A 57671-nucleotide genomic window follows, 5' to 3' on the forward strand; every position below is an offset into this window, starting at 1 on the left:
ACACGACAAGCAGAAGGCCCGCCGGCAGCGCGCCGGCGGGCCTTCTGGTGTGCTGCGAGGCGTCAGCCGCCGCGGCGGCCAGGCCCGTTGCCGGGGCCGCCGTTGCCAGGACCGCCGTTGCCGGGGCCGCCGGTGCCCGGACCGCCGCCGCCCTTGCCGTTGCTGACCTGGATCACCACGACGCCGCCCTTGATCGTGCGGCCGTCCGGCGATGTGCCGGCCACCTGACCGGCGGGGCAGCGCGAGTCGACGGGGATGCTGTCGACGTCGACCTCGAAGCCCGCGTTCTCCAGCCGGTTGCGCGCCTGGTCGACCGACGTGCACTCGACGTTCGGGATCGAGCGCTGGTCACCCATGATCATCTTGCTGTTGTCGGGTGCGACGAAGTCCTTGCGTGGCGCCTTCATCGCCTTCATCGCGTCGCGCAGCGTCTCGTAGACCGCCGGGTTGACGATGTCGTGCTCCATGTCGTGGTTGGTCTCGGCCCAGTCCGGGTCGGCCAGGATCCCGGCGACGGAGAGCTGCTTGGTCATCGTCACCAGCGACGCGGACTTCTCGCTGTCGGTGGTGCCGGACTTGCCGGCCACCGGGTAGCCCACGGTGCCGCGCACCCCGCCGGCGGTGGCGCCGGTGCACCGGCTGGTCGACGAGCGGTCGCCGACCGGGCAGCGGGCGGCGTCGACCGCGGCCCGCGCGACCTCGGTGTCAACCGCCTTGCGGCACCGCGAGGCGGCGACGTCGAGCTTGGCGCCGTCCGGAGCGATGATCTCCTGCACCGGGTTGGGCTCGCAGTATTTGCCGTCGGCCGCCAGCGTCGCGTAGGCGTTGGCCAGGTCGAGCGGGGTCGTGGCCGAGACGCCGAGCGTGAACGCGCCCCACTGGTCGGCGCCCTGCTTGTTGTTGGCGATCACCGCGTCGCTCTTGGCGCGGAACTTGATGCCCATCCGCTTGGCGGCGTCGACGACGTTGGCCGCGCCGGCCCGCTCTTCGAGTGGCACGAAGAACGTGTTGACCGACCGACCGAAGCCGCCCCACATGTTGTGCACGCCGGCCATGCTGTCGCTGGCGTTGGTCGGACAGTATTTGTTGGTGCCCCGGCAGGCGCTGGGCCCGTTGTATTCGACGATGTATTTCGACTTGTATTGCTTGGGCGCGTTGATGGTGTAGCCGAGCGGATAGCCCTTTTCCAGCGCCGCGACCACCGTGAAGATCTTGAAGGTCGAGCCCGCCTGGTAGCCCGTGATGTCACCGCCGCCGGACAGCAGCGGGTTGGTGGTGTTGGGGTAGGTGCCGCGGAGCTTGCGCTTCTTCTTGGCCGGGTTGGTCGACATGCCGTTCTGGGGCTTGTCGGTGGGGTCCAGCTTGTAGTTGCGGTTGACCGCGAGCGCGCGCACGAAGCCGGTGCCGGGCTCGATCGCGGCGACCATCAGCGCGTTGGGGTGGCTCTTGCTGGTCTTGTAGGCCTGCTCGACGTTTTTCTTGGCGGCGTCCTGCACCCGCGGGTCCAGCGACGTGACGATCTTGTAGCCGCCGCTCTTGAGCCGCCGTTCACGGTCGTAGGTCGTCGCGCCGAACGCGTCCTGGTCCATCCACCAGCGGTAGAAGAAGTCGCAGAAGAAGCCCCAGCTGTTCTTGGTGGTGGCCACGCAGCCGTTGGGCGCCCGCTTGCCCTTGACGGTCAGCTTGACCGCCTTGGCCTTGTCGCGCTGCTCGGCGGTGATGGCGCCGATCTCGAGCATGTTGTCGATGACGTAGTTGCGCCGGTCGACAGCCTGCGGGTAGCCCGTCTCGGTGGTCGGGTCGAACAGGGTCGGCGCCTTGACCATGCCGGCCAGCATCGCGGCCTCTTCGACCGTCAGGTCCTTGGGGTGCTTGGCGAAGTAGACCTGGGCGGCGGCGTAGACGCCGTAGGCGCCGTTGCCGAACGGGGCGGTGTTGAGGTAGCGCTCGAGGACCTCGTCCTTGCCGAGCTCCTTGTCGATCTGCAAGGCGTAGCGCATCTCGCGGATCTTGCGCTGGGGGGTGTCCTCGGTGGCGGCGACCACGTCCTGCGGGTCGGTCGCGGAGTAGGCGATGGCGAGCCGGACGTATTGCATCGTCAGCGTCGAGGCGCCCTGCGTCGTCTCGCCGGCCTGGTTGTTGGCGACGAACGCCCGCCCGATGCCCTTGATGTCGACACCGTTGTGCTTGTAGAAATCGTGGTCCTCGGCGGCGATCATGGCCTGCTGCATCACCTTGGCCACGTCTTTGAGCGGGACGTCGCGCCGGTTCTCGTCGTACATCGTCGCCAATGGGGTCTTGCCGTTGCTGGCGTAGATGTAGCTGATCTGCGGCGGGCGCTTGAGAGTGAGCTCGGTGGGGAGCTTGTCGAACGTCTCGACGCCGGCCTTGGCGGCCAGGCCGGACATGGCGACAGCAGGGAACGCGGCGGCGGCCACGACCACGCCCGCGAGCACGCCACAGATGATCAGCGACGCGGCGTTGGCGAAGATGTTGTGATCACGGCGCCGCATCCAGCTCTTCTTGCGTGGCTTCCCAGCCTTCGCACTCGGCTCACTCACCCCGCCAGGGTACGGGAACGCACAACAATCTCGCGTCCCGCGTAGGTGGCCGTAATGGCATAGGAATGAATCCGACGCGCCAGCACGCACGTCCTTCGGGAGCCGGCGTCGTTGTTGTGTTATGCGCACGCTCCGGCCGCCGGTGCGCACCGGCATCGAGGATTCTGCCGGACGGCTGTGGTTCGTGTTGGCTTTTGACCGAATCCAACCAAGATTTTCCGCGTACGGGGCATCTTCGCCGGCTCATAACGGGGTAGGCGAAGAGTGTCCCAGTTGTGATGTATTTATCTGACAACGTTGCGTAATCAGACGACTACGGAGCATGATGGCCAGGCGAGGATCGCGCGCCGCCCGCCGTCTCCGGGGGGACACGGAGTGGTGGGTGACCGGGGGCAACACCTGCCGACTCGAGGTCGGGCAGCCGACTGGTGTGGAGAGATCGGTAGCGGACTGCAAGGGGGGACGTGGACTGATGGGCATGATCACAGACTGGCCGACTTTGGCGGCATGCCAGAACGGAGACCCGGACGCGCTTTTCGTGCAGGGCGCCGAGCAGAACGTCGCGAAGCGGATCTGCCGAAGCTGCCCGGTGCGATACGAGTGCCTGGCCGACGCGCTGGACAACCGCATCGAGTTCGGTGTCTGGGGCGGCATGACCGAGCGCGAACGCCGCGCGCTGCTGCGCCGCCATCCGCAGGTGGCCAGCTGGCGCAAGATGTTCGAGGCCGCGTTGCGTAACAAGGACAAGTCGCCAGTCATGGCTGGCTGATCGCCGAGCCGATCGTCCGCAGCCCGTCGATGTCGTGGACATCGGCGGGCTGCGCCGTTACGGCGACGGTCGCGACGTGCGGGAACTCGGCCTCGAAACCCGCCGTCACGGTCCGCTCCCGGTCGGCCAGGGCCGCCAGGGACGCGTGGACGCGCAGCGCCGCGGCCGTCGGCGTCTGCTCGCCGGCCTCGTCGAGGGCGGCCGCGGCGGCCAGGCTGGCCTCGGCGCCCAGCTGCGGCGCCTCGGTCGTGTGCACCCGGTTGACCACGAGCCCCGCCAGCGGCATCCGCTCCTCGCCCAACCGGCGGGCGAAATAGGAAGCCTCGCGGATGGCGTCGGGTTCGGGGGTCGCCACGACGAGGAACGCGGTCTCCGGCGCCTGGAGGATCCGGAAGGTCTCCTCGGCCCGCTGCCGGAAGCCGCCGAACATGGAGTCGAGCGCTGCGACAAAACCTGACAAATCAGTCAAAAGCTGCGCGCCGAGCACCTTCTGTACGACCTTGGAGAAGACCCCGAACGACGCGGTCACCAGGCCGAAGACGCTGCGCCCACCGGCCCGCGCCGGCGCCAGCAGGAGGCGCAGCATCTTGCCGTCGAGAAACCGGCCCAGCCGGGCCGGCGCGTCCAGGAAGTCCAGGGCGGACCGGGACGGCGGGGTGTCGACCACGATCAGGTCCCAGTCGCCCTCGGCGTGCAGGTGGCCCAGCTTCTCCATCGCCATGTATTCCTGCGTGCCGGAGAAGGTCGAGCTCATCGCCTGGTAGAAGGGGTTGGCGAAGATCTCCGCCGCCTTCGCCGGGTCGGTGTGCGCCAGCACGACCTCGTCGAAGGTCCGCTTCATGTCGAGCATCATGGCGTGCAGCGAACCGTCGCCGTTTTCCCCGACGCCCTTGACCGGGCGCGGGGTGTTGTCGAGCTCGGTGAGGCCGAGGGACTGGGCCAGCCGGCGGGCCGGGTCGATGGTCAGCACCACCGTGCGGCGGCCATGCTGCTCAGCGGCCCGCAGCGCCAGCGCCGCGGCCGTGGTGGTCTTACCGACACCACCCGAGCCGCAACACACGACGATGCGGACGCCCGGATCGCTCAGGATCCGGTCGACATCCAGCCGCGGCGAGTGTTGATCCGAAGACACATGCCGAGTTTATGGGGTCGGAGCAGCCAACAGAGCGGCGGCGAGCAGGTCCAGCCCGGCCCGATCGACCCCGTCGGTCAACAACGGCAGCTCCAGCACCGGCCGGCCGAGCTCCGCGAGGTCGGCGCGCAACGAATCCTCGAGTTCCTGGCGGGTCAGGTGGTTCTTCACCTCGGCGTACAGGCCGCTGACCGTCGCCTTGTCCGTGGGCAGCCCGGCGGCGGTCAGGCCGCGCCGGAGCTCGGCCGCGGTGACCTTGCCGACCGCGGCCAGCGGCGCCTGCGCCTCATTGACGATCACGTGCCCGATCGGGATGCGCAGCCGGGTGAGCTCGTCGATCGCGTCGACCGTCTCCTGGACGGGCATCTCCTCGAGCAGGGTGACCACGTGCACGGCGGTCATCGGCGACCGGAGCAGCGCCGCCACCCCGTCGCTCTGCGTCTTGATCGGCCCCATCTTGGCGAGCTTGGCGGTCTCCGCGGTGACGTTCAGGAAGCGGCCGATCCGGCCAGTGGGCGGCGCGTCGAGCACGACGGCGTCGTACACCCGATGGCCCTTGGAGGTCCTGGTGGTGGCCTCCTTGACCTTGCCGGTGAGCAGCACGTCCCGCAGGCCCGGCGCGATGGTGGTGGCGAAGTCGATCGCGCCCAGCCGGCGCAGCGCCCGCCCGGCCGCGCCCAGCCGGTAGAACATCTCGAGATATTCGAGCAGCGCTTCCTCGGCGTCGATGGCCAGCACACGGACCTCGCCACCGCCCGCCGCCGCGGTGATCCGGCGCTCCTCGTAGGGCAGCGGCGGCGTGCCGAACAGCTGTGCGACGCCCTGCCGGCCCTCGACCTCGACGAGCAGCGTGCGGCGCCCGCCGGCGGCCAGGGCCAGCGCCAGCGCGGCGGCCACGGTGGTCTTGCCGGTGCCACCCTTGCCGGTCACGACATGCAGCCGCGCCGGCCACAGATCAGCACGCCGGCCGGTCGCGGGTTCAGTCACGCATTAACAGTAAGTGCTAGCCGACGTCGCACACCCACCAGCCGGTGTTGTGGACCAGGGTGAAGCGGAGCTGTTCCTCGGTGCTGCGGTCGTCGGCGGTCAGCACGGTCAGTTTCGTGGAGACGATCGCCTTCTCGGCGTCCTGCTGTTCGACCTTCGGCGTGTCCCACCGGTAACGCGGGCTCGGGTAGGTCCGCGCGTACCGCTTCACCTCTTCGACCTTGTCCTGGAGGACGCGCAGGTCACGGGCCTCGCGGCAGACGAGGGCGGCGGCCGCGGTGGGGTTCTGGTCGACGTAGACGGCGTCCAGGAAGCTATCCACCGCCACCACGGGCTCGGCCGCGCCCTCGCCGCTCTCGGCGTCGCGGAGCACGAAGAAGGCGGCCAGACCGCCACCGCCACAGAGCAGGACCGCGGCCAGCACGACGGCCAGCACGACGAGGCCGCGCCGGCGCCGCGGCGGCGCCTGCGGATAAGGGGGTACGCCCGGCGGGGCCGGCCACGGCCCGGAGGATTGGGGCTGGCCGGGGCCCGGCACCGGGGCGCCCGGACCCCACGGCGGCGCGCCGCCCGGCATCGGCGGGGCGCCCGGCGGCGGCGCTGTGGGCGGCGGCGCTGTGGGCGGCGGCGCTGTGGGCGGCGCTGTGGGCGGCGGTCCCACGGGGCCGGTCGCCCAGTCCTGGGTGCCCGGCGGCACGGCCGGCTGGTGGGCCGGGACCGGCGTGGGCATCTGCTTGGGCTCGGGCCGCTGCTGCGGCACCGGTTGAGTGGGCGCGGTGGGCGCCGTCCACGGCGGTGGAGTCCAGAGCGGCGGCTGCGGCTGCGGAGTGGCGACCGGTGGCGCGCTGATCGGTGGCGGCGTGACCTGAGGTGCCGCCGGGGCCGGCGCGGCCGCCGAGGCGGGGGCGGCCGCCGGGGCGGGGGCGGCCGCCGGGGCGGGCGTGGTTGGCGGTGCTTCCGCGACCGGCGGGATCGGCTGCGTCCGGTCCGCGTCGGCCTCGGCCACCGGGGCCTGTTCCGCCGTGGGCGCGGTCTGCTGCTCCGCGGGAGCGGGCTCGGGGGCCGGTGCCGGCGTCTCCGGGCCAGGGGCGCTCGGGGGTGGCGGCGGGGCCGGGTCCGCCTGGGGCGGGGGTGGCGGCGGGACCGCGGGCCGGCCGTCGCCTTCGTCGCCCGGTTCTGGGGCGTCAGCTGGCCGGCGCTCGGCGCCGTCGGGCGGCACGGTCATGGTCTCCCCAGGGGTTCGAACGGGTCCGGTCAGCCGTCGCCGAGCAGGGTAGCCGACCTCCGGCGCCCGGTATCGGCACCGGTAACCTCGGCCGCATGCAGAAATGGGAGTACGCGACCGTGCCGCTGCTGGTTCACGCGACCAAGCAGATTCTGGACAACTGGGGTGACGACGGCTGGGAGCTCGTCTCCGTGATCCCCGGTCCCAACCCGGAGCAGCTGGTCGCCTACCTGAAGCGACCCAAGTCGTGACGACTCCGCACGAGCGCCTCGCCAACCTGGGTCTGACCCTGCCCGAGGTGGTCCCGCCGGTGGCCGCGTACGTGCCGGCCGTGCAATCCGGGAATTACGTCTACACCTCCGGTCAGCTGCCGATCGAGGGCGGCGAGCTGCTGGCCAAGGGCAAGGTCGGCGCCGACGTGACCGCGGAGCAGGCCCGCGATCTGGCCCGGCAGTGCGGCCTCAACGTGCTGGCGGCGATCGACGCCCTGGTCGGCCTCGAGTACGTCGTCAAGGTGGTCAAGGTCGTCGGTTTCGTCGCCTCCGCCCCGGGCTTCACCGGGCAGCCGACCGTGATCAACGGCGCCTCGGAGCTGTTCGGCGAGGTGTTCGGCGAGGCCGGCCGGCACGCCCGCAGCGCCGTCGGTGTCTCGGAGCTGCCGCTGGACGCCCCGGTCGAGGTGGAGGCCATCGTCGAGGTCGCCACCGCCTGACCTGTCGTACTCCGGTCGTACGATCGCACCCATGACGGCCCACGTGACCACTCCGGCGGCGGCCCTGGCCGAGCGCCTGCCGGAGTGGGCCACCCTGGTCCGGGCGCCCAACCCGGGCCCGATGACGCTCGACGGCACCAACACCTGGGTTCTGCGGGCGACCGCGGGCGCCCCGGCGGTGGTGGTCGATCCCGGCCCGCTCGACGAGGGGCACCTGGCGGCCATCGCCGCGCACGGCCCGATCGGCACCGTGCTGGCCACCCATGGCCACGCCGACCACGTCGAGGGGCTCGAGCGGTTCGCCGAGCTGGCCGGCGCGCCGGTGGTCCGCGACCTCGGCGAGCGCGAGCTGGCCGGCCTCCGGATCGCCGCGCTCCCGACCCCCGGCCACACCGCCGACTCGATCTGTTTCGTGGTTTCGGTGGGTGGCGAGCGGGCAGTCCTGACCGGCGACACGATCCTCGGCCGTGGCACCACGGTGGTCGCCCATCCCGACGGCGACCTCGGCGACTACCTCGCCAGCCTGGAGCTGCTGATGGCCTACCCCGGCCACCTGGCCCTGCCCGGCCACGGCCCCGCGCTGGCCGACTGCGCCGTCGCCGCGCGGTTCTACCTGGCCCACCGGCAGGCCCGCCTCGAGCAGGTCCGGCAGGCGCTCGCAGATGGCGCCAAAACCGCCGAAGAGGTCGTTTTCACCGTCTACGCCGACGTCGATCCCTCGCTCTGGCCGGCCGCCATCTGGTCGGTCCGGGCCCAGCTCGCATATCTCGGTGTGCCATCCGGGGAATCGCGACGGGGGTCACAGGGGTTGGATGGACCGTGACGTGTCCCGTGTGCGGCACGGTCGCCATACCCGGCGCCCGTTTCTGCCACAACTGCGGAGCCGCCCTGCCCGCGGCGGCGAGCCTGCCCGCTGCCGAGCGGCGGGTCGTAACCGTACTCTTCGGCGATCTGTCTGATTTCACCTCTTGGTCAGAAAACGTCGACCCCGAGCGGGTCGGCGCCGTGACCGACCGCGTGCTGGCCGCCCTGGCCGGCGCGGTGAAGACGTTCGGCGGCCACGTCGACAAGCTGACCGGCGACGGAATCATGGCCGTCTTCGGCGCACCCGTCGCGCACGAGGACGACGCGGAGCGCGCGGTCCGCGCCGCCCTGTCGATGCAGCGCGCGGTGCGCCGGGTGCTGGACGACGAGCGCGGCGGCGGCGCGCCGCTCGGCCTGCGGGTCGGCCTCAACACCGGCGACGTGGTCGCCGGCATTCAGGCCGCGATCGAATACACGGTCATCGGCGACACGGTCAACACCGCCGCCCGGCTCGCCGACGCGGCCGCGGTCGGCGCCGTCTACGCCGGCGCGAGCACGTTCGCCCGCACCCGGCGGGTCGCCTCCTGGCGGCAGCTGCGCCCGCTCCGGCTCAAGGGCAAGCGCGACCCGGTCGAGGCCTACGAGCTGCTGGGCCTGCACGACGCCCCGGGCACCCGGTCGGGTCTCGGCGAGGAGGCGCCGTTCGTCGGTCGCGAGGCCGAGCTGGGCCGGCTCGCCGGCCGGCTGGCCGAGGTGGTCGACCAGGGTCAGCCCGCCGTCATGCTGATGACCGCCGAGGCCGGCATCGGCAAGACCCGGTTCGCGGGCGAGGCCGAGCGGCTGGCCTCCGGCTACGACGTCGGTCCCGCGCGGTTCGCCACTCGCACCGGCGCCCGCGTGCTCTCGGTGCGCTGCGCCGCCTTTGGTGAGCGTCGCCGGCTGGCGCCGCTGGCCGATCTGGTGCGGGCCGCGATCGGTGCCCCCGCCGACAACGGCACCCCGCCCACCAAGGCGGTCGTCGAAGAGCGGCTGCGCCGGCTGACCACCCGGCTCGCCCGGCTGCCCGACGCCCCGCCGATCGCGTCCGACCTCCTGCTGGCCCTGCTGGGCCACGGCGAGCTGCCGGCGGCCGTCCCGCCGGTGCCGGGCGAGTGGTCCGGCGACATCCCCGGTGCCGACGCCGCCGCCGTCCCGGCCGCGGTGGCCGCCCTGCTCACCGGCCTCGCCGCCGAGACACCGCTGATGGTGGTGGTCGACGACCTGCACGACGCGACGCCCGAGACCATCGAGGCGCTCGGCGTGATGCTGTCGCGGCTCGCCGGCCCGGCCCTGGTGCTGCTGCTCGGCCGGCCCGAGCTCGTGCGCACGGCCGGCGCGCTGACCCGGCTGGCCGACGCCGAGGTGGTCACGCTGCCTCCGCTGCGCGGCGCGGACGCGGCCCGGCTGCTCTCGTCCTATCTCAGCGGTGGCAAGCTGCCGCAACCCGACAACGACGGCCTGCTGGCCACCGCCCAGGGCAACCCGTTCTACCTCGCCGAGCTGGTCACCTTGCTGATCGAGCGCGGTGCCCTGACCAAGGTCAGCGTCGACGGCGGTGGCGAGAAGCGCTGGCGGCTGGCCGCCGGCTCGCTGACCAGCCGACTGCTCTCCCGCGACCTGGCCGCCGTGCTCGCCGCCCGCATCGACGCGCTGCCGGGCGACGCCCGGGGAGTGCTGCGCGACGCCGCGGTGATCGGCGACCAGGTGCCCCGCGGCACCCTCGAGGCGTTGCGCGAGCACTACGCGGGCCGGGCCGGGCGACCGGCCGCGGTGGTCGCCGTCGAGCTCGAACGCGCCGTCGACGAACTCCTCCAGCGCCGCATGCTGCAGCGCACCCGCGGCGGCTACGCGTTCAGCACACCGCTGATGCACGAGGCGGCCTACTCCGGCATCGGCAAGGCCGACCTGGCCGAGCGGCACGCCTTCCTCGCCAAGTGGGCGGCGCCGACCGCACCGACCACGGTGGTCGTCGGGCGCCGGCCGGTCGCGGTCGACGGGGCCACCGCCGACCCCGGCAGCTGGTCCGACGGCGACCGCGACGCGTTCATCGCCCACCACGCCGAGCGCGCCGTCGCCCTCGCCGACAGTGTCGGTCTCCGCCCCGACGCGGCCGCCCGCACCGTCGTACCCCTGGGCATCGCCGCCTTGAGCCGGGCTGCCCGCCGCGCGGCCGCGGCCGGCGAGCCCACCACGGCCGTCGAATACGCCGAGCGCGAGGCCGCCCTGGCCGGCGACGCGCTGCCGGTCGCCGACCGCCTCGTGCACGCCCGGGCCCTGCAGCAGACGGGGCGGGTGAGCGAGGCCCTGTCCTACGCGGAGAAGATCGCCGCCAACTCGGCCGACCCGAGCGCCCGGGCCGGCGCCCTGCTACTCGCCGGCCGGGCTCACCGGTCGCTCGGCGACTTCGCCCGCGCCCAGGTGATGTGGCGCGACGCGCTGCAGGTGGCCACCGACGCCAACCTGCCCGGCCCGCGCGCCGAGGCGATGCGCCGGCTCGGCATGGCCGACTTCCTGCAGGGCAAGCTGGCCCAGGCGAGCAGCCGGTTCGCGGCGGCCTACCAGGTCAACGTGGCGGCCGCCGACGAGCGCGGGCAGGCCTGGTCGCTGCAGAATCTGGCCTGGGTGACCACCACCCGGGGCGACTTCGCCGGCGCCGACGCGGTGCTGGCCCGGGCGGCGCGGCTGTTCGCGCAGCTCGGCGACCCGGTCGGCCGGGCCTGGCTGCGCGGCACCACCGCCTACGCCCGCCTGCTGGCCGGTCGCCTCTCCGAGGCCCGCCGGCTGGCCCGCATCTTCCTGCCGTTCGGCGAGCGCGTCGGCGAGGCGTGGGCGGTCGGCACCCTGCGCGCGGTCGAGGCGTTCGCCGCCGCCGAGCTGGGCGACCTGGCCGAAGCCGACCGCGAGGCCCGCCGCGCCTACCGCGACTTCGCGGCCGCCTCCGACGACTGGGGCCGCGGCTTCGCGCTCGTCGTCCGGGGTGTGGTGGCCCGGGGGCTGGGCGAGCCACAGCACGCGACCGATTTGCTGACCGATGCGGCGGCTTATGCCCATCGGATCGGTCATCCGCTGCTCATGGGCATGGCCGGCACGCTCCGCGGCTTCGTGGCGCTCGACCGGGGTGACCTCGACGCCGCCGAGGCCGACGCCCGCTCCGTGATCACCGCGGTCGAGCCGCACAACCCGCTGGCGCCGGCCCAGGTCGGCCCGCGGGTGCTGCTCTCCGCCGCCCGCTGCCGGGCCGGCGACACGACCACGGCGATCGGCCTACTCGCACCGATCGCGTCGGCCAGCGGCACGCCTTCCTTGCTGTTTTCGCGGCAACAGGCGCTGGCGGCCTATGCGTCGGCGCTGCTCGCCGCGGGCCGCTGCGAGCAGGCGCTGGACTGGGCGCAACGCGCCGCCGCCGTGCCGGCCGAAGACGTCCGCAGCCGGGTGATCGGCGCGGAGGTGCTGGCGCGGGCACTGGACACGGCGGGCCGGCACACGGAGGCGCTGGCCGCGGCCGAGCGGGCCGTCGACCTGTCGTTCTCGACGGAGCAGACCAGCGAACGGGCCCGCGCCAAGGCCCTCCAGGCATCCCTCTACCCGACGGCGCCGCCGCGGTCGCTCGCCTAGGCCCTGTCAGCCCGTGAGGGTTGGCTTTTCGAGGGCGTCCGGGCCGCGGCTGGCCAGGCAGCGGTAGGTGCGGTCGCCGGCCGCGAGGGCGGTCTTGTCCGGTGGCCGCACGTCGAGTGTCCAGCCCTCGGTGCTCATCAGGGTGGTCGCCGCCATGAAGCTGGACCGGCCGCAGACCTGGCGGACGGTCGGGTCGGCGCGCAGGGTCGGGCGGTCGACGGCGGTCAGCGCGACCGGCGCCTCGCCCACCGCGAACGTCTCCCAGGTGTGTGGGCCCGCACACGGGACCTGCTCGGCGGCGGCCTCGTCGAAGCACTCGAGCTCGTCGGGGCAGCGGCCCTCCGCCGGCAGCGGGATCAGACAGCCCGGCAGGGCCTGGCCGCCGCCGAGGCGGACGCTGGCCGTCGGCACCGGCGTGGGCGCTCCGATCGGGTCGGTGTCGGGCCGGCTGGCGGCGTACCAGGTGGTCAGGCCGCCGATGGCGATCAGCGCGACCATGCCGAAACCGCCCAGCCACCAGCGGCGGCGGCCGCGCCGGCTCCCTGGGACCGTCGGATGGTCGTCGGCGCTGGGCTGCGCCGGGGCCGGCGACGCGTAGGACCGCGAGACGTAGACGGACGGGCCGCCCGAAACCGGCCGGCTCGGCGTCGCGCCGCCGGAGACCGGGGCGCCGGAGACCGGGGCGCCAGAGACCGGACCGCCGGAGGCCGAGGCCCCGGAGGTCGGGGCGCCGGAGATCGGTCGGGCCGGCCCGAAGCCGTCGGCCGGCAGGGCGGCGAGGCGGTCGCGCAGCTCCTCGGCCGATGGGCGGTCGGCGGGATCGTTGGCCATGCCGTGCCGCAGGAGGTCCAGGAACGCGGGCGGCACGCCGGGCAGGTCCGGGATCCGCTCGCTGAACATCTCCATCAGCGTGACCAGGCTCGGGTCGCGGTCCTCGCGCCAGCGCGGCGGCTTGCCCCGCATGATCGCGTAGAGCGTCGCCGAGAGGGCGTAGACGTCGACTCCGGGCGACGGTTCGCTGTGGCGGAACATCTCGGGCGCGGCGTACGCCGGGGTCAGCACCTCCAGCGTCACCGACGAGTCGCGTACCTCGGCCAGCACCGCGAGGCCGAAGTCCGCCAACGCCGGCTCGTTGAAGCGTGAGTAGAGGATGTTGGCCGGCTTGACGTCGCGGTGGAGCACGCCGAGCTGGTGGGCGTCGGCCAGCGCGTCCGCGATCTTGACGCCGACGTCGCGCGCCTCGGCGGCGGAGAGCGGAGAGCTTTTCATGCGCTCGGCGTACGAGCCGTCGCAGAGCTCCATGATCAGGTAGGGGTGCCGGTCGGCGGTGACGCCGGCGTCGAAGAGGTCCACGACGTGCGGATGGGACGACATCCGGCCGGCCGCGCGGGCCTCGCGCAGGAACCGGCGTTGGTCGCGCTCGGTGTCGAGGGTGCGGTTCTCGACCTTGACGGCGACCTCGCGGCCGACCGACGCCTGGGTCGCCCGGTAGACGGTCGCATAACCGCCCCTGGCGAACACCGACAAGTCGGTCAAACCAGGCACAACTGGCAGGGGGAGTGCGCCAGGTGATGTGCCATTCACGGGTTAGAAGGTACCGAAGCTTCCCGCTTTCGTTCGAACCACAATGCGACACCTGTCGCCAGCGCGCCGAGTCCTTCCCAGGCCGCCACGCCGAAAAAGCGCCCCGGCGCGGCGTCGGTGACCACCAGGATCGTGAAAACCGTGAAGGTCACCAGCCGGAAGATCACCGTGAAGAGGTAGAACGGCCGCCACTCGGTGGCGACGGCGACCAGGTAGTAGACGCCCATGTTGAGCGACGCCATCGACGAGGCCGCCATGAACGTCTTGGTGTAGTCGCCCGGCGGCCGGGACCCGAGCACCTCGAAGCCCAGGCCCTTCAGCAACGTATCGGGGCTGACCAGGCCGACCACGCCCATGATGATCGCCAGCACGCCGAACACGGCCATCGTCCAACCGGCCGCCGAACGAGGAAGTCTCATGTTCGAAGATCCAAGCATCTTCGAACATCATGATCAACGATCGATCAGTACGACTTTTCCTGGCCGAGTACGTGCTGCGAGACGAAGTTGAGGATCATCTCGCGGCTGACCGGCGCGATCCGGCCCGCGCGCACCGCGCCCAGCAGCGTGGCCACGCCGTACTCCGTGGTCATGCCGTTGCCGCCGTGCGCCTGGATCGCCGTGTCGACCGCGAGGGCGGCGGCGTCGGCGGTCGCGTATTTGGCCATGTTGGCCGCCACGCCCGCCTCCAGGTCGCGACCCGCGTCGTAGAGCGCGGCCGCCTTGTAGACCATCAGCCGGGCCAACTCGACCTGGATCGCGGCGTGCGCCAGCGGATGCGCGACACCCTGGTGGGTGCCGATCGGGCGACCCCACACGGACCGCGTGGCCGCATAGCGCGACGCCCGGTCGAGCGCGTAGCGGCCGGTGCCCGCGCTCATCGCGGCGACCGTGATCCGCTCCGGGTTGAGCCCCGCGAACAGCGCCGGCAGGCCCGCGTCAGCGCCGCCGCCGACCAGCGCGTCACCCGGCAGCCGCACGTCGTCGAGGTAGAGCAGCCACTGCGACTCCGGCGAGACGATCTCCATGTCCAGTTTGGACCTGGTCAGGCCCGGCGCGTCGGTCGGCATCAGGAACAGCGCGGGGACCAGCCGGCCCGATGCCGCGTCCTCGGTGCGGGCCACCACCATCACGTAGTCGGCGTGGTCGACGCCGGAGATGAAGCACTTGCGGCCGTTGAGCACCCAGCCGTCGCCGTCGCGGCGGGCCACGGTGCCGAGCCGGTGGAAGTTCGAGCCGGCCTCGGGTTCGGTGATGGCGAACGCGATGAGCACAGAACCGTCGGCGAGGCGCGGCAGGAACTCGGCCCGCTGCGCCTCCGTGCCGTGCTTGGCCAGGATCGTCGCCACGATCGCCGGCGAGACGACCAGCAGGAGCAGCGGCGAGCCGGTCGCCGAGAGCTCCTCGCAGACGATGGTCAGCTCGGTGATGCCGCCGCCACCGCCGCCGTACTCGGTCGGGATGCTGACGCCGAGGTAGCCGAGCTTGCCGGCCTCGGCCCACAGCTCGGTGGTGTGCTCGCCGGCCTTGGCCTTGCCGATGAAGTACTCGTGGCCGTAGCGGCGGCCGAGGGCCGACACGGCGTCGCGCAGGTCGCTCTGCTCGGGGGTGAGGTCGAAGTTCATGAGGGGTGGCCTCCGACTCGCTAGACGGGTTACTCGGGACTCAGGACCGCCAGCACGGCGCCGGTCTCCACCTGCGAGCCGGGACCGACCGGCAGCGAGGCGACATAACCGGCGGATGGCGCGTACACGGGGTGCTCGAGCTTCATGGCTTCGAGCGTCATCAACAGCTCGCCGGGGCGGACCCGCTGGCCCGGCACCACCATGACGCGGCTGACGTGCCCGGGCAGCGGCGCGACCAGCGAGCCCTCGGCCAGCTCGGCCGACGGCAGCGGGAACCGGGGCAGCTCCTGCAGCGCGACCGAGCCCTCGGGACTGTCGACGTAGGACACCTCGCCGACCCGGCGCACGGTGAACAGCAGCCGGATGCCGTTGACGTCGAGGGCGACCGCGTCCGGCTCGGCCGAGACCACCTGGGCCGGCGGGTGGTCGTCGGTGGCCGGCGGCTGGCCGAGCCCGCCGAGGTCCGGGTCGTCGGGGTCGACGGCGCGGACCCACCAGTTGACCAGGTCGCCGCTGCGGTCCAGCCGGTAGCCGACCTCGACCGGGCCGGCCGGGCCGTCGTACACCGTGGTCTGCGATCGGGACGGCACGTTGCGCCAGCCCGACGGGAGGGTGCCCAGCGCGGTGGCCTCGGTGCGGCGGCCGGCGGCGCCGGCCAGGGCGGCGGCGAGGCAGGACACCCGCACCGCGTCGACCGAGGAGAGCAGGGGAGCGAACACCTCGGGGTGCCGCTCCAGGAACGCCGTGTCGATGTCGGCGGACCGGAAGGACGGATGCCGCAGCGTACGCACGAGCAGGTCACGGTTGGTCGCCACGCCGTGGATCTCGGCGCGGGCGAGCGCGCCGGCCAGCAACCGGCCCGCGTCGGCCCGGGTCGGCGCCCACGCCATCAGCTTGCCCAGCATCGAGTCGTAGTGGACGCCGACGACCGAGCCGTCCCGCACCCCGGAGTCGAGCCGCAGACCGGGCGCCGCCAGGGGCTTGAACTCGCCGGCCACCTGCGGAATGTGCACGCGGTGCAGGGTGCCGGTGGAGGGCAGCCAGTTGGCGGCCGGGTCCTCGGCGCACAGCCGCACCTCGATCGCGTGCCCGCGCATCGGCGGCGGCGCGTTGAGCGGCAGCGGGTTGCCCTCGGCCACCACCAGCTGGAGCTGCACCAGGTCGAAGCCGGTGATCAGCTCGGTGACGCCGTGCTCGACCTGCAGCCGGGTGTTCATCTCGAGGAAGTAGAAGCCGCCGCCGACGGCGTCCACCAGGAACTCGACGGTTCCCGCGCCGACGTAGCCGACCGCACGGGCGGCGGTGACCGCGGCCGCGCAGAGCTGCTCGCGCAGCTGCGGCGTGACCACCGGCGACGGCGCCTCCTCCACGATCTTCTGATAGCGCCGCTGGATCGAGCACTCCCGCTCGCCGAACGGCACGACGGTGCCCTGGTTGTCGGCGAAGACCTGCACCTCGATGTGCCGGGCGCTCTCGACGTAGCGCTCCAGGAACACCGTGCCGTCGCCGAACGCCAGCGCCGCCTCGCGCCGGGCCGAGGCGATCGCGTCCGGCAGCGACTCGCGGTCGTGCACGATCCGCATGCCGCGCCCGCCGCCACCGGCGGACGCCTTGACCAGCACCGGGAACTCGGTCACCCGGTCGGGGTCGAACCAGGTCGGCAGCATCGGGATGCCGGCGTCGGCCAGCAGCTGCTTCGCCTCGATCTTGGAGCCCATCGTGGCGATCACCTTGGCCGGCGGCCCGACCCAGGTCAGCCCGCTGTCGGTGACCAGGGCGGCGAAGTCGGCGTTCTCCGACAGGAACCCGTAGCCCGGGTGGATCGCGTCCGCGCCGGTCTTGCGCGCGGCGCCGATCATCAGGTCGCCGCGCAGGTAGGTCGCGGTCGGCGCGTTGCCGGGCAGGTGGACGGCGTAGTCCGCCTCGGCCACGTGCGGCGAGTCGGCGTCGGCGTCGGAGTAGACGGCGACCGTCTCGATGCCGACCAGGCGGCACGAGGCGAAGATCCGGCGGGCGATCTCACCCCGGTTGGCCACCAGCAGTCTGCGGATCATGCGCGGAGACCTCACATCCGGAAGACGCCGAAGCCCTCGGCGCCCTTGATCGGGGCATTGTGGATGGCCGAAAGACACAGGCCGAGGACGGTACGGGTGTCGCGCGGATCGATGATGCCGTCGTCGTAGAGCCGGCCCGACAGGAACAGCGCCGTCGACTGGCTCTCGATCTGCTGCTCGACCATCATCCGCATCGCCTGGTCGGAGTCTTCGTCGTAGTGCTGGCCCTTGGCCTCGGCCGCCTGCCGCGCGACGATCGACAGCACGCCGGCGAGCTGGGTCGGGCCCATCACCGCGGACCTGGCGTTGGGCCACGTGAACAGGAACCGGGGCTCGTACGCCCGGCCGCACATGCCGTAGTTGCCGGCGCCGTAGGAGGCACCGAGGTTGACCGTGATGTGCGGGACCCGGGAGTTGGACACCGCGTTGATCATCAGGGCGCCGTGCTTGATGATGCCGCGCTGCTCGTATTCCGCGCCGACCATGTAGCCCGTCGTGTTCTGCAGGAAGAGCAGCGGGGTGTCGGTGGCGTTGGCGAGCTGGATGAACTGCGCGGCCTTCTGCGACTCCTCGGAGAACAGCACGCCGCGGGCGTTGGCCAGCACGCCGACCGGGTAGCCGTGCAGCTCGCCCCACCCGGTCACCAGCGCCGTGCCGTAGCCGGGCTTGAACTCGTCGAACTCGCTGCCGTCCAGCACCCGGACCAGCACCTCGCGGGGGTCGAACGGCGTGCGCTGGTCGGCGCTGGCGATCGCGAGCAGGTCCTCGACGTCGTATTTCGGCGCCATCGGGTTGGTGGTGCGTGGCCCCGGGCCCTGCTTGCGCCAGTTGAGCCGGCGCACCACCTGCCGGGCCAGCCGCAGGCCGTCGCGCTCGTCCTCGGCCAGGTAGTCGGCCAGCCCGCTGGTGCCGGCGTGCATCGCGGCCCCGCCGAGCGACTCGTCGTCGGTGATCTCGCCGGTGGCCATCCGGACCAGCGGCGGGCCGGCCAGGAACACCTTGGCCTGGTGCCGCACCATGATCGTGTAGTCGGACATGCCCGGCACGTAGGCGCCGCCGGCGGTGGCGTTGCCGAACACCACGGAGATGGTGGGGATGCCGGCCGCCGAGAGCCGGGTCAGGTCGCGGAAGATGCCGCCGCCGGGGATGAAGATCTCCGCCTGGGTCGGCAGGTCGGCCCCGCCGGACTCGACCAGGTTGACCAGCGGCAGCCGGTTGGCCAGCGCGATCTCGCCAGCCCGCTGCGTCTTCTTCAGGGCGTACGGGTTGATCGCGCCACCGCGTACCGTCGGGTCGTTGGCGACGATCACGCACTCGACACCCTCGACCACGCCGATGCCGCTGACCACGCTCGCGCCGACGGGGAAGTCGGTGCCCCACGCGGCGGTCGGTGACAGCTCCAGGAACGGCGCGTCCTGGTCGAGCAGCAGCTCGATCCGCTCGCGGGGCAGCAGCTTGCCGCGGGCGTGGTGACGGGTGACGTACTTGTCGCCGCCGCCGGCCCGCGCGTCGTCCAGCGCGTCCTCGTACTCGTGGAGCCGCTCCAGCATCGCCGAGCGGTTCTCCAGGTAGGACGGGTTGCGCGGGTCGACCGCGGTCTCCATGACAGTCACGCGCACCCCTCACAGACGTCCTTGGCCATTGCCACCTCCGTAACGAGCGGCTCGGCGGAGGCGACACGCATGTCGCACGTCACGCTGCCTCCAGCAGGTCGGCCGGCACCTCGGCGACCCGGGCCCGGAACAGCTCGCCGAGCGCCTTGGCCTGCGGGTCGAACCGGGTCGAGGCGGCCACGCCGGCGCCCAGCAGACCGCGGATCACGAAGTTGACCGCCCGCAGGTTGGGCAGCTCGTGGCGCTCGACGGTCAGCGGCGCCGTCTCCGGCAGCAGTTCCGTGAGCCGCTCGGTGGTCAGCCAGCCGAGCAGCCAGTCGGCGGCCGCGTCGGTGCGGGCCCAGACACCGAGGTTGGCGTCGCCGCCCTTGTCACCGGATCGGGCGCCGAGCAGCCGGCCGAGCTGGGTCTGCTTCGTCCTGTCGGCGGCCGGCTGCGTTGACTGCCGCTGCGCCGCGGCTTGGGGCGTGATCGTGCGGGCCGGCGGGCGGATCGTCACCCGTTTGCCGTCGGGGAGCACGGCCGTGTGGTTGACCGCGTCCTGCGGCGCCGTGTCGGCGGTGAACACCCCGAACGGGGTCGCGTCACCCGGCGGAGTGGTCAACGTGCAACCCGGATAGGACGCCAGCGCCAGCTCCACCGCGGCCGCCGAGAAGGCCCGCCCGGCCCGCTTGGGATCCTGATCCTTCAGGTGTACGTGCAGCAGGGCGCTGGCGGCCTCGGTGTCCACCGCGTCGGGGTGGTCGGTGCGGGCCAGCGTGAACTCGAGGCCCTCCTTGCCCACCGCGTCCTCGAGCTGACCACGGACCAGCGCCGCCTTGGCCTCGATGTCGAGCCCACAGAGGACGAACGTCATCGCGTTGCGGAAGCCGCCGAGGTTGGCCACGCCGACCTTGAGCGTCGGCGGCGGCGGCAGACCCTTCACCCCGCTGATCGCCACCCGGTCGGGGCCCTCGGCGTGCAGCCGGACCGTGTCGAGCCGCGTCACCACGTCGGGGCCGAGGTAGGCCGGGCTGTCGATCTCGTAGAGCAGCTGGGCGGTGACGGTCTCCACGGTGACGGCGCCGCCGGTGCCCGGGTGCTTGGTGATCCGGCTGGCGCCGTCCTCGGCGATCTCCGCGATCGGGAAACCCGGCCGCCGGGCGCCGTCGGGCAGCTCGGTGAAGAAGCTGAAGTTGCCGCCGGTCGCCTGCGCGCCGCACTCGATCACGTGGCCGGCCACGGTGGCGCCGGCGAGGGCGTCGAAGTCGTCGCGGGACCAGCCGTAGTGCGCCGCGGCCGGGCCGACCACCAGCGCGGCGTCGGTGACCCGGCCGGTGACCACGATGTCGGCCCCGGCGTCGAGGCAGGCGGCGATGCCGAACGCGCCGAGGTAGGCGTTGGCCGTCAGCGCGTCGGGGCGCAGGAGGGCGTCGCCTTCCACGTACGCGATGCGGGGTGTCAGACCTTGTTGTTCCGCCAGCTGCTCGATCGCCCTGGCCAGCCCGGCCGGGTGCAGGCCGCCGGCGTTGGTGACCAGCTTGACGCCCTTCTCGAGCGCGGTGCCGAGAGTGCCCTCGAGCTGGCGCAGGAACGTCTTGGCGTAGCCGAGCGCCGGGTCGCGGGCCCGGTCGCGGCCGAGGATCAGCATGGTCAGCTCGGCCAGGTAGTCGCCGGTCAGCACGTCGAGCTCGCCGCCGTCGAGCATCTCCTGCCACGCGCTGAAACGGTCGCCGTAGAAGCCGGACGCGTTGCCGATGCGGATCATGACGTGGCCGCCGTCGGCTCGCGCTTGACCCCGGGCGGCCCCGCGAACGCCTGGGCCACCGTCAGCCACTCGCTCGCGACCGGCCCGGTGGCGATCAACGCCAGGTCGGCCCGGTGGCGGCGCTGGGTGACCAGCAGGCAGAAGTCGAGCGCGGGGCCGGTCACCCGGTCGGTGGCGTGCTCGGGGCCGAAGGTCCACTCGGCGCCGTCGGGGGCCGTGAGCTCGACGCGGACCGGCTCGCTCGGCGCGGGTCGGCCGTGGGCGAGGAACGAGTGGCCGAGCGTGCGGAAGCCGAGGAACGCGATGTGCCGCAGCCGCTCGGTCGGGGTGCGGGTTAGCTCGAGCGCGTCCGCTATGTCGAGGCCGTGGGCCCACGTCTCCATCAGGCGGGCGGTGGCCATCGACTGCGGCGTGATCAGGTTGCCGAACCAGGGGATCCGCTTGCCCGGCGGCGCCTCGCGGAGGGCCGCGACGAGCTCGCGTTGCCCGGCCAGCCAGCGTTGCCGCAGCTCGTCGGGTGGCGCGAGGTATTCCTCGGCGCCGCGGTCCACGATCCGGTCCGGGTCGTCGGCCAGTGGCGCGAGCAGGGCGACGAACTGGGCGTCGTCGGTGGTGGCCAGCAGCGCGGCGCGGTCGGTCCAGGCCAGGTGGGCGATCTGGTGCGCGACCGTCCAACCCGGACTCGGCGTGGGCCGCGCCCAGTCCTTGGGTGGCCGGGCGGCGACCAGCGCGTCGAGCTCGGCGGTCTCGGCGTCGAGGTCGGTGAGCAGAGCGGCGAGCTCGACCACGGGGGCCTCCTTCAGTCGCGGATCACGGCGGCGAGGTGTCGCTTCCACTCGCGGAGCAGGGCGGCGCGGCGGCCCGCGTCGTCGGAGAGCAGGTTGGCCACGCCCAGACCGCGCATGAGGTCGAGGGTCGCCTGCACCGATTCGCGTACGCCGGGGCGGCGCTCGTCGGCGCCGAGCAGCTCGACGGTGAGGCGGTGCAGCTCGCGACCGACCTTGGCCTCGACCGGCACGAGGGCTCTTTGCAGTTCCAGGTCGGTGCGCGCGGCGACCCAGACCTCGAGGGCGGCGGCGTAGAGGGGGCCGGTGAAGGCGGCGGCGAGCATGTCGACGACGCGGTCGACCCGTTGCGCGCCGCGCGGCAGGCTCGCCGCCTCGGCGCGGATCTCGGCGGCGCGGCGGTCGGCGAGGTGCTCGACGGCGGCCATGACCAGCGTCGCCTTCGTCGGGTAGTGGTGGAGCTGCGCGCCGCGGGAGACGCCGGCGCGTTCGGCGATCACCGTGGTGGTGGTGCCGGCCCAGCCGAGGTCGACCAGGCTGTCGACGGCCGCGTCGAGCAGGCGCGCCTGGGTGGCTCGGCTGCGCTCCTGCTGCGGGGTCCGCACGTCTTGAGCATGGCGTGGGCGAAACAAACAGTCAAGCCTGCTTGTTTTTGAATTTTGTCTGTTTCGTGGCTCTCGTGGGACGCGGGTCAGGCAGGTGGGTTGATCTTGCCGTTGTCGTCGAACTCGGCGCCTGTCCTGGGGAAGTCCTGCTTGCTGAGCCCGCTGACCATGTCGAGACTGTCGCCGTCGGGGTCGGTGACCGGCTTGCCGGCGCTGTTCATGGCCGTGGAGACGAGCTCGCCGTCGACCCAGGTGCCGTCGGCGGTCAGCTCGACCTTGAGCACCGCGCCGAGGCCGAGCGGGCCGTTGCGGCTGAGGGTGCCGCCGCCACCGGCGAAGTTGCCCAGGCTGTAGGCGATCAGCCGGCCCTTGTAGAACTCCATCGCCCGCAGCACGTGCGGGCCGTGACCGACGATCAGGTCGGCGCCCGCGTCGATCATGCTGTGCGCGAACTTGATCGGGTCGCCCCGATTCTCGCCGAGGAACATCTCGGTGCCCGGCTTGACCCGGGTCTTGCCCGAGCCCTCGGCACCCATGTGCACCTGCACCACCACGAGGTCGGCCTGCCCGGCCGCCTTGGCGACGAGCTTCTTGCCGTCGGCGATGTCGATGAGGCTGTTGTTCCAGGGGTACGACGAGAAGCCCACGACGGCGACCTTGATGCCCTCGACGTCGGCGACGGTGATCTGGTCGACGGCGCCGGTGTGCTGCAGGCCGTATTTCTCCAGCGCCCGCTGCGTGTTCTCGTAGCCGTCGGCGCCGTAGTCGTTGCCATGGTTGTTGGCCTGGTTGAGCAGCTCGAAGCCGGCGTCCTTTAGGTGCTTGGCATAGCCCGGCGGGGCCCGGAACTGGTGGCAGCCGGTCGACTCCGGGCCGCACTTCGACCGGCCGGTGTCGTCGGTCAGCGGCTCCTCGAGGTTGCCCATCACCAGGTCGGCGGCGAGGTCTTTCTTGACGCCGTCGAAGAAGCCCTTGCCGCCGTTGGACGGCAGGCTGCCCGGCGCGTTGCCCATCACGATGTCACCGGTCGCCGAGAGCGAGATCGACTGCTCCTCGTCGGCGGTCTCCTCGGTCGCCTCCGCGCGCGGTTGGGGCGACTTGGTCGGGTGCACCCACACCCCGGCCTGGTCACCACCGCCACCGCGGGTCGCCGCGGCCACGCCCGCGACGCCGACGCCGAGCAGCGCCGCGGCGGCTATCGCGGCGACGACGGCGGCACGCTTGCGCGGGGTGGCGGGGGCATACACGCGGGGGACTTTATCGTTCCCGAGCGATTCTCGGGACCCTCCGACAGGAGGATGGGTCAGCGCTCCGACCAGGGGATCTTGGGCCGCGAGCCACCCTCACGGACCGCCCGGTGCGCGGCCCGGGCGAGCCGGCCACCCCACAGCGAAAGCGGCCCGCCGTACGGCTCCGCCGGCCCGTCCGCCGGGCACAGCACGGTGACGGCGTCGGTGGCGGTGCCCGTCGCGTGGAGGCCGAGCTCCCAGAGCGCCTGGGCCTTGGCTTCTGTGATCGTCGCGACAGCGTTGACCAGGGCGGCGTCGCTGAGCCGCTGCGGCAGGAAGGCCACGATGTTGATCGTTCCGGGCCGGTGCTGATGCGGGATCACGTGGTCGGCGGCGGCCATGATGGGCTTGCCGAGCCCGACCGTGGCCCAGACCTCAGCGTCCCCATCCACCGCGGCGACCCGTTGCGTCACGTCTACGCCCGTCAACAAACCGACACCGGCGCCGTCGAGGCCCAACTCGCCGGCCAGCGCGGCCAGGTGCTCGTGCGGATCATCGCGGGCGTACGACATGGGCACGGTCGCGTTGACCACCCAACCGCGGTCGCCGATCCCGCCGCCGAGCGGGGCCGAACTGATCGCCCGCATGAGTGCGGGTAAGCGCCAGACCAGCAGGGGGATACTTTCGCCCTCCTCCTGACGCGCGGTAAGAATGGGCTTGAACGGCACGCGCCGACGATAGGGCAGGTGGCAACCGGGTGGGTCGGCCCAGCGCATGGACTGATCACGATCCGGGGGTTGCCGGGCCGGTTCGCCGATGCGTACGCCTAGACTGACTGCGCGCGGTTTCCGCGCCATTCGTGGAACTGAGGTGCGCGATGGATGAGGTTCTGGCCCGTAGCGGCATCTTCCAGGGTGTAGACCCGGAGGCGGCCGAAGCGCTCGCCAAGGACATGGAGACCATCGAGGCCCGAAAGGGCGAGATCGTCTTCAACGAGGGCGAACCAGGCGACAGCCTTTACATCGTGCTGAGCGGCAAGATCAAGGTGGGTCGCCGCGCCGCCGACGGCCGCCAGAACCTGATCGCGGTGATGGGCCCGTCCGACATGGTCGGCGAGCTGTCGCTGTTCGACCCGGGCCCGCGCACCGCCACCGCCACGGCGGTGACCGACACCCGCCTGGCCCGCCTCCGCAAGCAGGCGCTGCGCCCGTGGCTCAACAACCGGCCGGAGATCGCCGAGCAGCTGCTGCGGGTCCTGGCGCGCCGCCTGCGGCGTACCAACGATGCTCTGGCCGACCTCATCTTCACCGACGTGCCGGGCCGCGTGGCCAAGAACCTCCTCCAGATGGCGGGCCGCTTCGGCACCCGCGACGGCGGCGTCCTGCGGGTCACCCACGACCTGACGCAGGAAGAGATCGCCCAGCTGGTCGGGGCGTCGCGAGAGACCGTGAACAAGGCCCTGGCCGATTTCGCTTCGCGCGGCTGGCTGCGGCTCGACGGCAAGTCGATCATCATCCTGGACCCGGAGCGGTTGGCTCGGCGGGCCCGGGTCTGAAGGCTTTCTCTTCTCGTCTGGTTGCTGTCTGGGGCTGTGGTGCGCGCGGACGGTCGCAAAGAGCACGCCCTGATTGTCGGCGCGCACAACATCTCCCCCCGCCCTGATTCAGTGCCTGGCGGGTCGACTGCGATGCCTGGGTCGCGGGCCACAGTCCATTGGTCGAGGTTCGCTCGCAGAGCGCAGGCCGGGTGGGCCTAGCGCGCTTCTAGCGGCCCAGTGCGGATATCGCGCTGCCGCGCGTGGGCGTTCGCTGTCGGCGGCGGGCCGCCGTCCTTCGGACCGCGCCGCGTGCCGCGCCGCGTGCCGCGTCGCGCGTGCCGCGTCCCCGCGCCGCCTGCGTCGCCCCGCTCCGTGCCGCGTCCCCGCGCCGCCTGCGTCGCCGCGCTCCGTGCCGCGTCCCCGCGCCGCCTGCGTCGCCGCGCTCCGTGCCGCGTCCCCGCGCCGCCTGCGTCGCCGCGCTCCGTGCCGCGTCCCCGCGCCGCCTGCGTCGCCGCGCTCCGTGCCGCGTCCCCGCGCCGCCTGCGTCGCCGCGCTCCGTGCCGCGTCCCCGCGCCGCCTGCGTCGCCGCGCTCCGTGCCGCGTCCCCGCGCCGCCTGCGTCGCCGCGCTCCGTGCCGCGTCCCCGCGCCGCCTGCGTCGCCCCGCCCCGTGCCAGCGGCGCACCTCGGCCGACTCCCGCTGGTCGGCGCGGCCGTCGTGCACCACCGCCCCCTGCTCGCGCCGCCCGTGCCCGCGCCGCCCATCGCTTCTGTGCATCGCCAGCCGTCGCGCCGCGGTGGGCATCGCCGCTTCGGGGTCGTCGCGCGCCGTTGAGCCGGCGCCGCCACCCGCACCCTCGCCGCGGCGGCACCCGCGGGGCCATCCCGCTACGGCGGCTCTGCATCGGCTCGTCTGCGCCGCCGGGTCTGTCATTGCCCTGTTCATCCGAGTGCCGCCGGCGGGTTTCCCGCGCCTCCGGCGTACCCCATGGTCGGGACGATTTGGGGTTGGTTTTCGGATCTTGTGGATGGCGGCGTGGGGTTGTCGGGGGTGCGGAATAGTCTTTGGCACGTGAGTAGGACAGCCGTGTTTGACGCGGAGACCGAGCTTGGGCGCAAGCGGCGGGCGCGCAGGATGGGGCGCATCCTGACCGAGACGCATCCGGATGCGCACTGTGAGCTGGATTTCAGCAATCCGCTCGAGCTCGCGGTGGCGACCATCCTGTCGGCGCAGGCCACTGACAAGAAGGTCAATGAGGTCACGCCCAAGGTGTTCGCGCAATATCCGACGGCGGCTGACTACGCCGGGGCCGACCGGGCGGAGCTCGAGGTGACGCTCAAGCCGACCGGGTTCTTCCGCAACAAGACCGACTCGTTGATGAAGCTCGGGCAGCAGCTGGTGGAGCGGTTCGACGGCCAGGTGCCGGGCAACCTGCCCGACCTGGTGAGCCTGCCGGGCATCGGGCGGAAGACCGCCAACGTCATTCTCGGCAACGCGTTCGGGGTGCCGGGCATCACCGTCGACACGCATTTTCAGCGGCTGGTGGGTCGATGGCGGTGGACCGCGGAGACCGACCCGGTCAAGATCGAGCACGCCATCGGCGGGATGTTCGAGAAGCGCGACTGGACCATGTTGTCGCACCGGGTGATCTTCCATGGTCGCCGGGTCTGTCATGCCCGCAAGCCGGCCTGTGGGGCGTGCACGTTGGCCAAGCTGTGCCCCGCCTACGGCACCGGGCCCACCGATCCGGTGCAGGCGGCCAAGCTGCTCAAGGGGCCTCGGGCCGCGCAGCTGGCCGAGGCCGTCGGGGTCGACCCGTCGGTCGTCCCGCAGCAGGCGTTCACGGCGGACGTGCCGTGAAGCGCTACCTACCCCTGATCATCCTGCTGGTCGTCGGGGTCCTCGCCGGGGTCGGCGTGCGGGCCTGCTCCAACCGGACCTCGTCGAACTCGCTGGCGGCGGACGGCACGGGCGAGCCGGCCGCGTCGGCGGGAGCGCCCGCGGCTCCGTTCGCCGATTGCCGGGCGTTGACCTCGGCGCCGCCGGAGGCCTCGGGCGCCGCCGCGGCCGCGGCCACCGACATCGCGCTACCCACCGCCGAGCTGTCCTGCTTCGGGGGTGGCAAACTGCGGCTCGCGGACGTACGCGGACCCGCCGTGATCAATCTCTGGGGCTCCTGGTGCCCGCCCTGTCGCGAGGAGCTGCCGTCGGTCAACGCCGTCGCGCAGCGCACGGCCGGCCTCGTGCACTTCCTCGGCGTCAACACCCGCGACAGCCGGTCCGACGGTGAGGCGATGACCAGCGAGTTCGGCCTGAGCTTCGCGAACGTCTTCGACCAGGGCGAGCAGGTACGCGTCGCCCTCAAGCAGCCCGGCCTGCCCGTCACGCTGTTCGTCGACTCGGCGGGCAAGGTGGTCCACCTCTACAACGGCACGGCGCTCGACGAAGCGCGCCTCGCCGACCTGGTCAAGCGGCAGCTAGGTGTGGCGGTCCCGGTTGGCTGAGGCACGGCGGAACGACATCTGGTTCAACGGGGGTGCGCCGACCAGTGGCTCGCGGCTGTTCCCTGGGGTCGACGCCGGCCTGCCCGACGGGGTGGGCGCCCGGCGGCGGCGCTCGGACGCCGGCGAGCTGGCGCTGCCGGACTGGTTCGCGCCGCTGCTGACCCGGCTGCACGGGGCGCGGGCGGAAGACTTCACCCGGATACCGACGCCGGATCGGGCCGGCCGGGACAGCGCCGTGCTGGTGCTGCTCGGCGAGGAGGACGACGGCGGGCCCGACATCCTGGTGCTGCAACGCGCGGCGACCTTGCGCAACCATGCCGGCCAGCCCGCCTTTCCCGGCGGCGTGGCCGACCCCGGTGACGCCGACCCCGCCGCCACGGCGCTGCGCGAGGCCGACGAGGAGGTCGGCCTCGACCCGAGCAGCGTGACCTTGCTGGCAGAGCTGCCGCGGCTGTGGATTCCGGCCAGCGACTTCCTGGTGACGCCGGTGCTCGCGTGGTGGCATCGCCCGCACCCGGTGGCGGCCCGGGACCCGGCCGAGGTGGCCCACGTGGCCCGGCTGCCCGTATCGGAGCTGGCCGACCCGGCCAACCGACTCCGGCTGCGCCATCCGAGCGGCTGGATCGGGCCGGCGTTCGAGGTGCGCGGGATGCTGGTCTGGGGATTCACGGCCGGGGTGCTGTCGACGCTTCTCGACATGGCCGGGTGGTCGCGGCCGTGGCCGCAGGATCGGATCGGCGACCTGCCGCCGTCGACTCCGCCGCCGGCAGCGTCGGCGGATCGCGACGAGACGCCTTAGCCGGCTGATCTTGGTGCGGGGGCGTGTGGGCCCGGCAAGGGTGGCCCTGTGCCTCGCCCCGCCTGTCAGCCTCGCCCTGGGCGTCGAGCTCAACGGAGGCCCGCCGACAAGCTGTACCTCGTCGGCATCGCCGTGCCCGGCCCCCGCGTCGACGACGGTGATCCCAGTTCGTCACCGAGCAGCCCAACAACGCCGCGGGCCGGACACGGCAGGCCGGGCGCGGCATCGTTGTACCCGCCCAACAATGCCTCAATCCGACTTATCCGTCTGGCGGGTGGCTGTCCCTGTTCGACGGTGTCGGCGCGTGTCGGGGTGGGCTGAGTCGAGCGGGGCAGGCGCAGGGGTGGCCGGACGCCCGTACCCTGTCAGGGTGTCCGCCGTCGACCTTGTCCTGATTCTGCTGATGGTCGTGTTCGCGGTCAGCGGCTATCGGCAAGGGTTCGTGATCGGCGTCCTGTCGTTCGTCGGCTTCTTCGGCGGCGCGCTCATCGGGCTTCAGGTCGGGCCGCTGCTGGCCCAGCGCTTCGCCGACGGCGCACTCCGCGTCGTCGTTTCGTTGGTGGCGATCTTCGGGCTCGCGGTGCTCGGGCAGGCGCTCACGGGGTGGGTCGGCACGTACCTCCGGCACGCGATCACCAGTCGCGCCGGCCGCCGGGTCGACGACGCGGGCGGGGCGGTCGTGTCCGTGCTGGCCGTGATGATCGTCGCCTGGCTGGTGGCGGTGCCGCTCGGGTCGTCGTCGGTGCCGTGGCTGGCGAGCTCCGTACGCAACAGCGCGCTGCTCGACGGCGTCGACAAGGTGCTGCCGGAGCAGGCGCAAACCCTTTCGGAGTCGCTGCGCGAGACGGTCGACACGCGCGGCTTCCCTGACGTCTTCGGCGGCCTGACCGCGACCCGCGCCCGCGAGGTGGCCGCGCCCGATCCGGCGCTGGCCGGCTCCCAGGTCGTGATCAACTCGCGGCGGTCGGTGGTCAAGGTGCTCGGGTCCGCGCAGAGCTGTGGGCGGCGGATCGAGGGCTCAGGCTTCGTGTACGCCCCCCAGCGCGTCATGACCAACGCCCACGTGGTCGCCGGCACCGACCGGGTGTCGATCGAGGTGAACGGCGATCGCGAGAGCGGCCGGGTGGTGGTCTACGACCCGAACCGCGACCTGGCCGTCATCTACGTGCCCGACCTCGAGGCGCCGGTGATGCCCTTCACCCGGAGCGCCGCCAAGGCCGAGGCCGACGCCATCGTGCTTGGCTATCCGCTGGACGGGCCCTACAACGCGCAGTCCGCCCGTATCCGCGATGTCGGCGACATCACCGGCCCCGACATCTACGAGTCGGGCAAGGTTACTAGGGAGATCTACACGATCAGGGCGCTGGTACGCAGCGGCAACTCGGGCGGCCCGCTGATCACTCCGAACGGGACCGTCCTCGGCGTGATCTTCGCTGCGGCCGCGGACGACCGGAACACCGGGTTCGCGGTGACAGCCGACGAAGCCTCCGGCGTCGCCCGGGCCGGCATCGACCGCACCAGAGCAACCGCCACGGGCGACTGCGTTTAGCGAAAGCGGCAGTGGCCGGCGAAGCACGCGTTGATCACGGGGCGAATTCGTCATCCGGACTGGACGGCGCCGGTCCGGAATTGAAGCGGCCACCGGCCGCGGAGCGGCGGTCGACGTCCGATACCCAGCGTCCGTGACGCCGGCGCTCAGAGCACGGTGGTCTACCAACTTGAGGCTAGGGCGCCGCCTTGCCTCCCGCGACCGCGCGGGTCGGTCAACGCTCGGCTAGGGGCGTCGCCGCCTTGCCTCGGCGACCGCGCAGGTCGGTCAGCGCTGGCTGAGGCCGTGGCCTTGGCTGCGCGTAACCGCGCGGGTCGCGTGGCCGTGGCCTTGCCGCCGCGACGGCGCGGCGCTGGGCTGGGGCCTTCGCCCGTGCCTCCACGAGTGGGCGGGTCGGTCGGCGTTGGGCTTGGGCCGCGGCCTTGCCGCCGCGACGGCGCGGCGCTGGGCTGGGGCCTTCGGCCGTGCCTCCACGAGTGCGCGGTTTGGTCGGCGTTGGGCTTGGGCCGTGGCCTTGCCTCCGCGTACCGCGCGGGTCGCTCGGCCGTGGCCGTGGCCTTGCCGCCGCGACGGCGCGGCGCTGGGCTGGGGCCTTCGCCCGTGCCTCCGCGTAACCGCGCGGGTCGCTCGGCCGTGGCCTTGCCGCCGCGACGGCGCGGCGTTGGGCTGGGGCCTTCGCCCGTGCCTCCGCGAGTGCGCGGTTTGGTCGGCGTTGGGCTTGGGCCGTGGCCTTGCCTCCGCGACGGCGCGGGTCGGTCAGCGCGTTGGGGAGGTCGGGGTCGCGTTCACGGCGGCGCCGCGGAGAGGGCCCGCTCAGTCGTGGAGATCCACCCGCGGCGGATCGAACAGCGGGGGAGGGTGACCGCCCGGCGTGCTGGGCGGGCCGACCTCGTCCGGGCGCGCAGGCTAGCGGAGGTGTCTTGGTTCCGGTGGGGGTCGGCGGGGTGGGCGGCGTTTGGCCAGTAGGGCCATTGCCGGATGGCGGGAGAAGAAAGCCATCGCGATGATGCCTGTTGCCAAGATTAGGAGGGCGACGGCGGTGGCGATGCGCCAGCCGATGGGGTTGGGCTGGTGGGTCGGGGTTGCCGAGCGTTGGGCGGCGGAGCCGGACGCTCCGGCCGAGTTCTGGGCCGCGTCCGTGTCGTTGGCGCCGCCGCCGGTGACCGCGTCGGTGCCGCGGCCCGGGGCCGGGCCGAAGCCCGCCACGCCGGGGGTCTGGTTGTCGTCCAGCGGGTTGCGGGTGACCGAGCCGACCTGGGTGGTCAGGGCGGCCAGCGGGTCGACCTTGCCGAAGCCGTAGGTGTTGTCGCGGCCGGGTGTGCCCAGGTCGTCGGCGGTGTTGATCAGGCGGTTGACCACCTCGCCGGCGGGCATGGCCGGCCAGCGGGAGCGGACCAGGGCCGCGGCGGCCGAGACCAGCGGGGCGGCGAAGCTGGTGCCGCGGACCCGCCAGAAGCCGCCGGACTTCGCTCCGACGAGGTCGGTGGCCGGGGCCGTCAGGACCGTGGCGCTGCCGGTGATCGAGCCGTTCCAGAGGACGTCGGTTTCCTTCTCCAAGCCCGCGACGGCGATGACGCCGGGCTCGCGGGCCGGGTACCAGACGGTGGTCGTGGCCTCCGGCAGCACGTTGCCGGTGCAGGCGACGACGACCACGTCGCGGGCGAAGGCGTAGTCGAGGGCCGCGGCCAGCGCCGGGCTGGTGCCGGCGCCGCCCAGGGACAGGTTGATCACGCGGGCGCCGTTGTCGACGGCCCAGCGGACCGCGCGGGCCACGATCATCGCGTCGCTGTAGCGGTTGTCCGCGTCGAGGACGCGGACGGGGAGGATCTTGGCGTTGGGGGCCAGGCCCATGACGCCGTCGTCGTCGTCGGAGCGGCCCGCGATCAGGCCCGCGACCGTGGTGCCGTGGCCCACCGGGTCGGTGTGGCCGTCGCCGCCGCCGGGCTTGACCAGGTCTTTGCCCGGGAGGACCTGGCCGGCCAGGTCTCGGTGGCTGCCGTCGACGCCGGAGTCGATCACGGCGACCGTGACGCCGGCGCCGGTCGCGTAGCGCCAAGCTGTCTTGGCCCGCAGCTCGCTGAGCTGCCACTGCTCGTCACGGACCGAGTCGGCGCGGACCGGCAACATCGGCGTCATCGGTGTCAGAAGCGCGGCCTGGCCGCCCTGCTCAGGCGCCACCGTGGTCGGTGCAGGGAGAGGCAGCGGCGTGACCGTCAGGACCATCGCCGCCGTCATGGCGACCAGCGCCGCCCCTCCTAGCCGTGGGACGGCGCTCCGGCGCTGGTGCGTCAGCCTCGTCACCCTCACGGCCTTCTCACCCCGGGAAGTTCCTGTGCTGGGAGGTTACCCCGAGCCAGCACCTGCGCGGGACACACAATGTGCGACCAGTTCGCCATCTCGTCCGGGCCCGGCCGGCTGACCTCAGACGTGTGCGCAGCGTTAGGCCCTGGTCTCTGTCCGGGGCAGGGCTGCGCCCGCCCAGCCGCCGCCTGGATCACCTCGACCCCGGACACAGACCGGGGCCTAGACATCGATCGCTGGCAGGTGCGCGAGTTGGACCAGCCGGGCGCCCGCCTTGCGGGTGACCAGCCGGCCGCGGCCGGGCGGCAGTGGGCCCGGGCGGACCGGGCCGATCAGCGGACCCTCGTCGGGGTCGCCGGACATCACCAGACCGGCGGTGGCCAGCTCCCGCAGCCGTTGGATGATCGGGTCGTAGAGCGCGCGGGCCGCTCCGCCCGTCCGCCGGGTCAGCACCAGGTGGAGGCCGATGTCGCGGGCCTGCGGCAGGAACTCCTCGAGCGCCCGCAGGGGGTTGGCCGGCGCCGCCGACACCAGGTCGTAGTCGTCGACCAGCACGAACAGCTCGGGACCCGTCCACCAGCCGCGGTCACGCAGCTGCTCGGGCGTGACCTCGGGCGGCGGCAGCCGGTCGCGCATGTAGCCGGCCACCGACTCCATCAGCTCCGCCGTGTCGGCCGCCGCCGTGCCGTAGCCGATCAGGTGGTCACTGCGCACCGCCCCGAGCAGGCTGCGCCGGTAGTCGACCACGATCACCCGGGCCTCGTCGGGCCGGAACCGCCGCGTCACGGTGGTAGCCAGGGCGCGCAGGAACGACGACTTGCCGCACTCCGGGTCGCCGAAGAGCAGGAAGTGGGGGTCGGCCGCGAAGTCGAGTGCGACCGGCCGCAGGTCGGCCTCGGCGATGCCGATCGGCAGCGTGAGCCCGCTCGTGCCGGCGTCGTCGAGCGCCGCATGGGGCACCGCCGGCGGCAGCAACCGCACGGGCGGCGCCACCGCCCCGGGCCAGGCCGCGGCCACGGCCTTGGGCAGCGGCACGTCGCCCGTGATGGCCGGGAACAGCGTCAGCAGCTGCAGCCCGTCGCTGGTCACCCCGCGACCGGGCGAGTCAGGGGGTACGCCGGCCGCGGCCGCCCGCGAGACCGTCGAGTCACTCGGATCGCCCAGCCGCAGCTCGAGCCGGGCGCCGAACAGGTCGCGGGTGGCCGGCCGCAGGTCCAGCCACCGGTTCGCCGAGGCGAGGACGTGGATGCGGTAGGCCAGGCCCCGCCCGGCCAGGTCGGCCACCACGGGCTCCAGGTCGTCGAACTCCGCCCGCAGCGTCGACCAGCCGTCGACGACGAGGAACACGTGCGAGTCGGCGGGCGTCGACTGGCGCTCCCGCTCGGCCAGCAGGCTGCTCAGCTCGCCGATGGTGCGGCGGACCGCGGTCGGCTCGAGCCGGCTGGCCACCCCGCCGACGTGCGGCAGGTCGCGCAGGTCGGCGAGCCGGCCGCCGCCGAAGTCGAGGCAGTAGAAGCGCGCCTCGTCGGGCGTGTGCGCCAACGCCAGCCCGCACACCAGGGTGCTCAGCGCGGTCGACTTGCCGCTGCGCGGCGCACCGACCACCGCAACGTGCCCGGCCGCGCCGTCGAGGGCGAACCACAGCAGGTCGCGGCGCTGGTCGAACGGGCGGTCGACCACCGCGACCGGGACCTGCAGCGCCCCACGTAGCTCCGGGTTGGCGAACGTCAACCCCCGGCCTGGCACGACCACCGGTGGACCCAGCACGTCGTCGAAGGTGGCCGGCTCGGCCAGCGGCGGCAGCCACACCTGGTGTGCCGGCGGTCCTTGCCCGGCGATCCGGTCGACCAGCGCGTCGAGCAGGCTCGGCCCGGCAGCGGGCGGCGCCGTCGCGGGCGCCGAGATCGGCGCCGTCGTGAACGGCAGCACCACCGGAGCGGCCCGGACATCAGCGGCCCGCCGCGGCGCCGGCACCGGGCCCGACACGTATGCGACCCGGAATCGGCGCAGCGGGTCGGTGCCGGCCTTGAGGTAGGCGTGGCCGGGTGCCCGGGGCAGCTCGTAGGCGTCCGGCACGCCCAGCACGGCCCGCGACTCGAACGGCGAGAACGTGCGCAACCCGATCCGGTAGGAGAGGTGCGTGTCGAGGCCCCGCAGCCGGCCCTCTTCGAGGCGCTGCGAGGCCAGCAGGAGGTGCACGCCTAGCGACCGGCCCAACCGCCCGATCTGGACGAACAGGTCGATGAAGTCGGGCTTGGCGGACAGCAGCTCGGAGAACTCGTCACAGACCACGAGCAGCGACGGCAACGGCGCCAGCGGTGCGCCGCTCGACCGGGCCAGCTCGTAGTCGCGCCGGCTCGCGTAGTTGCCGGCTCGCCGGAGCAGCTCCTGCCGCCGCACGAGCTCGCCGTTGATCGCGTCGACCATGCGGTCGACCAGGTGCAGCTCGTCGGCCAAGTTGGTGATCAGTGCGGCGGTGTGCGGCAGCCGGTCGAGGCTGGCGAACGTCGCGCCGCCCTTGAAGTCGACGAGCACCAGGTTGAGCTCCTCGGACGAGTGCGTCGCGGCCAACCCGAGCACGAGGGTGCGCAGCAGCTCGGACTTGCCGGAGCCGGTGGCGCCGATCAGCAGCCCGTGCGGGCCCATGCCGTCGAGCGCCGACTCCTTGAGGTCGAGCTCGACCGCGCTGCCGTCGGCCGCCACGCCGATCGGCACCCGCAGCTGGTCGCGCACCGCCCGCGGCACCCAACCCTCGGCCACCGCATAAGCCGAGGGCTCCGCCACCCCCAGCAGATCGAGCAGCCCGAGGTCGGCGGCGGCCGGCGTGACCGCCGCCGGCCCCACGAGCCGGAGCGGCGCCAGCTGGCGGGCCAGCGCCTCGGCCGACGGCAGGTCGAGCCCGTCGGCGACGCCGACCGTGGCCACCCCGTCGGCCGTGGTCGTCTCCAGTGCACCGCCGGCCCGCCGGGTGAGCACCACCGTCGACGGGTCGAGCAGGCGCGGCGGCGTGCCGTCGATCTCGACCACGGTCACCCCGTCGACGCCGGCCAGCCGCGTGCCGCCGGCGCCGTCGACCACGACCACGACGTGGGCCGTGGTAGCACCGACAACCCCGTCGAGCAGCCGCTCCAGTGCCGGCACGGAGTCCGTGACGAGCCGCAGCGGGCCGAGGAGGTCGGACCGCGTCGGATGCCGGGCGTGCGGCAGCCACTTGACCCACTCCCACTCGGCACGCCGACCGGGCCCGGCCGCGACCGCCACCACCAAGTCCTCGGGCGCGTGGAAGGCCGCCAGCTGCGCCAGCATCGCGCGGACCAGGCCCGGCGAGCCGCGCACGTGCACGCGGGCGAAGCCGCGGATCGAGAGCGCCACCGGGAGATCAGGAATCACCGAGTACGCGTCGAGGAAGCGGCGCAGCGCCCCGGCCGTCATCGGCTCGAGGTCGTCGAGCGGCCGCGTCACGGGCGGCACCAGCGTCGTGGCCAGCGCCTGTGGCCCCACGCCGACCCGCACGACCGCGAAGTCGGGGTCGGCCGGCCGTCGCTCCCACAGGCGGTGGCTCTCGACGGTCGACCAGAGCCGGCCGGGATCGGGATGGCGGTAGCCGAGCCCCGCCCGCTGCCGCGCGACCGTCGCCCGGGCCTGCCGGCGCAGCAGCGACAGATGGCGCAGGTAGTCGCGGCGCGCGGCGACCAGCTCGGCCTTGCGCGGGCCGCCGTGCCCCCAAGAGGTCGCCAGCATCGCCAGCGACGAGATGCCGAACAGGCCGCCGACGACATAGGAGAACGCGCCGCCGCCCCGGCCCATCATCATCGCCATCGCCACGCCGCCACCGAGCATCGGCAGGAGCAGCATCAGCTGTTGCCACCGCCCGCCGGCCAGTGCCGGCAGCTCGGGCGGTGGCTCGACGCGCAGCTCACCGGCCGGGATCTCCGGCGCGGGCCGGCGCGGTGGCCGGCGCACCAGCACGGTCGACATGCCACCTCCCGATCTCGCTCCGCTGTCTCGGCGTCGCTCATGGTAGGCAATCGCGGGCGTGGATGGATGGCCAAAAGGGGGTCATGTGGATAACCCGCCGGAGCGGTAGCGTGCCGTCGTCCCCGCACCTCCCGGCTCCCCCCGCGATGGAGGACGATCGATGCACACCGGACTCGCCCTGGTCACCGTCAGCGCGCCGCAGCGACGGGTCGACATCGCGCTGCCGCAGGACGTACCCCTGGCCGATCTGCTGTCAGAAATATTGCGGCAGGCGGGCGTCGGGCTCGCCGACGACGGCGAGGCGCACGGCGGCTGGGTCCTGCGCCGCCCGGACGGCGCGGCGCTCGAGGCTGACACGAGCCTGCACGCGCAAGGGGTACGCGACGGCGACGTGCTGCACCTCGTGCCCGCTCGCCAGGAGTGGCCGGAGCTGGAGTTCGACGACGTCGTCGAGGCGATCGCCGACGGGGCCCGGCGGCACGGCACCGCCTGGTCCGGCCGGCACACCCAGCTCGCCGCGCTGGCCGCCGCCGGTGTCGCCCTCGGGGTCGGCCTGGTCGCCCTGCTGCGCGCCGGGCCCGACTCGATCGCCGCGATGTTGACGACGCTCGGCATCGCCGCCGGCCTCACCGTCGCCGGCATCCTCGCCGCCCGGGCCTACGGGCAGCGCGCCGCCGGGGTCGCTCTCGGGGCCTACTCCCTGCCGTACGCGTTCGCGGCCGGCGCGCTCCTCCTCGCCTCGAGCGGCGACCCGGCAAGCTTCGTGCCCGGCCTCCGGTGGATCGGCCCGCTGGACCTGCTCCTCGGTTCGGCGGCGCTGGCCCTCCATGGTGTGCTCGGGATCATCGGGGTCGGCGCCGGTCGCCGGATCTTCTCCGCCGCGGTGCTGACCGGCCTGTTCGGGATCGCGAGCGCCGCGGCCGGCTTCGGGCTCAGCGCGCACGGCGTCGCGGCGATCCTGCTCGCGGTGCTGGCCTGCGGCGTCGGGCTCCTACCGCTGCTGGCCATCCGGCTGGCACGGCTGCCGATCCCGCCGGTGACCCCGGCCGGCGCCGATCCGGAGCGGCCCGAGCGCGACCAGGTCTTCGCCGCCGTCGCCCGGGCCGAGGAGGTGCTCGGCGGGCTGCTGATCGGCCATGCGGTGCTGGCTGCCGGTGCGGCCACCGTGCTGGTGGCGACCGGCGGCGGCTGGGGTCGGGCGTTGGCCGCGGTCTGCGGTGTGGCGCTGCTGTTGCGGGCCCGGGTCTTCGGCACGGTACGCCAGCGGGTCCCGCTGCTGGCTGCCGGCGGCTGGGCGCTGGCGGTGGTGGCCGTCGCGGTCGCCGACCGGCCCGAGCCGCTGGCCGTGGTCGCCGTCGGCGTCCTGGGCTTCGCGGTGGCGCTGCTCTTCAGCCTCGCCAGCGCGGGCCGCCCGGCCGGCCCCTACCTGGGCCGGACCGCCGACGTCCTGGACACGGCCCTCGTGGTGGCGGTCATCCCCGTCGCGTGCGCGGTCCTGGGCCTGTTCGCCCAGGCCCGGACGCTGGTCGACTAGGCACCACGGCCCGCGGCGCGGGGCCAGCGCTGGCTCGCGACCTGCTGCGGGGCCCGGGTGAGCCGCGGCTAGTACGTGCCGGCGGCCTTGGCTTCTTCGGCGCGCTGGTAGGAGGCCAGGATCTCGGCCTCGGCGTCGGCGCGGCCGACCCAGGTCGCGCCCTCGACCGACTTGCCGGGCTCCAGGTCCTTGTAGACCTCGAAGAAGTGCTGGATCTCCAGGCGGTCGAACTCGCCGACGTGGTGGATGTCGCGGAGGTGTTCCTGGCGGGGGTCTTCGAACGGTACGCAGAGGACCTTGTCGTCGCCGCCCTTTTCGTCCTTCATCCGGAACATGCCGATGGCCCGGCAGCGGATCAGGCAGCCGGGGAAGGTCGGTTCGGTGACGAGGACCAGCGCGTCGAGGGGGTCGCCGTCCTCACCCAGGGTGTCTTCGATGAAGCCGTAGTCGGCCGGGTACTGCGTCGACGTGAAGAGGGTCCGGTCGAGGCGGATGCGGCCGGTCTTATGGTCGACCTCATACTTGTTGCGATTCCCCTTGGGAATCTCAACGGTGACGTCGAAATCCATTGCAAACTCCTTGCTGACCGCGTTGGCCCCCTGCAGACGCACGGACGCAAGTAGTGTCGCCTAGGCCGGGCATCGAACGGGAGGAGGGGCGGGTGGGGGAAGACTCACAACCGCGCCCCGCGCGCGGTCGGGCCCGGGTGCCGGGCGTCAACCCGCCGCCGGCGTCCAACCCCATGGAGAAGTCGCCCCCGCCGACGGGAGCCAGCTTACCGCCGACCGGACCAGGACCCGGTTCGACCCCTTACGGACCCAACGCGATGCCGCCCGGCCCGTTCCCGCCCACGGGACCCGCCCGAGCCCGCGCCACGCCACCACCGCCACCGCCACCCGCGCGCCCACCCGGTCCACCACCAGCCGCACACCCACCCGCGCGCCCGGCCGCCCCGGCACCACCCACCTCACCGGCCCCGACCCGCCAGCCCCCCGATCCACCCATCCCGTTAGGACCGGCCGCCCACCAGCCGCCCCCGGCCGCGCCACCCCCACGCCGTCGCCGGCCGCGCGCGTCGATGTTGATCGCCCTGACGGGCGTACTCGTGCTGGTCGTCTTCGCCGCCGGCCTGGTCGTGGTCCGGCCGGGCCCAGTCGCGGCCTGGCTCGGTGACGAGGCCGCCCGACCCACCGCGGTCATCGACCCGCCCGAGGCGCCGCCGGCCCCGGTGCTCGCCGCCCTCAGCGGCACGGCGCCCATGCCCGACAAGGCCGGCCTCGACGCGGCGATCGGCAAGCTGGTCACCGACAACGGCCTCGGCGGCCGGACCAGCGTGGTGGTCCGCGACGTGCTCAGCGGCAAGGTGCTCTGGGCCAAGGGCGGCGACCTGCCGACCGTGCCGGCCTCGACGATGAAGCTGGTGACGGCCGCGACCGTGCTGTCGACCCGCGGCCCCGCCCACCGGATCCCGACCCGCGTGGTCGCCGGACCCAACCCGGGCGAGGTGATCCTGGTCGGGGGCGGCGACCCGACGCTCGGCGCCAACGGCAAGTCCTTCTACCCCGGCGCGGCCCGGCTCGACCGCCTCGCGGCGGCGACGAAGAAGGCGCTCGGTGGCACTGCGCCGACCAAGGTCTACTACGACAGCTCGCTCTACTCCGGGCCCGTCTACGAGCCCGGCTGGGACTCCGACATCCCGACCGGCGGCTTCGGCGGCCCGTCGACGGCGCTGATGATCGACGGCGCGCGGAAGACCCCGACGGAGAGCGCCAACCACTACTCGGAGCGCACGAGCAAGCCCGACCTCGCCGCCGCCCAGGCGTTCGCCAAGGCGCTCGGTGTCAGCGGCACCCCGGCCAAGGCCCCGAAGGGCGCGGTCCCACCGGCCACCGCCACCGCCAGCCCCGCGGCCACGGCCGGCCCTGGCGACGAGCTCGCCCGGGTCGAGTCGCCACCCATGGTCCGGCTGGTCGAGTTCATGCTGGTCGACAGCGACAACGTGGTCGCCGAGGCGCTGGCCCGCGAGGTTGCGCTGGCCAAGGGCAAGCCCGCGTCGTACGCCGGCGCCCGGCAAGGGATGACCGAAGCGCTGGCCGACCTGGGCATCCCGACCGCCGGCCTGGTCCTGGCTGACGGCAGCGGCCTGTCCCGCACCGACCGGCTGACCGGCGAGGCGCAGACGGCGCTGCTCGCCCTGGCGGCGTCCGGCAAGCGTCCGGAGCTGACCGAGATGTTCGCCGGCCTGCCGGTGGCGACCTGGTCCGGGACCCTGGAGGACCGCTTCGGCGAGACGGCGGATCGCAAGGCCGCCGCCGGCGTGGTCCGGGCCAAGACCGGCACGCTGACCGGCAACCACGCGATGGCCGGCATGGTCACCACCGCCGACGGCCGGCTGCTGGCCTTCTCGGTGCTCACCGACGGGGTGACCGCCGGCAGCGACGAGGCCCGCGGCACCCTCGACCGGATCGCCGCCACCCTGGCCGGCTGCGGCTGCGACTAAACCAGGCCCCGACCAGCCAGGCCCCGACTAGCACAGAATCCGGCCGCTTGCTCCCGCAAACTTCAAGGCGCGCCGGGGATGTCCGGCCCGGGTACCGTGGGGTGATGGCGCAGTTCGTCGACTGGGATCTGGCCGCCGCCACGGCGGGGGCGCTCGGCAAGACCGGGCCCCGAGCCTCCTACGAAGAGGCCACCGAGGTGGTCGCCGACCTGCGGCGGCTGACCGAGGAGGCCGCCGGGCACGTCAGTGCCTACACGGGCCTGCAGTCGCAGGTCGCCCACCCGCCGGTGCGCATCGTCGACCGCCGCGACTGGGCCGCCGTCAACGTCGCCGGCCTGCGCGAGGTGATCACTCCGTTGATCACCCGGCTGTCCGGTGACAAAGAGCCTGGTGCGATCACCGATGCGATCGGGTCGAGGCTGACCGGAGTGCAGGCCGGCAGCGTGCTGGCGTACCTCTCGGGTCGGGTCCTCGGGCAATATGAGGTGTTCTCCGCCGACCCGGGCCAGCTGTTGCTGGTCGCCCCCAACATCGTCGAGGTCGAGCGCAAGCTGGGCGCCGACCAGCGCGACTTCCGCCTGTGGGTGTGCCTGCACGAGGTCACCCACCGCACCCAGTTCACCTCGGTGCCGTGGATGCGCGCCCACTTCCTCGGCGAGGTGCAGTCGTTCGTCGACGCCTCGCAGGCCGGCAACGAGCACTTCGCCGACCGGCTGCGGCGGGCCGTCGGCACCCTCTCCGACGCGATCCGCGACCCCGAGAGCCGGGCCAGCGTGCTCGACCTCGTCCAGACGCCCGGCCAGCGCGCCGTCCTCGACCGGTTGACCGCCCTGATGACCCTGCTCGAAGGACACGCCGAGTTCGTGATGGACGGCGTGGGCCCCGAGGTCATACCCACGGTCGAGCAGATCCGGGCCCGGTTCAACCGGCGCCGCGAGGCCGGCAACCCGCTCGAGAAGGCGATGCGCAAGCTGCTCGGCATCGACGTCAAGATGCGGCAATATGCCGAGGGTCGCAAGTTCGTGCACGGCGTGGTGGAGCGGGTCGGCATGGCCGGCTTCAACAAGATCTTCAGTTCGCCGTTGACGCTGCCGCGGCTGGAGGAGCTGGGCGACCCGGACGCCTGGGTGGCCCGGGTGCACGGTCCTGGCGGCGGCTCCGGGCCGGTGCTGGCGCAGGGCTGAGCACGTGGTCGGTCCCGCGCCACCGGTCGCCGCGACCCGCGTCGCGGTCCGCCGCATGCTGCACGGGATACACAAGGACGCGCTGGTGCTGGTCGCCTGCTCGGGCGGTGCCGACTCCCTGGCCCTCGCCGCCGCGACCGCGTTCGTCGCTCCCCGGATGGGTCTGCGCGCGGGGCTGATCACCATAGACCACGGGCTGCAGGACGGCTCCGACCGCCGGGCCACCGCCGTCGCCGCCTGGGGCGAGTCCGTCGGGCTCGACCCGTCGATCGTGGTGCCGGTCGACGTGGCCGGCCGCCCCGGCGGGCCCGAGGCGGCCGCCCGCGAGGCCCGCTACGACGCCCTGCTCGAGACCGCCCGCGCCCACGAGGCCAACTCCGTGCTGCTCGGCCACACCCGCGACGACCAGGCCGAGACCGTGCTGCTCGCGCTCGCCCGCGGCGCCGGCCCGCGCGGGATGGCGGCGATGCCGGACCGGCGCGACGTCGAAGGGGTGGCGCTGCTGCGGCCGCTGCTCGACATGTCACGCGACGAGACCCGCAAGGCCTGCGCCGCGATGGGTCTCGAGCCGTGGGAGGACCCACACAACCTCGATCCGTCGTACGCCCGGTCGAGGGTTCGTGGCTCCGCCCTCCCGGCGCTGGTCGACGCGCTCGGCCCCGGCGTCGTGTCCAACCTGGCCCGCACCGCGCGGCTGCTCGCCCAGGACGCCGAGGCGCTCGACGTGCTCGCCGCCGAAGAGCTCGAACGGTCCATGCTGGACGAAGGCCTGTCGGTGGCGATGCTGGAAGCGCTGCTGCCCGCCCTGCGCGCCCGGGCTTTGCACTCGTGGGCGCTGTCGCTGGGCTGCTCGCCGGCCGCGCTGTCGCACCGGCACGTGTCGGCCCTCGAGGCGCTGGTCACCGGCTGGCACGGCCAGGGCGCCGTGCATCTGCCCGGTGGCATCCGGGCGGCCCGGGTGGCGGGAGTGCTGCGGGTCCTTACAGACTGACCGGGTGGAAGCGGTCTGGTCGGTCAACGGTTCTGTCGCGACGAGCCAGCCGCTGGCGGCGGCGGCCGGGTTGGCGGTGCTGCGCCGCGGCGGGTCGGCCGTGGACGCCGCGGTGGCGACGGCGATCACGCTGACCGTGGTGCAGCCCGGCTCCAACGACATCGGCGGCGACCTGTTCGCGATCGTCTGGGACGGCACGCGGCTGCACGGGCTCAACGCGTCGGGGCGTTCGCCGGCGGCGCTGACCCTCGACCGGGCACTGGCCGCCGGCGTGGCGGCGACGGACGCGCACGGCGGCGCCCAGTCCGCCGGGCGGGTCCTGCCGGCGCGCGGCTGGCTGCCGGTGACCGTGCCCGGCGCGCCCGCCGGTTGGCGGGACCTGCACGCCCGGTTCGGCAAGTTGCCGTTCGAGGAGCTCTTCACGGACGCCATCGGGTACGCGGAATCGGGCTACCCGGTCTCGCCCCGCGTGGCCACGGCCTGGGCCCGCAGTGCCGCCGGCTATGCCGCGCTGCCGCCCGATCCGGCGTTGGCCGAGTGGGGCCGCCTGTTCGGCCGCCCGCCCGCGGCCGGCGAGATCTTCGCCAACCCGGACCAGGCCCGCACGCTCGGGCTGATCGCGGCGTCCGGCGCCGACGAGTTCTACAAAGGTGAGATCGCGGCGGCGCTGGCCGGCCACGCCGCGGCCACCGGCGGCCTGCTCACCGTCGACGACCTGGCCAACCACTCGTCGACCTGGGTGACGCCCTTCAAGACCGACTACCGGGGGTACGAGGTCTGGCAGGTCCCGCCCAACGGCCAGGGCGTGGCGGCGTCGGTGGCGCTGGCGATCCTGGACGGGGTGGATCTCGCGTCGATGTCGCCGGTGGAGCGGCTGCACTGGCGGATCGAGGCGACGAAGCTGGGCCTCGGCGACGCGCATGATCATGTGGCGGACCCGGCCGTCGCGGCCGCCGTCGAACCGCTGCTGGCACCGGCACGGATCACCGGGCTGCGCGCCGCGATCGGCCCCACCGCCGCCCGCGGTGCCGGCGCACCGCTGCGTGGCGGCACCGTCTATCTGTGCGCGGCCGACGGCGACGGGATGATGGTCAGCCTCATCCAGTCCAACTACCTGGGCTTCGGCTCCTACGTGGTGCTGCCCGGCTACGGGTTCGGCCTGCAGAACCGGGGCTGTGGTTTCACCCTGGACCCCGATCATCCCAACGTGGCCGGGCCGGCCAAGCGGCCGTACCACACGATCATCCCGGGTTTCCTGACCCGCGGCCGCGCTCCCGTGGGGCCGTTCGGCGTGATGGGCGGGCACATGCAGCCGCAGGGCCATGTGCAACTGCTCGGCGCCACCATTGACGACGCGTTCGACCCGCAGGCGGCGTTGGCCGCGCCGCGCTGGTACTGGCACGCCGACCGCACCGTCCTGCTCGAACCCGGCCTCGAGTGGGCGGCGGCCGACCTGGCGGCCCGCGGCCACGAGGTCGCGGTGACCGACGACCGGTCGCCGTTCGGCACGGGCCAGGCCATCTGGCGCACGGACTCCGGCGCGTACGTCGGCGGCAGCGACCCCCGCGCGGACGGCCTGGTCGCCGCCTTCTGAGCTATTTCCGGAAGGTCGACCGGTAGGCGTGCGGTGTCGCGCCGACCCGCCGGCCGAAATGGTGCCGCAGGGTCGCCGCGTCGCCGAAGCCGGACTTGTCGGCCACCGCGTCGACCGCGAGCTCCGTCTCCTCCAGCAGGCGGCGGGCGAGCAGCACGCGCTGGCCGGTCAGCCAGTCGTGCGGCGTCGTGCCGGTCTCGGCGCGGAAACGGCGGGCGAACGTACGCGGTGCCATGTGGGCCCGGGCGGCCAGGTCGTCGACCGTGATCGGGCGGTCGAGGTTGGTCATCAGCCAGCTCAGCAGCGGCTCGAGTGTCGGGGCGTCGGGCGTGCGGGGGATCGGCGCCTCGATGTATTGCGCCTGGCCGCCGTCGCGGTGCGGCGGGACGACCATCCGGCGGGCGAGCTTCGTGGCGATCTCGGAGCCGTGCTGCTGGCGCACCAGGTGCAGGCAGGCGTCGATGCCCGCTGCCGTGCCGGCGCTGGTCAGCAGGTTGCCGTCGTGCACGTAGAGGTGGTTGCAGGCGACCTTGGCCTCCGGGTAGCGCGCCTGCAGCTCGTCGGCGTAGCGCCAGTGGGTCGTGCACTCCCGGCCGTCGAGCAGGCCGGCCTCGCCGAGCACGAACGCGCCCGAGCAGACGCTGAGCAGCTGGGCGCCGCGGGCGTCGGCCCGGCGCAGCGCGTCGAGCACCGCGGGCGGCACCGTGGCGCCGTCCTTGTGGGCCGGCACCGCCACGAGGTCGGCGTCGTCGAGCGGGGCCAGGTCGGCGGCCGGCGTCAGGGTGAAGCCGTTCTGGGCCTGGACCGGGCCACCGTCGGGAGAGCAGACGTGGAACCGGTAGCCCGGGAAGCCGTCGGCCGTCCGGTCGGTGCCGAAGACCTCGCACAGCACGCCGAGCTCGAAGGCGGCCACGCCGTCCATGACGACGACCGCGACGTTGCGAAGCATGCCAGCAGCCTAGCGGAAGAGTGGCAGGATTTCGAGGGAGTATGGCATCTCTGCCACTGTCTGAGCGCGGTCCTATGGAGCAGACTCATCTATGCAAGAAAGCCCGGTGCGCACCGGTGGTCCTGAATCAGACAATGAGGGAGCACCGCCGTGGCAATCATCCTGTTCGTCGCATTCCTGGTCGCACTCGCGCTGGCCTCCGCGGTCGGCATCACGGCCGACTCGCACGACTCGGCCGACTGGAAGCCATCACGCGGTGGCTTCCGAGAACCACAGACTTACTGATCTTGATAGGTGGCTGCCCGATCGCCCTGGGTGGCCACCTTTCTTACTGGTGGGTCGGCCACCGGGCCGTAACCGGCGTGGGGCAGGCTAGGGGCATGACCGACGGCTCCGGTTCCTGGTACGACGCCGACATCGATCACGTGATCATCACCGAAGAGGAGATCCGCGAGAAGACCGCGACCCTCGCCAAGCAGGTGGCCAGCGACTACGCGACCGTGGAAGACGGTCTACTGCTGGTCTGCGTACTCAAGGGCGCCGTGATGTTCGTGGCGGACTTCGCCCGCGCGCTCGGTCGCCACGGCCCGCCCGTCGAGCTCGAGTTCATGGCCGTCTCCTCCTACGGCCAGGGCACGACCTCGTCCGGGGTCGTCCGGATCCTCAAGGACCTCGACCGGGACATCGCGGGTCGCCACGTGATCGTCGTGGAGGACATCGTCGACTCCGGGCTGACCCTGTCGTGGCTCCTCAAATACCTGGAGTCCCGCGCCGCGGCGAGCGTCGAGGTGGTCGCCCTGTTCCGCAAGCCGGACGCGATCAAGGTCCACGTGCCGGTGAAATACGTGGGATTCGACATCCCGAGCGAGTTCGTCGTCGGCTACGGGCTCGACTTCGGCGAGCGCTACCGTGAGCTGCCCTACGTCGGCGTCCTCAAGCCCGAGGTCTACGCACGAGTCTGAGGATCTCCTCAACTTCGTACAGCGGACTTACAGCATCCCCGGCTACCGTATTGGCTAGCGCGGGGCTCAGTCGTTTGCGTCTCGCGCTCGGGGTGTACCTTCGAATGACCGTGGCGCACCCGGCGGCGCGGGTCGCGGCCGGCCTCGGCAGAGCCAGTCTCTGGAGCGCGGCAGGTCGCGGCGGGCCGACACCCCGGCACAGTCCGGCACGGTCATAACGTCGATCAGGAGGATGCGGGCGGTTCGCCGCTCGACAACAGTATGGAACGTACGCGTTTCTTCCGCCGACCGGTGGTCTGGATCATCCTTGTGATCGCCGGCGCAATTGCGCTCAGCTCGCTGTTCACCGGCGGGCCGAGCTATCACCGGGTTGACACCAGCGTCGCCCTCCAGCAGCTCAACAATGGGCCCGCCAACAGCATCCAAGAGGTCACGTTCCAAGACAAGGAGCAGACGCTCCAGATCAACCTGGCGCAGGCCCAGCGGTTCGGCGACACGACGACCAACCGGATCGAGGCGCAGTTCCCGGCCGAGGTCGGCGACCAGATCTGGAACGACGTCCAGAACGCGAAGACCGCCGATCGGATCAGCGGCGACATCGACACCCAGGTCTCCGGCGACAACGTGCTGCTGAGCCTGCTGGTCAACCTGCTGCCGATCGTGCTGCTCGTGGTGCTCCTGTTGTTCTTCATGTCGCAGATGCAGGGCGGCGGCTCGCGCGTCCTCAACTTCGGCAAGTCCAAGGCCAAGATGATCACCAAGGACACGCCGAAGACGACGTTCGCCGACGTGGCGGGCGCCGACGAGGCGGTCGAAGAGCTCCGCGAGATCAAGGACTTCCTGCAGAACCCGGCCAAATACCAGGCCCTCGGCGCCAAGATCCCGAAGGGCGTGCTGCTCTTCGGCCAGCCGGGCACCGGTAAGACGCTGCTCGCCCGCGCGGTCGCCGGCGAGGCCGGTGTGCCGTTCTACTCGATCTCCGGTTCCGACTTCGTCGAGATGTTCGTCGGTGTCGGCGCGAGCCGGGTCCGCGACCTGTTCGAGCAGGCCAAGGCCAACGCGCCCGCGATCGTGTTCGTCGACGAGATTGACGCCGTCGGCCGCCACCGCGGCGCCGGCATGGGCGGCGGTCACGACGAGCGCGAGCAGACGCTCAACCAGCTGCTCGTCGAGATGGACGGCTTCGACACCAAGGGCGGCGTGATCCTGATCGCGGCCACCAACCGGCCTGACATCCTCGACCCGGCGCTGCTGCGCCCCGGCCGGTTCGACCGGCAGATCGCCGTCGACACGCCCGACATGGACGGCCGCAAGTCGATCCTGCGGGTGCACGCCAAGGGCAAGCCGTTCACGCCCGACGTCGACCTCGACGCGGTCGCCCGGCGTACCCCCGGCTTCTCCGGCGCCGACCTGGCCAACGTGATCAACGAGGCCGCGCTGCTCACCGCCCGGCACGACAAGCGGGCGATCAGCAACGACTACCTCGAGGAGTCGATCGACCGCGTGGTGGCCGGCCCGCAGCGCCGCACCCGGGTGATGAGCGACCACGAGAAGAAGATCACCGCTTATCACGAGGGTGGCCACGCGCTGGTCGCCTGGGCGCTGCCGCACTCGGCGCCGGTGCACAAGGTGACGATCCTGCCGCGTTCGCGCTCGCTGGGTCACACCCTGGTGCTGCCGACCGAGGACAAATACACGCAGACCCGGGCGGAGATGATCGACACCCTGGCGTACGCCCTGGGCGGTCGCGCGGCCGAGGAGCTCGTCTTCCACGAGCCGACCACCGGCGCGGGTGACGACATCAAGAAGGCCACGTCGCTGGCCCGGGCCATGGTCACCCAGTACGGCATGTCGTCGAAGCTCGGCGCGGTCAAATACGGCACCAGCGGCGACGAGCCGTTCCTGGGCCGCACGATGGGCCACGAGCGCGACTACTCCGACGTCGTCGCGGCCGAGATCGACGGCGAGGTCCGCTCGCTGATCGAGCTCGCCCACGACGAGGCCTGGGAGATCCTGGTCGAATACCGCGACGTGCTCGACAACCTGGTCCTGGAGCTGATCGAGAAGGAAACGATCTCGACCACCGACATGGCCCGGATCGCCGCCCGCGTCGTCAAGCGCCCGCCGATGGCCCCCTACAACGGCTTCGGCAAGCGCCGCCCGTCGACCGAGCCGCCGGTCCTCACCCCGGCGGAGCGCGACGCGCTCAAGGTCCAGGCGGAAGCCGACGGCGCCGAGGCCCGCGTGGGCGGCGGCAACACCGGCGGCTCGCCCAACTCCAACTCGGACGGCGCACACTGAGCGAGATCGACTATGAGGCGGACGGCGAGGTAGAGGAGCTCGACTACCTCGCCGCCCGCCTCGTCGACGGCAAGCTCACCGGCCGCCCGGTCGAGGAGATCGTCGACCTGGGCCGCATCGAGAAGGCCGTCCGCGAGATCCTGATCGCGATCGGCGAAGACCCCGACCGCGACGGCCTGGTCAAGACCCCGCTGCGGGTGGCCCGGGCCTACGCGGAGCTGTTCGCGGGCCTGCGGGTCGACCCGGCCCAGGTGCTCAACACGACGTTCGACGCGTCACACGAAGAGCTGGTGCTGGTCCGCGACATCGAGGTCATGAGCGTCTGCGAGCACCACCTGCTGCCGTTCAAGGGCGTCGCGCACATCGGCTACATCCCGGGCCCCAACGGCCGCATCACCGGCCTGTCGAAGCTGGCCCGCCTCGTCGAGATCTATGCCCGCCGCCCGCAGGTCCAGGAACGGCTGACCGCGCAGATCGCCGACCTCCTGATGACCAAGCTCGAACCCCGCGGCGTGATCGCCGTGCTGGAGTGCGAGCACCTCTGCATGGCGATGCGCGGCATCCAGAAGGACGGCGCCAAGACCGTCACGTCCGCGGTCCGCGGCATCTTCCAGAGCGACGCCAAGAGCCGATCCGAAGCGATGGCGCTCATCATCGGTTAGGTGGTGGCCCGGGCCCGCGGTGGTCCGGACCGTCGCTCTCGGCCGAGTAAGGCCAAGCGATCGTGGTCGTGGGACTTGGGTGCGGAGCGCAATGTCCGCTCCGCACCCCTTTCCGCTGGTCAGGTCGATCTGCTCAGGGCGGGACCTACCGGCCTGGTTGCTCGTCCCTCGATCAAGGTGAGCGCCACCACCGCGGCGGCCAGGAGGAGGGAGCCCGCGGTGGCGGCGGGTGTCAGGCGTTCGTCGAGCCAGAGCACCGCGATCACGGCCGCGGCCACCGGCTCCGCCAGGGCCAGGACGGCGGCCGTGTTGGCGCGTACGACCGACAGGCCCGCGAAGAACAGCGCGTAGGCGAGGGCCGTCGGGACCGCGCCGAGGTAGGCGAGGGACAGGTAGACCTCGGCCGGGTTGCCCGCCGTGGGCAGCGCGCCTTCCAGGAGGGCCAGCGGGAGCAGGCAGAGCAGGCCGACCGCGAACGCGCCCAGGGTCGTCGACGGGGTGGCCTGCCGGGCGCCGCGGTTGAGCAGCGTGATGGTCGCGTAGCCGGTGGCCGACAGCAGCGCGCAGGCCAGGCCCAGCGTCGGCGCCGAGCCCGTGCTGGCCCCGCCGCCGCCGACCAGCAGGACCAGGCCGGCCAGGGCCAGGCCGGTGGTCACCAGCCCGCCGCGGCCGAGTTGCTCGCCCGTCGTGAGGCGCGCGCCGACGGCGATCAGGATAGGGCCGGCTCCGAGCGTCACCACCGTCGCCACGGCCAGGCCGGCGTAGCTGACCGAGGCGAAGTAGGCCGTCTGGTAGACGGCCAGGCCGACCCCGGTGATCACTACCTGGCGCAGGCCGGGCCGCGGCGTCCACCTGGCCCGGCGTCGGGCCAGGTGGACGGCGCCGAGCAGTGGCACCGCGATGGCGAACCGCCAGAACGAGACTGCGATCGGGCCCATGCCGCTGGTGTCGTAGAGGATCGTCGCGACCGCGCCGCCGGTGCCCCAGGCGACCGCCGCCACGAGAACGTAGAGGATGCCCCGCCCGACGGGCAGGGTGGAGTTCGAGTGCACGTGGATTTCTCCGTGTCATCGCCGCCCGGGCGCCACTGAGCGACCCGGGCTCCGGAAAGGACGAGAGCCGGGTCAGGTAGCGATGCGCTACCGGGCGACCGGTGGCGAGAGCACGAAGCGAGGCACGACGACGACGATACCTGGTGGCGCGGACCTGGCAGCGAAGCGGAGCGAGCGGTCCCCGGCGGGAGCGGCGGTCCGGACCACCGCGGACCCGGGAAAGCCCGGTCTTAGACCATGCTCCTGAAGGTGTCGGCCGAGCTGATCGCGTTGGCGGCCAGCGACTGGGCCTCGTCGAGGCGGGAGCGGGCCTGTTCGAGCTGGGCGATCGCGTCCATGATGGACGGATGGAGGGCGCCGACCGCGGTCAGGCGCAGGCGGGTGAGCGCCTCGTCGAATGAGTCGGCGACGCCGCGCAGCGTCTGCAGGGCGCGCTGAGTCTCGTCGACCGACGCGGCGACGTTGAGCTTGACCTCTTCGACGTTGGCCATGCGGTCACCTACCCGGTGATGGCCAGGACTGCCTGGCCGATGAGCGTGATCAGGACGGGCGCGAAGCAGACGACGGCGCCGATCGGCAGCGTACGGTCGACCTTGCCCCCGGGCGGGGCCGGGAACGCCGCGCCGATCGTGACCCAGGCGAACCCGAGCGCGGCCAGAGGCAACGCGAGCCCGCAGCCCAGTGAGTAGATCGTCATCGGGGTGCCGCCGGCGGTGATCAGCAAGGCGATCTGCACGACCAGCACCGCGGCCGCGAACGGAGCGTAGACCAGCATGTTGCGCAGCCAGGTGCGCATCGGTCGTCTTGTGCCCGTCGCGGCGCCGGGGACGCCGAGCAGCGCCGCGTCGGCCCGGTCGGCGGTCTGTCGCGCCTGGTGCAGGGCGGCGAGCGTGGCGGCCGGACCGTCGGCGACGGCCTGGCCGGCCGCGGCGACGTCCGTGGGGGTCGGGCGCAGATCCTGGTCGGGTACGCCGGCCTCGCGCAACCGGGCCTGTTGGGGCGCCAGCCGGGCCCGCACGGCGGTGAGCTCGTCACGGGCGGCGCGCACGGTCTGGGCCTGCTCGCCGGCCGCCGTCGCGGCGCCGCGGCGCACCGCGTCGAGGCGTTGGGCGGCCGCGCAGTAGTCGGACCAGGCCGCGCCCGGATCGGTGTGCTCCCGCCGGTGCCCGTAGTCGGGTTGGTGCGGCACCGCGGGCTGGTGCGGCGCCGCCGGCTGGATCGCCGGCACCGGGACGGGCGCGGCGCGGTCGGCGGCCGTGTAGGGGATGCCGTTGGTCGGCTGGTCAGTCGTCATCGGTCGGCCTCGGGGCGGGCGAACGGCACGATCACGGAGGTGCGGTCGGTGTGCCGGTCGTGCAGCAGCGCGCGGTTGTCGCGTGGTTGCCAGTCGACCGGTCTGTTCAGCAGGAGGCTCACGTCGGGTGCCGGGACGTTGAGGAAGACCAGGCCGGCGACGTCTTCGCGGGCGGCCGGGCCGACCTCGTCGGTGAACCGGCGCAGCCCGCGCCACCACGACAGCAGGTGCACGCCTCGCCCGGGCCCGGTGCGCAGCACGAGGCGCAGCCGGTCGGGCGGCAGCGCGCCGCCGGCCATCGCGTCCATGCCGAACACCACCATGTAGCCGGGCCGGTCGATGGTCAGCACGTCGGCCAGGCCAGCCGCGGTGACCGTCTCGACCTCCTGCCGCTCGGCCAGGTCGCGGGCCAGGTCGGCGGCGATCGCGTCACCCTCGGCCACGAGGGAGGCGACCACGAACCGGGCGGTACGCGGAGCGTGGTGGGCGGCGACCCCGCGGGCGGCCGCGTCGAGCACACCGGCCCCGGCCACGCTCGGCCCGATCACCGCCAGGTGCCGGCCGGGCGCCGTGTCGAGTGGGAACGCGGCGGTGCTGAGCGGCACGTCGATGTGCCGGCCGACCAGCGCGGCGGGGCGGGTGGCCCGGCCGGCGAGCGCCGAGCGGAAGGTGGGGTCGTCGTTGAGGTGCTGGTGCGCGTACCCGGCGAAGACCTTGGGTGGCGCGGCGTCGGTGGCGCGCCGCTCCCAGAGCGCGTGCCGGAGCTTGACCAGCGCGGACCGGTCGGCGTGCGGGTCGGGGAAGCGGACGACCCGCTCGTGCCCGCGGGTCGCGCCGCGCGGTCCGCCCAGGCCGCCGGCCGTGTTGACGACCGCGGCGCCGAGCGGGAGACCGGCGGCCGCGTCGTTGGTCGGCTCGAGCACGTCACCGCCGCCCGGCAGGGCCACCCGCACCGGGAACTGGCCGAAGATCGAGTCGCGCTTGGCGTAGAGCGCCTCGACGCCGAGCACGGTCTGGCTGGCCAGGACCAGATGGATGCCGTACGACCGGCCCTTGCGCGCCAGCGACTCGAGCAGCGTGACGGCCTCGGTCGCGGTGCGGTCGCCGCCGGCCAGCAGCACCTGGAACTCGTCGATCACGCAGACGATCCGGGGCAGCGGCTGGCTCTCGCGCAGGTCGGTGAACCGGGTGACGCCGGCGCGCTTGTAGGCGACCGAGCGGCGACCCATCTCGGCGTCGAGGTCGCGCAGGACGGCGAGGCCGTACTCCCGGTCGGACTCGACACCGACGGCGCGGGCGTGCGGCAGCCAGGTGCGGTCACGCTCCGTCGGCACGAACTCGGCGAACGAGATGCCCTCTTTGAAGTCGAGCAGGTAGAGCGTCAGCTCGTCGGGACCGTAGCGGGTGGCCAGGCCGTACAACACGTTGATGAGGAAGGCGGTCTTGCCCGCGCCCGACCGGCCGCCGATCATCCAGTGTGGAGTGAGGTCGTTGAACTGCAGGTTGACCGGCCGGTCACCGTCCTGGCCCACCACGGTGGCCAGCCCGGCGGCGGAGTCGTCGCCCCACGTGTCGCCCGGGTCGTCGGGGAGCAGGTCGCCGAGGGTCAGCCGGGCGCTGGCGGCGAATTGGGCGGCAAGCTCGGCGCAGACCCGCTCGAACAGGTGCGGCGGCGGGTCGTCGTCGAGGAAGACGGGCGCGTTGAGCCCGACATGCGGCGGTGTCGCGAAACCAGCCCCAGGCGGATCACTGACCAGGGCGTACGGGTTGCGCAAGGCGATCCTGGTGGCCAGCGGGAGGGGCTGCTGGGTGGTCTCGAGGGTCAGCGGGGGCGGCGGCCAGCCGGCGACGATGAGGTGCAGACCGGCGTCGGGGCCCGCCTGGGCGAGCGCGGTGATCCGGGTCAGGTCGGCGGTCTCGGTGAGCTCGGGCAGGCTGGCGATGACGACGAGGAGGGTACGTTCGCGCCGGTTGTGCCGGGCGGCGGAGGGGCGGGCGGGCCGGACCCACTGCTCGGCCTCGGCGAGCACGGCCCGCAGCGCGGTGCGGTCGGTGGCCGGCGGCGGCATGAGCCCGGCATCGGCGAGCGCGGCGAAGGGCGCGAACAGCATCCCACCACCGGCGGCGTCGACGGCCCTGATGAGCAACGACCCGGCCGGCGCCGCGGCCAGCAGTCTCAGCAGGGTGGCCCGGAGCAGCCCGGCCACCCGCGGATCGCGCGCGTCGGCGTCGACGGTCAGGTGCCCGGTGCCGAGCAGGGGCACGATCGCCGGGAAACGGGCGTCGTCGAGGGGTTGCGCGGTCCCGATCCGGACGTACGCGGGGATTGCGGGACCGCCCAGCGGCGTGTCTTCGAACCGCGCGTCGAGCTGCCCACCGAGCCACCCGGGCGTGAGCACACCGGCCGCGGCCCGCAGCCGCTCGGCGAGATCGTGCTGCTCCCGCTCATCGGCGACCGGCTGCCGCACCCCGGCCAACGCCACCTCGGCGGCATCGACCACCGCGGCTGCCTGCCGGTGCAGCGCGGCGGCTTCCAAGGCTCGCGCCTGCGTCCTGGACACGCCGCTCACCTCCCGGAGTGACGGTATATGAGCGCGGCAGAATGTCCCACGCTCCCCACCGCGCGCCGTGCCGCTAACCTCGGCATGTGGCCGCCGAATCCCCCACACGCACGACCCCGGCCGAGCGAAGCGCCCGCCCACTGCGCCTGCTCGTGATGGTCCTAGCCGGAGTGGCTGCCTTGCTGTGCCTGGGCGGGGTCGGCGTCGGCCTCAACCTCTACGACGAAGCCACGGCCATCAACCGTGAAGAGCCGGACATCGTAGTTGCGAATTACTTGGGAGCGCAGCTCGTCAACCGTGACGACGCCGCAGCCAAGCTCTATAGCTGTGCCCAGGATCAGGGACTTGAGCCCATCCGAGCACTCAAACGCGATATGGAGATGCGAGAGCAGAGCTTCGATGTCTCGATCTTGGTCGACTGGGGCGGGCTTTCGGTTCAACCAGCAGGGGCCGACCGTCTGGTTACTACAGATATCGGCCGAAGCCTCGCCGGCGGCGAACGGTCGGTGCAGGTCTGGCGGTTCACTGTCGTCGACGAGAGCGGCGGCTGGCGCGTCTGCTCGGCTCAACGAATGAGCTAGCTACTCGATCCAAAGCAGGTGGACTGGAACTTCCAGGGTCTTCGGTGCTTGCCCACTCCACGCCCAGCGATACCACTCCAGCTCCGTCGCCACCCGCACGCAGATGTCGCCGTCGGCGTTGGTATGCACCTCCGTCACCGCCCGTAGGTCACGCCGCTCGACGCCGTCAACAACCTGAACGACCCGTCGCCCCGACAATGCGTCTACGTCGACTGCGGGAACCGGTGTTCGGGTTGCGGGTGAATCGAGGGAAACCAAACGAGACACGACGTCTCGGGGCCCAGTCGGACCCGAGGTCGGGTTGGCGCCCAGCGTTTCGACCCAGACGCGCTCCAGCGGCACCAATGGTGCGAAGACCTCGATCTGTTCGGACTCGGCGCGATACCACTCCTGCTCCGGAATCGCCGGCACGTAGGTGCGGCTGCCCTGCACGATCCGGTCGTCAGCCCGCAGGTCGCCGCGCCAGCCCGCGCCAGGGAACCCAACGATCAGTCGTCGCCCACGCAGATCTTCGGCGCCGGCCGCTGGCACCGGCACAATCGGCCGCGGTGGCTTGGGCGCCCAGTCGGGCTGCCCGGCAAAAGGATCCGGCATCGGCTCGCGGCCCATTCGTCAACTCCGCTCCGCGCTATTCGCCGGTGCCCAGCGGCGCGCCTCTCTCCCGCATCCACACCATGGGATTCGTCGCACCAGAAGAGCTGCGATCGCCGTTGAGGTGCACCTCGAAGTGTAGGTGGGGACCGGAGGAATGACCGCTGGTGCCGACGATGCCGATCTGCTGGCCGGCCGCCACAGTGTCGCCTACCTGGACCTTTGGCCGGTAGAGCATGTGGCAGTAGCGGGTGATGATCTCGCCAGCGTGCTTGATGTCGACATACCATCCGCAACCGGGCGTGCTCGGCGATCCGTCGCGATCGCACCGGAAGGGCGGCTCAGAGTCGTTGTCACACCGGGAGACGATCACCGTGCCGGCGGCCGCGGCCAGAATGTCATCGCCTCGGGCCGCGCCGAGGTCGACGCCTTGGTGGTCGGGGCGGCTGGCCGTGCGGAAGCCCGAGACGAGGCCGGCCTTGACCGGAGTGGTCCAACCGGACGCCGATACGTCACCCATCGCGGTGCAGGCCAGCGCGGCACTGGCGCCGGCTGCCCGGGCCGCGCCGTCGGCCAGCTGGTTGACGATCTCGGCCGCCGCCAGTTCGTGCTTGGCGTAGGCGTCCGGGAAGGCGCTGCGCTGCACCTTCTGTGCCGCGTCGGTGAGTGGCATCCGCTCCCAACCCTTGACCTTGACCAGCTTCTCGTAGAACTTGCGACTGGCGTATTCCGGATCCTGCACCTGCGCCGGGGTGCCCCACCCCTGGCTCGGCCGCTGCTGGAAGAGGCCCAGCGAGTCGTGGTCGTTGCGCGTGCCGAGGTAGCCGTGGTTGGTCAGCGACGACTCCTGCATCGCGGTCGCGACCGCGATCACCCAGCCCTTCGGCGGAACCTTGAGCTTCGCACCGACATTGATGATGGCCGCGGCGTTGCGCAGCTGGGACTCGTTGAAGCCCGAGAGCCGCGGCATGTCGCCCGTCGCCGGCAGCGGGCCCCCGGCGCCGCAGCCGTACGCCGACAGCGTCTGGTCGTCGCTACTGAGTCCGTCGAGGAAGAAGGCCGCCATCCCGCCGGCACAACAGAGCAGGGACAGCGTGGCCGTGAGGGCCACCAGCAGGACGGCCTTACGCGGCCGGCGTCTGCGGGCCTCGCGATCGAGATCCGGGATCAGCGTCATCCGCGCTCCCAGTCAACGCCGTCGACCAACCATCGACCCTTCTCGACGACCAAGCGGAGCACCAGCGTTCCCGAGTCGACGGGATACGAGACTTCCGCTAGGCCGCTGCCTTGCGGCACCACGGTCGCCGGCCCGGTCAGCCGCTCCGCCGGAACGACGGCCGGGTCGACACCCTCGAGCTTCTCCTCCAGCGTCGGGGTCGCGTGGGGTGCCAGCGCGGCATGCCAGGCCTCCGCCTTGGCGGCACGGTCGAGCCATGACGCGGCGAACTCCTTGGCCACCTTCTCCACCTGTGGCGTGCCAGGGCTCAAGCTGGGCCCTGGGTCTATGTCCGTCGACGACGTCGGCGCGGGCTCGACGACGCCGTCGTCGCCCTCGTGGGCATCCGGGTCGTCGGCCGGCGCTGAGGTCTCGGCCGGCCGGAGGTTCCCGGCCGACCGGTCCTCGGGACCCGCGACCACGCGGGCTACCCCGACGACGCCGAACACCACGACCGCCAGCACCACCGCGATGCCCAGCCGCGAGCGGAGTACCGAGGTGCCGAGGAGTTGGAAAACCCGCCGCACGTGGTCACCTCGCCTCGGACCGGATCCGTGGCTGCGGTGCGGGGACGTCCTTGGTGGACTCCGGCCGGTAGATCGCGTAGCTCGCGGGCGCGGTCTCCGGGACGTCAGGCTCGACCCATCGCGCCGGCTGGCGGCGCGCGGGCGATTTGGCCGGCGCACGCTGCGGAGCCGGCGGTGTGGCGGGCGTGGGCGAGTCCGAGTGCTCCTCCGGCCGGCTCCGTTCGCCCCCACTCGGAACGGCGTGGCTCGGGTCCTCCAGCCGTGCCTCGGGCCGGAGCGTGGTCTGTTCGACCACGACGCCACGTCCCTTGCCGAGACGCGGTTCGGCGGTGCCGCCCGGCTCAGCGACGTCGAGCTTCGCTGCTTCGCGCATGTCGCGGAAGAACCGCCGGTGCCACGAGCCTGCCGACGTGATGGCCGATGTGCTGTCCTTCCCGCCGAGCTGCGTGATCCGACGGTATGGACGCAGCAGCAGCCAACCAACAACTCCCGTGAGCCACACCAGAACGACCTGCAGCCACCCTGGGAGGGTCGGGGTGTTCATGACAAGGTCCACAGCGAACAGGTAGATCGCTGCTCCCGTGCCGAAGATGGCGATGTTGAAAACGGCGGCCACGACTGCGTTGGCGAGCCGACGGATTCCGGCGCTCGCTGGACGCATCAACCCGATCGTGCCGAGGATTGGTGCCGCGATCACGGCCCATCGGAAGATCAGGAAACCGAGCAGGACAAGCAGCGAAGCTGTCAGGTCGAACAGCGCAAACAGTATGGCCGCCAGCAGGGCGATGAAGCCCGCGCCTACCCTCTCCATGTCCCGGCTGCCTTGGAGATACTCGTAGGCTTCCGGATCCTCGGTCTTGATCTGCTCTGCGACTTTGATCCACTGCGTGCTCTTGCGAGCGATGATCCCCTCTCGGCTGTTCGGGTTGCTGCGAATCTGCTGGAGTTCGGTCCAGGTGAAAGACTTCGCGTCGTAGAGAGCAAGGCCGTATTTCTTGGCGACGTCGCTATCGGCGGAGCCGAGGATCCCGCGCAGCCAATTCCGATAGAGCATGGTTTCAGTGACTGTGTCGCTGGCACGAACAGCTGGCGGGCGATTGTCCTTGCACGCCTGTGGTTCGTCCAGGATGCATTGCCCGTCTTTGGGCCGTGGTCCAACGGCGTCGTGCACCACGCCCAGGGCGCTCACCAGCGTGCTGTCGGCCACGTTCGCCGACTTCACAGGCCAGGCCGCCAACGCCGTAACCGCGACCATGACGAGAAGAGCCCAGCCGGTTGTTGTCAGGGCGTTGCTCATGTCGGACTGACGCGAACGCCAAATCAGGTAAAGCCCGACGATCGCCAGCGTGATGCCACCGAAGGCAGTGAAGACCTTGGTGTAGACCGCCTTCGTGGCCTGATCGACGAGAGGATCTGCCCA

Annotated in this window: 46 protein-coding genes (1 of these 46 cut by a window edge); 20 read left to right on the forward strand and 26 right to left on the reverse strand. The window is 72.6% G+C overall.

Annotated elements, in window-relative coordinates; all coding sequences use genetic code 11:
* Positions 1–62: 62 nt before the first annotated feature.
* Positions 63–2513, reverse strand: coding sequence for a transglycosylase domain-containing protein (locus O7635_RS10985; protein ID WP_278080307.1), 2451 nt, complete (start codon positions 2511–2513; stop codon positions 63–65).
* A 520-nt stretch (positions 2514–3033) separates the two neighbouring features.
* Here O7635_RS10985 and O7635_RS10990 point away from each other — a divergent pair.
* Positions 3034–3330, forward strand: coding sequence for a WhiB family transcriptional regulator (locus O7635_RS10990; RefSeq protein ID WP_203704386.1), 297 nt, complete (start codon positions 3034–3036; stop codon positions 3328–3330).
* Here the strand turns inward: O7635_RS10990 and O7635_RS10995 are convergent.
* From O7635_RS10995 to O7635_RS11005, 3 genes are read right to left on the reverse strand one after another with little or no spacing between them, the layout of a single operon-like run.
* A complete protein-coding gene (locus O7635_RS10995; RefSeq protein ID WP_278080308.1) occupies positions 3317–4462 on the reverse strand; it encodes an ArsA-related P-loop ATPase in 1146 nt (381 codons plus the stop codon). The two genes, O7635_RS10990 and O7635_RS10995, sit on opposite strands and share 14 nt — an antisense overlap.
* A 9-nt stretch (positions 4463–4471) precedes the next feature.
* A complete protein-coding gene (locus O7635_RS11000; protein WP_278080309.1) occupies positions 4472–5449 on the reverse strand; it encodes an ArsA-related P-loop ATPase in 978 nt (325 codons plus the stop codon).
* Between the two features lie 16 nt (positions 5450–5465).
* Positions 5466–6674, reverse strand: a complete 1209-nt coding sequence (locus O7635_RS11005) for a hypothetical protein (protein WP_278080310.1) — start codon at positions 6672–6674, stop codon at positions 5466–5468.
* A 95-nt stretch (positions 6675–6769) separates the two neighbouring features.
* Between O7635_RS11005 and O7635_RS11010 the strand changes: the two genes are divergently transcribed.
* Genes O7635_RS11010 through O7635_RS11025 form a run of 4 tightly spaced genes read left to right on the forward strand, consistent with a single transcriptional unit; the run spans position 6770 to position 11844 of the window.
* On the forward strand, positions 6770–6925 hold the full coding sequence (locus O7635_RS11010; RefSeq protein ID WP_089254704.1) for a DUF4177 domain-containing protein: 156 nt from the start codon (positions 6770–6772) through the stop codon (positions 6923–6925).
* Positions 6922–7386, forward strand: coding sequence for a RidA family protein (locus tag O7635_RS11015; RefSeq protein ID WP_278080311.1), 465 nt, complete (start codon positions 6922–6924; stop codon positions 7384–7386). Before O7635_RS11010 ends, O7635_RS11015 begins: the two co-directional genes overlap by 4 nt.
* A gap of 31 nt (positions 7387–7417) precedes the next feature.
* Positions 7418–8209, forward strand: coding sequence for an MBL fold metallo-hydrolase (locus O7635_RS11020; RefSeq protein ID WP_278080312.1), 792 nt, complete (start codon positions 7418–7420; stop codon positions 8207–8209).
* Positions 8206–11844 carry an adenylate/guanylate cyclase domain-containing protein gene (locus O7635_RS11025; RefSeq protein WP_278080313.1) on the forward strand — a complete coding sequence of 1213 codons (3639 nt, stop codon included), beginning with the start codon at positions 8206–8208 and terminating at the stop codon, positions 11842–11844. The genes O7635_RS11020 and O7635_RS11025 overlap by 4 nt, the downstream gene beginning before the upstream one ends.
* A 6-nt stretch (positions 11845–11850) precedes the next feature.
* On the opposite strand, the gene O7635_RS11030 is transcribed toward O7635_RS11025, so the two are convergent.
* The 10 genes from O7635_RS11030 to O7635_RS11075 all read right to left on the reverse strand — a co-directional run bounded on the left by O7635_RS11030 (position 11851) and on the right by O7635_RS11075 (position 23813).
* Positions 11851–13428: a serine/threonine-protein kinase gene (locus O7635_RS11030; protein ID WP_278080314.1), complete on the reverse strand. Its 1578-nt coding sequence runs from the start codon at positions 13426–13428 to the stop codon at positions 11851–11853.
* A complete protein-coding gene (locus tag O7635_RS11035; protein WP_278080315.1) occupies positions 13425–13847 on the reverse strand; it encodes a hypothetical protein in 423 nt (140 codons plus the stop codon). The genes O7635_RS11030 and O7635_RS11035 overlap by 4 nt, the downstream gene beginning before the upstream one ends.
* A 44-nt stretch (positions 13848–13891) precedes the next feature.
* Entirely contained in the window at positions 13892–15052 is a 1161-nt protein-coding gene (locus O7635_RS11040) for an acyl-CoA dehydrogenase (protein WP_278080316.1), read from the reverse strand.
* Between the two features lie 29 nt (positions 15053–15081).
* On the reverse strand, positions 15082–17106 hold the full coding sequence (locus O7635_RS11045; protein ID WP_278080317.1) for a biotin carboxylase N-terminal domain-containing protein: 2025 nt from the start codon (positions 17104–17106) through the stop codon (positions 15082–15084).
* A gap of 11 nt (positions 17107–17117) precedes the next feature.
* Positions 17118–18719 carry a carboxyl transferase domain-containing protein gene (locus tag O7635_RS11050; RefSeq protein ID WP_278080318.1) on the reverse strand — a complete coding sequence of 534 codons (1602 nt, stop codon included), beginning with the start codon at positions 18717–18719 and terminating at the stop codon, positions 17118–17120.
* A 79-nt stretch (positions 18720–18798) separates the two neighbouring features.
* Complete coding sequence (locus O7635_RS11055; protein WP_278080319.1) at positions 18799–20466, reverse strand: acyclic terpene utilization AtuA family protein; 1668 nt, start codon at positions 20464–20466, stop codon at positions 18799–18801.
* Positions 20463–21254 carry a TIGR03084 family metal-binding protein gene (locus O7635_RS11060; protein ID WP_278080320.1) on the reverse strand — a complete coding sequence of 264 codons (792 nt, stop codon included), beginning with the start codon at positions 21252–21254 and terminating at the stop codon, positions 20463–20465. The genes O7635_RS11055 and O7635_RS11060 overlap by 4 nt, the downstream gene beginning before the upstream one ends.
* A gap of 11 nt (positions 21255–21265) precedes the next feature.
* Positions 21266–21856, reverse strand: a complete 591-nt coding sequence (locus O7635_RS11065) for a TetR family transcriptional regulator (RefSeq protein ID WP_278080321.1) — start codon at positions 21854–21856, stop codon at positions 21266–21268.
* A gap of 86 nt (positions 21857–21942) precedes the next feature.
* A complete protein-coding gene (locus O7635_RS11070; protein ID WP_278080322.1) occupies positions 21943–23103 on the reverse strand; it encodes a CapA family protein in 1161 nt (386 codons plus the stop codon).
* 56 nt (positions 23104–23159) lie between these two features.
* Positions 23160–23813 (reverse strand): adenosylcobinamide amidohydrolase, encoded by a 654-nt coding sequence (locus tag O7635_RS11075; RefSeq protein WP_278080323.1) that lies wholly within the window; start codon positions 23811–23813, stop codon positions 23160–23162.
* A gap of 149 nt (positions 23814–23962) precedes the next feature.
* Between O7635_RS11075 and O7635_RS11080 the strand changes: the two genes are divergently transcribed.
* From O7635_RS11080 to O7635_RS11100, 5 genes are all read left to right on the forward strand, one after another.
* Positions 23963–24640 (forward strand): Crp/Fnr family transcriptional regulator, encoded by a 678-nt coding sequence (locus O7635_RS11080; RefSeq protein WP_089254691.1) that lies wholly within the window; start codon positions 23963–23965, stop codon positions 24638–24640.
* A 1115-nt stretch (positions 24641–25755) separates the two neighbouring features.
* A complete protein-coding gene (gene nth, locus O7635_RS11085; protein ID WP_278085442.1) occupies positions 25756–26481 on the forward strand; it encodes an endonuclease III in 726 nt (241 codons plus the stop codon).
* Positions 26478–27125: a TlpA disulfide reductase family protein gene (locus O7635_RS11090; protein ID WP_278080324.1), complete on the forward strand. Its 648-nt coding sequence runs from the start codon at positions 26478–26480 to the stop codon at positions 27123–27125. Before nth ends, O7635_RS11090 begins: the two co-directional genes overlap by 4 nt.
* Positions 27126–27252: 127 nt before the next feature.
* A complete protein-coding gene (locus O7635_RS11095) occupies positions 27253–27924 on the forward strand; it encodes a CoA pyrophosphatase (protein ID WP_278085443.1) in 672 nt (223 codons plus the stop codon).
* Between the two features lie 370 nt (positions 27925–28294).
* Positions 28295–29473, forward strand: a complete 1179-nt coding sequence (locus tag O7635_RS11100) for a MarP family serine protease (protein WP_278080325.1) — start codon at positions 28295–28297, stop codon at positions 29471–29473.
* Positions 29474–30379: 906 nt separating this feature from the next.
* Here the strand turns inward: O7635_RS11100 and mycP are convergent.
* Positions 30380–31708 carry a type VII secretion-associated serine protease mycosin gene (gene mycP, locus O7635_RS11105; RefSeq protein WP_278080326.1) on the reverse strand — a complete coding sequence of 443 codons (1329 nt, stop codon included), beginning with the start codon at positions 31706–31708 and terminating at the stop codon, positions 30380–30382.
* Positions 31709–31996: 288 nt separating this feature from the next.
* Positions 31997–35752, reverse strand: coding sequence for a type VII secretion protein EccCa (gene eccCa, locus O7635_RS11110; RefSeq protein ID WP_278080327.1), 3756 nt, complete (start codon positions 35750–35752; stop codon positions 31997–31999).
* Between the two features lie 160 nt (positions 35753–35912).
* On the opposite strand from eccCa, the gene eccD reads away from it, so the two are divergent.
* Positions 35913–37286, forward strand: a complete 1374-nt coding sequence (gene eccD, locus O7635_RS11115) for a type VII secretion integral membrane protein EccD (protein ID WP_278080328.1) — start codon at positions 35913–35915, stop codon at positions 37284–37286.
* A 68-nt stretch (positions 37287–37354) separates the two neighbouring features.
* Here eccD and O7635_RS11120 read toward each other — a convergent pair whose 3' ends face one another.
* Positions 37355–37855 carry an inorganic diphosphatase gene (locus O7635_RS11120; protein WP_278080329.1) on the reverse strand — a complete coding sequence of 167 codons (501 nt, stop codon included), beginning with the start codon at positions 37853–37855 and terminating at the stop codon, positions 37355–37357.
* A gap of 509 nt (positions 37856–38364) precedes the next feature.
* Between O7635_RS11120 and dacB the strand changes: the two genes are divergently transcribed.
* The 4 genes from dacB (at position 38365) to O7635_RS11140 (ending at position 43555) form a co-directional block, all read left to right on the forward strand.
* Positions 38365–39786 (forward strand): D-alanyl-D-alanine carboxypeptidase/D-alanyl-D-alanine-endopeptidase, encoded by a 1422-nt coding sequence (gene dacB, locus O7635_RS11125; protein WP_278080330.1) that lies wholly within the window; start codon positions 38365–38367, stop codon positions 39784–39786.
* A gap of 104 nt (positions 39787–39890) precedes the next feature.
* On the forward strand, positions 39891–40970 hold the full coding sequence (locus tag O7635_RS11130) for a zinc-dependent metalloprotease (RefSeq protein ID WP_278080331.1): 1080 nt from the start codon (positions 39891–39893) through the stop codon (positions 40968–40970).
* Positions 40971–40974: 4 nt separating this feature from the next.
* On the forward strand, positions 40975–41961 hold the full coding sequence (gene tilS / locus O7635_RS11135; protein ID WP_278080332.1) for a tRNA lysidine(34) synthetase TilS: 987 nt from the start codon (positions 40975–40977) through the stop codon (positions 41959–41961).
* Between the two features lie 4 nt (positions 41962–41965).
* A complete protein-coding gene (locus O7635_RS11140; protein WP_278080333.1) occupies positions 41966–43555 on the forward strand; it encodes a gamma-glutamyltransferase family protein in 1590 nt (529 codons plus the stop codon).
* 1 nt (position 43556) lies between these two features.
* Here the strand turns inward: O7635_RS11140 and O7635_RS11145 are convergent, their stop codons facing one another.
* A complete protein-coding gene (locus tag O7635_RS11145; RefSeq protein WP_278080334.1) occupies positions 43557–44504 on the reverse strand; it encodes a helix-turn-helix domain-containing protein in 948 nt (315 codons plus the stop codon).
* A gap of 150 nt (positions 44505–44654) precedes the next feature.
* Here O7635_RS11145 and O7635_RS11150 point away from each other — a divergent pair, with 150 nt between their 5' ends.
* The 4 genes from O7635_RS11150 (at position 44655) to folE (ending at position 48429) form a co-directional block, all read left to right on the forward strand.
* Complete coding sequence (locus O7635_RS11150) at positions 44655–44789, forward strand: hypothetical protein (protein ID WP_278080335.1); 135 nt, start codon at positions 44655–44657, stop codon at positions 44787–44789.
* 95 nt (positions 44790–44884) lie between these two features.
* Positions 44885–45466 carry a hypoxanthine phosphoribosyltransferase gene (gene hpt / locus O7635_RS11155; RefSeq protein WP_278080336.1) on the forward strand — a complete coding sequence of 194 codons (582 nt, stop codon included), beginning with the start codon at positions 44885–44887 and terminating at the stop codon, positions 45464–45466.
* A gap of 261 nt (positions 45467–45727) precedes the next feature.
* A complete protein-coding gene (gene ftsH, locus O7635_RS11160; protein ID WP_278080337.1) occupies positions 45728–47767 on the forward strand; it encodes an ATP-dependent zinc metalloprotease FtsH in 2040 nt (679 codons plus the stop codon).
* A gap of 5 nt (positions 47768–47772) precedes the next feature.
* Positions 47773–48429 carry a GTP cyclohydrolase I FolE gene (gene folE / locus O7635_RS11165; RefSeq protein WP_278085444.1) on the forward strand — a complete coding sequence of 219 codons (657 nt, stop codon included), beginning with the start codon at positions 47773–47775 and terminating at the stop codon, positions 48427–48429.
* Positions 48430–48548: 119 nt separating this feature from the next.
* Here folE and O7635_RS11170 read toward each other — a convergent pair whose 3' ends face one another.
* The 4 genes from O7635_RS11170 to O7635_RS11185 all read right to left on the reverse strand — a co-directional run bounded on the left by O7635_RS11170 (position 48549) and on the right by O7635_RS11185 (position 53336).
* Positions 48549–49481, reverse strand: a complete 933-nt coding sequence (locus tag O7635_RS11170) for a DMT family transporter (protein WP_278080338.1) — start codon at positions 49479–49481, stop codon at positions 48549–48551.
* Between the two features lie 230 nt (positions 49482–49711).
* Positions 49712–49972, reverse strand: coding sequence for a hypothetical protein (locus tag O7635_RS11175; protein ID WP_278080339.1), 261 nt, complete (start codon positions 49970–49972; stop codon positions 49712–49714).
* A gap of 8 nt (positions 49973–49980) precedes the next feature.
* A complete protein-coding gene (locus tag O7635_RS11180) occupies positions 49981–50775 on the reverse strand; it encodes a hypothetical protein (RefSeq protein WP_278080340.1) in 795 nt (264 codons plus the stop codon).
* A complete protein-coding gene (locus tag O7635_RS11185) occupies positions 50772–53336 on the reverse strand; it encodes an FtsK/SpoIIIE domain-containing protein (protein ID WP_278080341.1) in 2565 nt (854 codons plus the stop codon). Before O7635_RS11185 ends, O7635_RS11180 begins: the two co-directional genes overlap by 4 nt.
* Before the next feature lie 86 nt (positions 53337–53422).
* Here O7635_RS11185 and O7635_RS11190 point away from each other — a divergent pair, with 86 nt between their 5' ends.
* Entirely contained in the window at positions 53423–53917 is a 495-nt protein-coding gene (locus tag O7635_RS11190) for a hypothetical protein (protein ID WP_278080342.1), read from the forward strand.
* Here O7635_RS11190 and O7635_RS11195 read toward each other — a convergent pair whose 3' ends face one another.
* The 4 genes in view from O7635_RS11195 to O7635_RS11210 are tightly spaced (at most 19 nt apart) and all read right to left on the reverse strand, a layout consistent with a single transcriptional unit that may run on beyond the window.
* Entirely contained in the window at positions 53918–54526 is a 609-nt protein-coding gene (locus O7635_RS11195; RefSeq protein WP_278080343.1) for a hypothetical protein, read from the reverse strand.
* A gap of 19 nt (positions 54527–54545) precedes the next feature.
* Positions 54546–55685: a M23 family metallopeptidase gene (locus O7635_RS11200; protein WP_278080344.1), complete on the reverse strand. Its 1140-nt coding sequence runs from the start codon at positions 55683–55685 to the stop codon at positions 54546–54548.
* Positions 55682–56251: a hypothetical protein gene (locus O7635_RS11205; RefSeq protein ID WP_278080345.1), complete on the reverse strand. Its 570-nt coding sequence runs from the start codon at positions 56249–56251 to the stop codon at positions 55682–55684. The genes O7635_RS11200 and O7635_RS11205 overlap by 4 nt, the downstream gene beginning before the upstream one ends.
* A gap of 4 nt (positions 56252–56255) precedes the next feature.
* On the reverse strand, positions 56256–57671 hold the 3' portion of the coding sequence (locus O7635_RS11210) for an MFS transporter (protein ID WP_278080346.1). 501 nt of this gene lie beyond the right edge of the window; the window shows 1416 of its 1917 coding nt (coding positions 502–1917); the start codon falls outside the window, past its right edge; its stop codon occupies positions 56256–56258.

The sequence above is a fragment of the Asanoa sp. WMMD1127 genome (assembly GCF_029626225.1).
GTDB lineage: Bacteria > Actinomycetota > Actinomycetes > Mycobacteriales > Micromonosporaceae > Asanoa.

What these genes read in the sequence shown, in the direction of transcription:
- O7635_RS11055 (WP_278080319.1), bottom strand. Translation starts at nt 20,466, where the DNA reads ATGATCCGCATCGGCAACGCGTCCGGCTTCTACGGCGACCGTTTCAGC.
- O7635_RS10990 (WP_203704386.1), top strand. Translation starts at nt 3,034, where the DNA reads ATGGGCATGATCACAGACTGGCCGACTTTGGCGGCATGCCAGAACGGA.
- O7635_RS11130 (WP_278080331.1), top strand. Translation starts at nt 39,891, where the DNA reads ATGGCGCAGTTCGTCGACTGGGATCTGGCCGCCGCCACGGCGGGGGCG.
- O7635_RS11010 (WP_089254704.1), top strand. Translation starts at nt 6,770, where the DNA reads ATGCAGAAATGGGAGTACGCGACCGTGCCGCTGCTGGTTCACGCGACC.
- dacB (WP_278080330.1), top strand. Translation starts at nt 38,365, where the DNA reads ATGTTGATCGCCCTGACGGGCGTACTCGTGCTGGTCGTCTTCGCCGCC.
- eccD (WP_278080328.1), top strand. Translation starts at nt 35,913, where the DNA reads ATGCACACCGGACTCGCCCTGGTCACCGTCAGCGCGCCGCAGCGACGG.
- O7635_RS10985 (WP_278080307.1), bottom strand. Translation starts at nt 2,513, where the DNA reads ATGCGGCGCCGTGATCACAACATCTTCGCCAACGCCGCGTCGCTGATC.
- O7635_RS11180 (WP_278080340.1), bottom strand. Translation starts at nt 50,775, where the DNA reads ATGACGACTGACCAGCCGACCAACGGCATCCCCTACACGGCCGCCGAC.
- O7635_RS11145 (WP_278080334.1), bottom strand. Translation starts at nt 44,504, where the DNA reads ATGCTTCGCAACGTCGCGGTCGTCGTCATGGACGGCGTGGCCGCCTTC.
- O7635_RS11035 (WP_278080315.1), bottom strand. Translation starts at nt 13,847, where the DNA reads ATGAGACTTCCTCGTTCGGCGGCCGGTTGGACGATGGCCGTGTTCGGC.
- O7635_RS11005 (WP_278080310.1), bottom strand. Translation starts at nt 6,674, where the DNA reads ATGACCGTGCCGCCCGACGGCGCCGAGCGCCGGCCAGCTGACGCCCCA.
- eccCa (WP_278080327.1), bottom strand. Translation starts at nt 35,752, where the DNA reads ATGTCGACCGTGCTGGTGCGCCGGCCACCGCGCCGGCCCGCGCCGGAG.
- O7635_RS11045 (WP_278080317.1), bottom strand. Translation starts at nt 17,106, where the DNA reads ATGATCCGCAGACTGCTGGTGGCCAACCGGGGTGAGATCGCCCGCCGG.
- O7635_RS11020 (WP_278080312.1), top strand. Translation starts at nt 7,418, where the DNA reads ATGACGGCCCACGTGACCACTCCGGCGGCGGCCCTGGCCGAGCGCCTG.
- O7635_RS11200 (WP_278080344.1), bottom strand. Translation starts at nt 55,685, where the DNA reads ATGACGCTGATCCCGGATCTCGATCGCGAGGCCCGCAGACGCCGGCCG.
- O7635_RS11195 (WP_278080343.1), bottom strand. Translation starts at nt 54,526, where the DNA reads ATGGGCCGCGAGCCGATGCCGGATCCTTTTGCCGGGCAGCCCGACTGG.
- nth (WP_278085442.1), top strand. Translation starts at nt 25,756, where the DNA reads ATGGGGCGCATCCTGACCGAGACGCATCCGGATGCGCACTGTGAGCTG.
- O7635_RS11080 (WP_089254691.1), top strand. Translation starts at nt 23,963, where the DNA reads ATGGATGAGGTTCTGGCCCGTAGCGGCATCTTCCAGGGTGTAGACCCG.
- hpt (WP_278080336.1), top strand. Translation starts at nt 44,885, where the DNA reads ATGACCGACGGCTCCGGTTCCTGGTACGACGCCGACATCGATCACGTG.
- O7635_RS11040 (WP_278080316.1), bottom strand. Translation starts at nt 15,052, where the DNA reads ATGAACTTCGACCTCACCCCCGAGCAGAGCGACCTGCGCGACGCCGTG.
- O7635_RS11175 (WP_278080339.1), bottom strand. Translation starts at nt 49,972, where the DNA reads ATGGCCAACGTCGAAGAGGTCAAGCTCAACGTCGCCGCGTCGGTCGAC.
- O7635_RS11120 (WP_278080329.1), bottom strand. Translation starts at nt 37,855, where the DNA reads ATGGATTTCGACGTCACCGTTGAGATTCCCAAGGGGAATCGCAACAAG.
- ftsH (WP_278080337.1), top strand. Translation starts at nt 45,728, where the DNA reads ATGGAACGTACGCGTTTCTTCCGCCGACCGGTGGTCTGGATCATCCTT.
- mycP (WP_278080326.1), bottom strand. Translation starts at nt 31,708, where the DNA reads ATGACGGCGGCGATGGTCCTGACGGTCACGCCGCTGCCTCTCCCTGCA.